The sequence below is a fragment of the Brevundimonas sp. P2_A6 genome, assembly GCF_056404975.1.
In genome coordinates this window covers 54,615-108,236 of sequence record NZ_JBFUCZ010000007.1, presented here as the reverse complement: position 1 = coordinate 108,236, position 53,622 = coordinate 54,615, and the positions used below count along the sequence as shown (strand labels likewise).

The window sequence follows — 53,622 nt, the reverse complement described above, 5'->3', positions numbered from 1 at the left end:
AGCGTTCCATTGTGCATTGAGACCGCGCGCCAGGTCGAGCGCCGATTGCGAGCCCAGGTTTCGCTCGAAAATTTCGCCATAGTTCCCACCGCTTGCGATGGCATCCCTGGCCCAGCCATCTGACAGACCCATCCGCGAGCCGAAGCCGCCCTGCATGCCAAGCAGGCGGCGGACCTGCGGGTCGCGCGCGGACTTGGCCTGGTCCGCGACATTGTCCTGCGTCACGCCGAGTTCTTCGGCCAGTATCAGGGCGTTCTGGGTCCAGCGCACGATCGCCGTCCACTGCTCGTCGCCACGCCGGACGACCGGGCCCAAGGGCTCCTTGGAAATGATGTCCGGCAGAATCATGTGCTGGCCGGGATCGGACAGCGTCGTCCGCGCCGCCGCCAGGGCGGAGACGTCGGCCGAGAAGGCGTCGCAATCCTCGCGGCCGTAGGCCTGCCTCGCCGCCTCCTCCGTCGGCAGAACGACCGCACGGTACTCGATGCCCCGGCTCTTGAAATAGTCGTCGACGTTCAGGGCGCTGGTCGATCCGGACTGAACGCAGATGCGCGCGCCGGTCAGCTCGGTCGCGCTGTTCAGGGTCAAGGCACGGCGAACCAGGAAGCCCTGGCCATCGTAGTAGTTGACGCCAGCGAAGCTAAGATCGCCGCCGGTGTCGCGCTCCATCGTCCAGGAGGTGTTGCGCCAAAGCACGTCGATGCGGCCATCCGCCAGAGCTTGAAATCGGTTTTCCGCCGTCAGAGGCACGAACCGGACGGCACTCGCGTCACCCAGGACCGCGGCGGCCAGGGCGCGACAGAAATCCACATCGAAGCCCCGCCATTCGCCGCGATTGTCCGTATAGGCGAACCCGACCAGACCCTGGTTGACCCCACAGTTCAGACGCCCCCGTTGCTTGATCGACGTCAGAGTCGCGCTGGTCACGACCCTGTCCGGCCCGGCTTGAGAAGCAATGGTGGTGGACGCGGGTGTCGCGGGGGTTTCGGGATCGGGCTTGCCGCACGCAGCGAGAACGGCCAGGGCGAAGATCGCGCCCGTCCAGATCGAGAAACCCGTGGCAGGCTGGCCCATGGTTCGTCCTAAGTCACAGATGCACGACTCTCGTCGCCCGAGGCACCCCGCTGCTTTAGAAGACTTCGGCGTCCCCTCTGCAACCCTGGAGACAGCCTTTGGCCCCCCTTTCCGATCGTACGCGTCTGATCGCGTCAGCGACGCGACGCGGCGACGGCCGTCGACCGGTCAACCCGCCGATCGAGCGTGCGTCCACCCTGCTGTCCGACTCGGTCGCGGATATGCGCGACGCAACACTCGGACCGCTCTACGGCATCGAGGGTACGGCATCGCAAATCGCCCTGCGCCGGGCGATCGCGGATTTGGAGGCGGCCACCGACTGCTGGCTGGCCCCTTCGGGCCTGATGGCCGTGACCCTTCCGCTTCTGGCCTTGACGCGTCCGGGCGACGAGATCCTGACGACCGACGCGGTGTATGGACCGGTCAGACGGTTCCTCAGCCGCCACATGGCCGCTCGAGGAGTCAGCATCCGGTTTCATTCCGCCGATGCATCGGCCGTCGAGATCGGTGCTCTGATTGACGATCGCACCCGATTGATCCTGATCGAGTCACCCGCCTCCCTGACCTTCGAGATGATCGACGTCCCTGCCCTCGCCCGAACGGCGCGATCGCGCGGCGTAGTGACGGTGATCGACAATACCTGGGCTGCCGGACTTGCGTTCAAACCCCTGACGCACGGCGTCGATGTCAGCGTTCAAGCCCTGACCAAATATGTCGGTGGCCATTCGGATCTGATGATGGGGTCGGTCTCGGCCACCCGACCCGATATCTGTGAGGCCCTGGCGCAGGCCGTGGAGGACATCGGCGTCTTCGTGTCCCCAGACGACGCCTGGCTGGCACTGCGCGGCCTGCGGACCCTGCCCCTCAGATATGCTGAACAGGCCCGTTCCGCTCTAAAAGTCGCGAGATGGCTGGACGCGCGGCCAGAGGTTTCCAGGGTTCTGTATCCCGCCATGCCCGGTGACCCGAACCACGATCTCTGGTCACGCGACTACGCCGGCGCGGCGTCGCTGTTCGGCGTGGTGATGGACGGGGGCACCACGGCCTCGGCCCATGCCCTCCTGAACCGGCTGACGCTTTTCGGCCTGGGCTATTCCTGGGGCGGCTACGAGAGCCTGATCACCCACGAGACGCCGCAGATGGCGTGGCGCCGATCGCCGCGGAACCTCGAGGGTCCGCTGTTGCGTCTTCACATCGGCCTGGAAGATCCCGCAGAGCTGATCGACGATCTTGAGGCTGCGCTGGAAGACTGGACGAAATCCTAGCCGCCGATCTCCGGCATCATGCCGGTGACGAAACCGCGCATGCCGGTTTGCGGCTGGAGCATTCCGCGCAGGAAGTTCACGGTGTTCGCAGCCTCGTTTTCGAACGCGAACCGGCTCTGGGTGAAGCGGCAGTTGACGAAGCTGGGCTGCGGACCGCCCTTGTAGACGAGTTCGGCGTTTCTGAACTCGCACTCGGTGAAGGTCTTGCCGTCCAGGATCAAGCGGCCCTGCAGGACCTGGTTGCGAACGTCGGACATCGGGTTTCCTCAAAACGATGGCGCACCCAGCAGGACTCGAACCTGCAACATCCCGCTTAGAAGGCGGGTGCTCTATCCGGTTGAGCTATGGGTGCTCTTGGCGCGGAACACACACTGTGATCCGCAGCGGCTGCGTTAGCCGCAAACCCTAGTGCGGCTCAAGTAGCGAGCCGCCGCGCGGCGAGGGATAGCCGCCCGCTTCGCTCAATGCGTCCAGGGCTGCTTGCGGTTGGTGGCGAAGTTATCGGCATAGGCCTTCAGGATCACGGGCGGTTCCTGCGGCTCGTGCAGTCGGAAAGGAATGCCGTGGCGCTCGGCATAGGCGACGGCCTCTTCCCGTGTTTCGAAGGTCAGACGCACCTGCCCGTTCATGTCCGACGAACTGGTCCAGCCCATCAGCGGATCGATGGTGCGCGCCGACGCCGGTTCGAAATCCAGCCGCCAATCCTTCGACTTGGCTTTTCCCGACTGCATTGCGGTCTTGGCGGGGCGATAGATGCGAGCCAGCATGGCGGTATCTCCACTCATCGTGGCTCAAGTAGCGGAGCGCCGCGCGCGAAGCGATAGCCACACTTTCAATAATGGTCGGAGTGAGAGGATTCGAACCTCCGACCCTCTGGTCCCAAACCAGATGCGCTACCAGGCTGCGCTACACTCCGGCGGAGGGGTCTGCCAGCATCCGGACGCGGCCGCAACGGGAAGATGGCGTCAGGGCTTGAAAAAAGGGTGCCGGACCGTCGATCCCGGCACCGCTCCGATTTCCTCGGCGCGGCCCGCGCGCAGTTCCAGCACGCCGTTGGCGGCGCCATTCGATGGCAGGGTGGTCTCGGAATAGGGCGTGGCGTGGCTGGCGATCGAGATGATGCGGCCGGTCGGATCAATGTAGATGATGTCCAGCGAGCTCGGCGTGTTCTTCATCCAGAAACCCTGTTCCTCGGCCACCGGGAACTCGAACAGCATGCCGCGATCGTCTTCCAGGGGTGGACGGAACATCAGCCCCCGCTGCCGCTCGGCCTCGTCATCGGCGATTTCGACCATGAATTCGTGCTCGCCGCTGGCCGTGACGATCGTCAGCGGCTCAAGGGGGCGTCCCGCCGCATCGACCGGCCCCGCATCCTTGGCGCAAGCCCCGGTCAGAAGCGACAGTCCGATTCCGACTGCGACCAGCAAACGTCTCGACAGCATGTCCGCCCTTTCGGGGCGGGATCAGCCGCCCGGTTTGATTTCGGCTACGACCAAGCCCTTGGGGCCTGACGCGAAGCGTACCGTGACCGTCTCACCGGGGACCAAGTCGTCCAGTCCGCAACGGCGCAGGGTCTCGATATGGACGAAGATATCCCCCGGATCCGTTTCACGCACCACGAAACCGTAGCCCTTTGTCCGGTTGAACCATTTGACCACGGCAGGCTCAAGGCTCCCCGTCGTGGCGCTCGAGACCGAAAGACTGCGCGAATCAGTTTTCAGGCCTTCGTATCCGGCGCGACGGGGCATCAGCGTGTCCGGCTCGCCTGCGCCCAGATCATACACCTGAACCACCTGCCAGCCCTTGGTGCGCCGCGCGCAGTCGCAATGGATCGACGCGCCTTCGCCCGCCAAATCCAGTCCCGCGTCCCTCAGACTCGAGACATGCAGGAGAACGTCCTTGTGATCGGTCTGCCCCGGATCGTCGGGCACGATGAACCCGTACCCCTTACCCGGATCAAACCATTTAACCCGCCCGGCGACACGGACCACATCGGTCGCCTCCAGGCTCTCATTATCAGACACGTCCAGCCCCCCGGCCTGCACACCATGCAGACCCCTTTCCGTTTAACACGGTTCAGTGAACGCGGGAAAAGCGAAAAACGCAGGTTTTCTGCCGGCGACCCGCGCTATCCGGGTCGATTGATGCACCGACGACACCGCCGCCGCTTCCAACGGCAATAATGCCGCATTGGATGGTGGTCCGATATCGATGTCTGGGGAGAAATCCCGCGTGGCAGTCCCTAGGGGAGTCGAACCCCTCTTTTCAGGTTGAAAACCTGACGTCCTAACCGATAGACGAAGGGACCGCTGCGCGAGAGCGGGCGATATAGCGGGCGATTCCGGGGGGCGCAAGCGCCCTTTCGACTAAACCGCCATACGGGGATCGGCGATGTCCTCGATCTCGAACTGGACGCCCTTTCGACCGTTCCAATCGTCCGCCTTAAGACGACCGACGACACTCAGACCACCCTGCCCGGCCAGCAAGGCCCGGCCCGTGGACAGGTCCGCGCAGCGCCAGGCAATGGCCTTGATGGCCGCGCCGTCAGTCCCGACCAGCCGGCATCGAACATGACCCCCATTCATCTGCACCGGCTCGCGAGCCTGAACGCCGCTGAGCGCGAACAGCGGTTCAGGGTTGGCCGGACCGAAGGGGGCAAGGCGTTCGAAGCCTTCGAACACGGCTCGGGTCGCGGCACCCGGATCGATCAGGGCGTCGACCTCGACCCAGTCCAGCGCATCGGCGTCCGCCTGCTCGCCAGCCAGCGCTTCGTTCAGGAAATCCCTCAGGGCGTCGATCCCCGTTGGTCGTACGGTCAGACCCGCTGCCATGGCATGCCCCCCACCGGCCAGCAGGAGCCCTTCGCGCCAGGCCGACTGGATCGCGCGCCCCAGGTTCATTCCCGGCTGCGACCGGCCCGACCCCTTGCCGACGCCGGCCACCGCATCGACGCCGATCACGACGACGGGCTTGCGCCATCGCTCGCGCAGTCGCCCGGCGACGATGCCGACCACGCCCGGATGCCAATCGTCGCCCGAGACCACGACGACAGCCGAGCCGTCGGCGTGGTGCCCCACTGATTCGACGCGGCGCGTGGCAGTATCCGTGACCTCCCGCTCGACTTCGCGGCGAGCGACATTCAGCGCGTCCAATTCCTCGGCCAGCGCCAGCGCCTCCTGCGGATCCTCCGTGGACAGCAGGCGCGCGCCCAGGTCGGCCCGACCGATCCGGCCGCCCGCATTGATCCGGGGCCCAAGAATGAAGCCTGCATGGCTCGACTTGGCCGGACCGGGCTCGTTGCCCGCGACGGCGAGCAGGGCCTTCAGGCCAGGATTGCCCCAGTTCGACATGACCTTCAGACCCAGGCCCGTCAGCGCGCGATTGAAGCCGGTCAGGCCGGTGACGTCGCAGATGGCCCCGAGGGCGGCCAGATCCAGCCACTGGCGAATGTCGGGCTCCGGCGTCTCGGCGAACAGGCCCCGCTTGCGTGCCTCTCGGTTCAGCGCCGCCAGCAGCACGAACACCACGCCCGCCGCCGCCAGATTGCCCTGGCCCGAGGTGTCGCCCGGCCGGTTTGGATTGACCACGGCGACGCAGGCGGGCGGCTCCTCGCGCATCATGTGGTGGTCGATCACGACGACGCGCAGTCCGATCGCGCAGGCATGGGCTATCGCCTCGTTCGCCGCCGCGCCGCAGTCGACGGTGATGACCAGATCAGCCCCGGACGCTTTCAGCCGGTCGAAGGCCGTGGGGCTGGGACCATAGCCCTCGGTCAGTCGGTCTGGGACATAGATCGGCAGGCCGCGCCCCAGGGCCCGGAACCAGCGGACCAGCAGTGCCGCGCTGGACGCCCCGTCCACATCATAGTCGGCGAAGACGTGGATGCTGTCGCCCGTCTGGATCGAAGTCACGATCGCCTCGGCGGCGATGTCCATATCCATGAAGCTCGATGGATTGGGAAACAAAGACTTCAGCGTCGGTTCCAGGAAGGCGGCCCCCTCCTCCGGCTTCACGCCCCGCGCCGCCAGCGCCCGGGCCAGGGGTTCGTCCAACCCCAGCGCCTGCATATGGGCCCGGATCACCGACGGCTCGGCCGGACGCTGCCGCCAGGCCCTTCCCGACAGCGACCGGGACACATCGAGGAACCCCGGCGTCAGACCGCCCGCTGGGGCTCCATCCGCCATCAGAGGGGGCGGGTCGTGCGGATGCGGCGCACGGTCCGGGTCGAGGAATCCATGACCAGCGTATGGGTCGTGACGAAGTTCGCGCCCATCTGCACCCCGTCCAGCATGGCTCCCTTGGTCACGCCGGTGGCGGCGAAGACGGCGTCCTTGGACACCAGTTCATGCAGATCGTACTTCCGATCGAAATCTGTCACGCCGGTCCGCTGGGCCCGCGCGCGCTCGTCGTCGTTGCGGAACAGCAGCCGGCCCTGGAAATGCCCACCGACGCACTTCAGCGCCGAGGCGGCCAGCACGCCTTCCGGCGCCCCGCCAGAGCCCAGATACAGGTCGATGCCCGTCTCCGGCTCGGCCGTGTGGATCACGCCTGCGACGTCGCCGTCAGTGATCAGCATGACCTTGGCTCCCACTTCGCGCAGGGCGGCGATCAGCGCCTCGTGGCGAGGACGGTCCATGACGCACACGGTGATCTGATCGGGTCGCACACCCTTGGCGGAGGCCAGAGAACGGACGTTGTCGCCGGGTTTCATGTCCAGATCCACGGTCCCGGGTGCATAGCCCGGGCCGATGGCGATCTTGTCCATATAGGTGTCGGGTGCGTGCAGCATGCCGCCGCCGGCCGACATCGACAGCACGGTCAAGGCATTGGCCATGGCCTTGGCGGTCAGGGTGGTGCCTTCCAGAGGATCGAGCGCGATGTCGATGGCCGGGCCTTTGCCCGTCCCGACCTTCTCGCCGATGTAGAGCATGGGGGCTTCGTCGCGCTCGCCCTCGCCGATGACGATCTTGCCGTCGATATCGAGGCTGTTCAGCGCCGTGCGCATGGCGTCCACCGCCAGCTGGTCGGCGTGCTTCTCGTCGCCCCGCCCGATCTGGGCCCAGGACGCGATGGCGGCCAGTTCGGTGACCATGGCGGCGTCTGCCGCGAGCGTCGAGGCGAAGGGGGCCGTGTCAGCCATGTGCAGTACTCCTGAGGGGATGATCCCCGGATTCTCTCGACCGGGCGATGAATTTCGCAGATCAGCGCGGCGCGGGGGTCCGATCGATCGGGGGTGGTGCGGTGCCGCGCCGGCGAAGCTCGGCGGCGAACGCGTCGACATCGGCCTGTGTCTGGGCGGTCGCTGGGGCGATCTGTTGCGAATCGATGCGGGCCTTTGTCTCGGCGGCAAAGGCTTCGGTATCGCCCAGCGTCCATTCGATCCGCGAGGCCTCTCCGGCCAACGCTCCGGCCGAGGCTCTCAACGTATTCACGCGCGCCGCCACCTCGATCGGCGCCGGTGTATCGGTCGAGGTCCTCGGAAAGTCAGCCCAGCGCGGATATTCGCGATTCGCATCGACCAGGGCCTGTACGCGCGGCGCGATGGGTGAGCTGGCCTCGGTCGTCGGATTGAACGCCCCGGCACATCCGGAGGTCCCGGCCAGGGCCAGAACCAGTCCCGCTATCTTTTTCGCCTGATGCGCGTTCATGTCGGGGCCGGTCATATGCCATGATGATGACAGGCGGAAGGGCGCAGCACACGTCCAGACCGATCAGGAAGCGCACAAGGACCCCATGGCCCGGACCCCGACACCCCCGCCCCCGACGCTTGCCGCGGCCAAGGCTCCGCGAAAGGCCGGTCGGCCGACCTCGGCAAGGCCTCGCGCCTCGACGCCGAAACCGAAGGCGATCGTCGAGCCCGAGGTTCAGGCGGCCGTCGAACCGGCCTCGAACCGCGAAGCAGAGACAGTATCGCCCTTCGCCATCCCGGACATCGCCGCCGATCAGCGCCAGATGATCGAGACTTTGTCGCTGAACCTGGCCCGCGCGGCCATGACGGCCCAGTCCGCGATCGCCGAGGCGGCCCTGTCGCAAGCCGACCGCCCCGCCGCCCTGTCGCCCGACCCGTTCAACGTCGGCCCGGCCATGAACTCGGTGATGACCAGCCTGGCCGCCCGCCCGGACAAGCTGTTCGCCGCCCAGGCCGACCTGTTCAACCGCTACATGGACCTGTGGGCGTCCACCACGCGCCGTGCGGCGGGCGAAGAGGCTCCGCAACCGACCAAGGACAAGCGGTTCAAGGACCCGGCCTGGTCTGAAAACCCCATGTTCGACATGATGCGCCAGTCCTATCTGGTCACTTCGGACTGGATGAACGGCCTGGTCTCTTCGGTCGAGGACGTCGATCCGATCACGAAGCGCCGCGCCGAGTTCTTCACCAAGCTGCTGACCGACGCCTTCTCGCCCTCGAACTTCCTCGCCTCCAACCCGGCCGCGCTGAAGGCGATGGCCGAGACCAACGGCGAATCGCTGGTCAAGGGGATGCAGAACTTCGCCGCCGATCTGGAACGCGGCATGGGCAAGCTGAAGATCAGCCAGGCCGACTATGGCAAGTTCGTCGTGGGCGAGAACGTCGCCACCGCGCCCGGCCAGGTCGTCTGGCGCGACGAGCTGTTCGAGCTGATCCAGTTCGATGCCGCCACCGATAGGCAGCGCGCCATCCCCCTGCTGATCTTCCCGCCCTGGATCAACAAATTCTACATCATGGATCTCCAGCCCGAGAACTCCATGATCCGCTGGCTTTCGGCCCGGGGTTTCACCGTCTTCGTCTGTTCCTGGGTCAATCCCGATGTCGACAAGGCCGGCTTCGGCTTTGACGACTATCTGGAGAAGGGCATCTATCGCGCCGTCGAAAAGGCGCTCGAGCAGTCGGGCTCAGACACCTTGAACACCGTGGGCTACTGCATCGGCGGCACGTTGATGGGGGCGGCGCTGGCCCATATGGCGGCCAAGGGCGACGCCCGCGTCGGCTCGACCACCTTCTTCGCCGCCCAGCACGACTTCGCCGAGGCCGGCGACCTCTTGCTGTTCACCGACGAGCACTGGCTGGCCCAGGTCGAGGCACAGATGGACGCTGCAGGCGGCGTCCTGCCCGGCGCAGCCATGGCCGAGACGTTCAATGCGCTGCGGGCCAACGACCTGATCTGGTCCTTCTTCGTCAGCAACTATCTGATGGGCAAGTCGCCGGCGGCCTTTGACCTGCTGTTCTGGAACGCCGACCAGACCCGCATGCCCAAGAAGCTGCACATGGACTATCTGCGCTCCATGTACGGGCAGAACCGGCTGTCGAAGGGCGAGTTCGAGATCGGAGGCATCACGGTCGATCTGTCGAAGGTGGCCATCCCATTGTATTTCCAGGCCAGCCGCGAGGATCACATCGCGCCGATGAACTCTGTCTACCGGTCGGCCAAGGCGTTCAGGAACGCCGATGTCACCCTGACGCTGGCGGGATCGGGCCATATCGCGGGGGTCATCAACCCGCCCAGCGCGAAGAAATACCAGCACTGGACCAATGACGCCCTGCCCGCGACCTTGGCCGAATGGCAGGCCGGCGCGGTCGAACATCCCGGCAGCTGGTGGGAACACTGGGCCGCCTGGCTGCATGACAAGTCCGGCACCTGGGTCGCGGCACGCGATCCTAACGCGGGCCCGTTGAACCCCATCGAGCCCGCCCCCGGCAGCTATGTGAAGGTCAAGTCTTGAAGATCGAGCCCAATCTCGTCCTGGCCTTTTCGACCGGTACGGCCCTGACGCTGCTGGTGCTGACGGCGGGCGTGTTCGGGCGGCCGGACTACCAGCTGCGGTATGCCATCATCGCGGTCGTCTTCTCGGCCTGCTACGTGGCCCTGAACACCCTGATCGAGCGGCGCGCGCCCGCGCCCCCGCCGCCGATGATCCCCGAGCGCGTCGTGGGCGTGCCCGTGGCGATGGTCATCCCGCTGATCGTTTTGGCATTCGCCGCCGTGCCGGTATTCCTGCCGGGCCGGGATTTCGCCCTTCTTGTGATCGTCGCGACCGTGCTGTTCGGCCTGACGGCGAGATCCGCGATGCGGGTCAAACCCTAGGGTCAGGCCGGCTGGAAGGTCAGCGCCACGCCGTTGTTGCAGTACCGCTTGCCCGTCGGGCGCGGACCGTCGTCGAAGACGTGCCCCTGGTGTCCCAAACAGCGGGCGCAGTGATATTCGGTACGCGGAATGCCGATGGCCAGATCGGTCTTCATGCCCAGCGAGCCGGGGATGAAATCGTAGAAACTGGGCCAGCCCGTGCCTGAATCGAACTTGGTCTGCGAGCGGAACAGCGGCAGTTCGCAGCCCTTGCAGATGAAGGTTCCGGCACGGTGCTCGTCGTTAAGAGGGCTCGTCCCCGGCCGCTCCGTCGCCTCGTGGCGCAGCACATTGTAGCTGGAGGCCGGCAGGCGCGCGCGCCACTGGGCATCGGTGATCCGTCTGAACGGCGAGGTCGCGTACTGGGCCTCCGACGCATCCGCTTCTCCGGGCGAGGAACAGGCCGCGAGGCCGGTGGCGGCGGCACCCAGCAACAGGCTGCGGCGCGATGTCGTGAAGGTCTGTGTCATGCCCTACATACGTCGGCATGACGCGAGAGGTTTCAAGGCGACGAATAGACCTTCCCCATTCTTCATGGGGGAAGGTCTTACGGATCAAACCAGACCTGTCGCCTCGTCCAGCCCCAGCATAAGGTTCAGGTTCTGCACCGCCGCCCCCGAGGCCCCCTTGCCGAGGTTGTCCAGCAGCGCCACCATCCGCGCTTGCGAGCCGTCCCGGTCGCCGAACACATACAGCCTCATTGTGTTGGTGCCGTTCAGGCCCTCGGGGTCCAGCCCCGTCATAGCCTCGGTCTCGTCCAGCCCGGCCACCTCGATGAAGCGCGCGCCGTCATAGGCCTCGACCAGGGCCCCGTGCAGCCGATCGATCGACGGCGTCTCCGGCAGGGCCGCCAGATGCAGCGGCACCTCGACCAGCATCCCCTGGCGATAGGCACCGACGGCCGGGGCGAACAGCACCGGCACGTGCAGGCCGCTGTGCCGGGTCATCTCCGCCACATGCTTGTGCCGCAGCGACAGGCCATAGGCGCGGAAGGCGGGAGCGCCCTCGCCCTGTTCAAGCTCGGCAATCATTGATTTCCCGCCGCCGGAGTATCCTGACACGGCATTGACCGTGACCGGCCAGTCGACAGGCACCAGCCCCGCCTTCACCAGGGGTCGCATCAGGCCGATGAAACCGGTTGGATAGCAGCCGGGGTTCGAAACTCGCCGCGAGCCGACGATCTCGCCGCGCTGGACCGCGTCCATCTCGGGGAAGCCGTAGGTCCAGCCGGTCGCGACGCGGAACGCCGTGGAGGCGTCGATGACCCGCACATCCGGTTTTTCGATCATGGCGACGGCTTCCTTCGCCGCATCGTCGGGCAGGCACAGGATCACCGCGTCCGCCGCATTCAGCGCCTCGGCCCGCGCGGCCGAATCCTTGCGGCGATCGCCGGTGAGCGAGATGAACTCGAGATCGGCACGCCCCTCCAGCCGCTGCCGGATCTCCAGCCCCGTGGTCCCGGCCTCGCCGTCGATGAAGATGGTGTGGGTCATTCTCGTGATCCAAAGAAAAAGGCGCTCCAGGTTTCCCCGGAGCGCCTTTGTATTCCAAGTCGCGGTTGCGACTAGCGCTTCGAGAACTGGAAGGACTTGCGGGCCTTGGCGCGGCCGTACTTCTTGCGCTCGACGACGCGGCTGTCGCGGGTCAGGAAGCCGTGAGGCTTCAGGACCGGGCGCAGCGCCGGCTCATAGTGCGTCAAGGCGTGCGACAGGCCGTGGCGGATGGCGCCGGCCTGGCCCGACAGGCCCGAACCCTCAACCGTGCAGACCACGTCGAATTCGGTCTCGCGACCGCAGACGACCAGCGGCTGGGCGATCATCATGCGCAGGATTTCGCGAGCGAAATACTGCAGCTGGTCCCTGCCGTTGATCGTGAACTTGCCGGTGCCGGGCATGACCCAGACGCGCGCGATGGCGTTCTTGCGCTTGCCGGTCGAATAGGCGCGACCCTGGGCGTCGACCTTCTTCTCGTAGACGGGCGCGGAGTTGTCGTAGCCGTTGTCCGAGGTGGTCGTGAGGCCCTTCAGGGCGTCGAAACCCGTGGCCGCTTCTTGCGTGACGTCGGTCATGGCTTAGAGGCTCCGGGTGTTCTTGGCCGAACGGCCGGCGAAATCGATGGTCTCGGGCTGCTGGGCTTCGTGGTCGTGCGAAGCGCCGGCGAACAGACGCAGGTGCGTCATCTGCTTGCGGGCCAGGGGGCTTTCCTTGGGCAGCATGCGCTCGACGGCCTTCTCGAGCACGCGCTCGGGGAAGCGGCCGCCCAGCACCTTCTGCGGGGTCGTCGACTTGACGCCGCCCGGGTGCCCGGTGTGGCGATAGTAGACCTTGTCGGTGTTCTTCTTGCCGGTGAACACCACCTTGTCGACGTTGGTCACGACGACGTAGTCGCCCGAGTCCACGTGCGGAGTGTAGGTCGGCAGGTGCTTGCCACGCAGGCGCATGGCGATGAAGGTCGCGAGACGGCCCACCACGACGCCTTCGGCATCGATATGGATCCACTTCTTGTCGACCTCTGACGGCTTCAATGCAGCCGTGGTGCTCTTCAGCATGAGGTGTTTCCTGAAACAGGGGCGAAACGGGGTCGAGCCGGACGGACCGGAGCGAGCGAAGGCGCGCTAGTAGAGGAAGGGTCCACAGCCGTCAATGGCACGGCGAAGCACCAATCAGCTATAACGCACTGATAAAAATGTGTTTTTTAGCAACGGTATTAAAATACCGCATGAGGCCAGCGCTTATCGACGCGGTCCGGACGTAAAAAGCCGTGGCTGCGAGCGCCGCACCATCCACAGGTTGGCCGTCGCCAGTGCCAGCACGACGGCCGCTCCCGCCTGGTGCAGCCCGCCCAGCCAGAGCGGCACCACGCTGATCAGGGTCACGACGCCCAACAGTGCCTGCATCCACAGCGCGCCACCGACCACGAATGCCGATGTGCCCAGCCCCTCGGCCAGCTTCCAGCGCCAGGCCTGGACCGCATACACAGTCCCGCCGATCAGCAGGCCATAGGCCCAGATCCGATGGTTGAACTGCACAAGCGCCTGGTCGTGCAGGAAGGCCCAGCCCCCCTTGCCCCAGTCGACCGGAGCCAGCAGAGCGCCATTCATCATCGGCCAGTCGTTGTAGATGAAGCCCGCCTTGGCCCCGGCCACCAGCCCGCCCAGCAGGCACTGGATGAACACGGCCCCCAGCAGGACGGCGGCCCCACGGCTCCAGCCCTGCGGCGCGCGGTTGTGCTCCTGACCGTTCCAGGCCTCCAGCCCGGTCCAGATCAGGCCCATGAAGATCAGCAGGGCCAAACCCAGGTGTGTCGCCAGCCGCTCCGGCGCGACATCGACCCGTTCCGACAGACCCGACGACACCATCCACCAGCCGATGACACCCTGCATCCCGCCCATGGCCAGCAGCAGGGCGCAGCGCCAGATGAGGCGCGTCGGCAGGGCCAGCCGCCCCAGCCACGACCGCTCAGGGAACAGCAGGCACGCCAGAAAGAAGAAAAACGGCAGGGCGAAGACCGCCCCGACCAGCCGCCCCACCAGCCGGTGCGCCCACTCCCACCAGAAGATGGACTGGAACTCGCCCATGCTCATGCCCGCATTGACCTGGGCATACTGGGGAATGGCCTTGTATTTCTCGAACGCCTCTGACCAGTCGGCGGCGTTCGTGGGCGGCAGCGCCCCCATGATGGGCTTCCACTCCGTGATCGACAGGCCGGACCCTGTCAGGCGGGTGATGCCCCCGATGACCACCATGGAGAACACCATGGCCGCGCAGGCGAACAGCCAGATCGCGACGGGACGAGATTGATCGGAACTTCCGAAACGCTTCATTCGACGCCTGTCGATTGGACGGATACAGTGACGCCCTGTCCCGGTTGGGTCGGGCTACCGGCGCGGTATGCTCCCGCCCGGTGGCAAGATCGAGTCGGGTTTGATGACGCAGGCGTTTCCGACCGGACGCGCTTCAGGAGATGGCCTTGGAATATGCCGATATCGTCGCGACAGCCGTCGGGGTCTTCGCCGTCGCCTGGATCGCCGACATGGTGACCGGTCGCCGCGGCCTTTTCGCGGCCTCGCTGGTGGCGGGCGTCAGCGCCGCCTGCGGCTGGTTCCTGGCCGTGCGCGTCTTCGACGTGGCGACCATGGACGGCTTCCTGTGGACCGCCTGGGCCTTGGGCGGTGCCGTGCTGGGCCTGATCGCCTTCTACCTGTTCCGGAACACCCGCTGATGGGACTGCGCACTCGCCGCGCGGTGGCTTCCCTCGGGATCGTCGCCTTCCTGACTTTCTACGTCTGGGCCGTCGTCAGCCTGGGCGCGCGCTTGCCTGAGCACCCGCTGGTGCATCTGCTCTTCTACGGCATCGCGGGAACCGCCTGGGGCGTGCCACTGCTGCCCCTTCTGAGCTGGGCGGAAGGGCGACCGTTCGGTTTTGGGCGGTCGAAGTCTGAATAAGGGACCGGGTCAAGGGAAGATGGTCGGAGCGACAGGATTCGAACCTGCGACCCCTTGACCCCCAGTCAAGTGCGCTACCAGGCTGCGCCACGCTCCGAGAGGCCGGTCCTATAGCGGGGGGTTGGCATCCCCGCAAACCCTAAAAGTCGCAATCGTGTTCAGGCCGCCAGAACAGCGTCGAGACGCGCGCGCGCCGCCTCCAGATCGGCCAGAATGTTCCGCAAACGGACGTCGCCATCACCCGACACCGCGTGAGGTTTGCGACCGGCCCGCTCGCTTGCCGCTCCCAGTTCGGCATCCATGCTGAACGTCGCCTCCGGATCGCCATAGGCGGCCAGACGCGCCAGACCCTGATCCTTGTGCAGACGCTGCACGCCCTTGATAGTCAGGCCCTCATCGTGCAGCAGCCGACGGATCGCCTTCAGAATGACGATGTCCTGGGGTCGATAGAAGCGCCGCCCCCCGGCCCGTTTCACCGGCGTGATGAAGGCGAACTTGGTTTCCCAGAACCGCAGCACATGCTGGGGGGCACCCACGGCTTCGGCAGCCTCGGAAATGGTCCGAAAGGCGTTAGGGCTCTTGGCCATCAGCCGCCGTTCACCGCGCCGTGCACGCGCGACTTCATGATCTGGGACGCGCGGAAACTGATCACGCGGCGCGGGTTGATGGCGGCTGGCTCACCGGTCTTGGGATTTCGACCCATGCGGGCGCGCTTTTCGCGCACCTGAAAGACGCCAAATCCCGACAGCTTGACCGTGTGTCCCTGCTCCAGGCTCTCGACGATGATTTCCAGCGTGCGCTCAACCAGGCTGGCGCATTCCTGTCGCGACAGGCCGACTTCCTCGAGCACGGCCTCGCACAGGTCCGCGCGGGTCAAGGTCTGCAGTTCGCCCAAGGCCTGATCCCCTCATTCGACGCCGCGTATGGCCCCGTTCCCAGCCCTCCATAAAAGAGGAAAACGGCGCGAAGTCAAAGCACACCGAGGCCGTTACAGTCTGAAGGCGCAGGCTCCCCAGGTCAGGCCGCCGCCCATGGCTTCCAGCAGGACCAGATCGCCGCGCTTGATTCGCCCGTCGCGAATGGCCGTATCCAGCGCCAGCGGGATCGATGCGGCCGAGGTGTTGGCGTGCATCGCCACGGTCGAGATGACCTTATGCTCGTCCAGCCCCAGCCGGTCGCCCACGCCCTTGATGATCCGCTGATTGGCCTGGTGCGGCACGAACCAGTCGACCTCCGGCACCGTGATGCCGGAGGCCGCGCAGGCCGCCGTGATGGCCTCCGCGATATTGACGACGGCATGACGGAACACCTGGTTGCCGAGCATCCGCAGATGTCCAACGGTACCGGTGCTCGATGGCCCGCCATCGACATACAGCAGATCGGTCTTGGTCCCATCCGAACGGAGAGCGAACCCGAGCAGACCCTGATCGGCCGACGTCCCTTGCCCTTCGCGCGGCTCCACCACGATTGCACCGGCTCCATCCCCGAACAGGACGCAGGTTGTCCGGTCGGTCCAGTCCATCAGCCGGGTCATCTCCTCGGCCCCGATGACCAGGGCGCATTTGGCCAGGCCGCGCGCCACGAAGCCGTCGGCGACGCTCAGCGCATAGACGAAGCCGGAACAGACGGCCTGGACATCGAAGGCGATGCAGACCGGCGCGCCAAGCTTTCGCTGCACGATAGACGCGGTCGCCGGAAACGTCATGTCGGGCGTCGTGGTGGCCACGATGATCATGTCGACATCTGCCGCCGTGCGTCCCGCGTCCGCCAGGGCCCGGCGCGCCGCCTCGGCGGCCAGGTCGCTGGTCGGTTCATCGTCGCGTGCCTTGTGACGCTGGCGGATGCCGGTCCGCTCGATGATCCACTCGTCCGAGGTATCGACGGTCCTCGAAAGTTCCTCGTTGGTGACGACCTGTTCCGGCAGATAGGAGCCGACGCCGGTCACGGCGCTGCGGATGACGCTCACGATACGGTCTCTTCTCGCGGGGAGGCGGAAACAGGGGGGAGGTTGTCGAGCACGGTGCCGAGGCGACCCAGATTGGCCCCCACGGTCTTCATATAGTCGCTCCGGGCCAGATCGACAGCGATGCGGATGGCATTCCCGAACCCCTTGGCGTCGGCCCCGCCGTGACTCTTCACGACAATGCCGTTCAGGCCCAGCAAGGGTCCTCCGTTGATGGCGCTGGGATCGATCTTCTGGGCCATGGCCTTGAGGGCCGGCATGGCGATCAAGGCCCCTGCCTTGGCCTGAAGGCTGGAGGTCAAAGCCTCCTTCAGCAGGGCGGAGATGAACCGCGCCACGCCTTCGGCGGTCTTGAGCGCGATGTTGCCGGTGAAGCCGTCGGTGACCACCACGTCGACCGTGCCTTTGGCGATGTCGTCGCCCTCGACGAACCCATGATAGTTGAGGCCCAGGCCGCTCTCGCGCAGGATCCGCGACGCTTCGCGAACCTCCTCGTGGCCCTTGATGTCCTCGGACCCGACATTGAGAATCCCGACCGTGGGCCGATCCACCCCGTGGACCGCCCGGTGGAACGCCTCGCCCATGATGGCGAACTCGATCAGCTGCTCCGCATCGCTCTCGATATTGGCGCCCACGTCCAGCACCGCCGTGACGCCCCGCAGGGTCGGCCAGCTGGCGACGATCGCCGGCCGCTCCAGACCGGGCGCCGCCATCCGCAGGATCAACTTGGAAATCGCCATCAAGGCACCGGTGTTGCCGGCCGACACGACGGCACCCGCCTCACCCGTCTTCACCGCCTCGATGGCATTCCACAAGCTGGAACCCTTGCCCCGACGCATCGCCTGGGCCGGTTTTTCATCGGAGGCGATTTTCTTGTCGGTGTGGCGCACATCGCAGATCCCGGCAGCCACGTTTAGCCGGGTCATCTCGGCCCGGATCGCATCCTCGTCGCCGTGCAGCTGGAACCGAACACCCTCGCCTCCGTGGCGACGGATGTAGTCCCGGATACCGCCGACGACGACGGGTGGGCCGTGGTCGCCACCCATGGCGTCCAGAGAGATCAGCGTGGGGGCTGGCAAGGGCTCGTTCGCTCCGGGCGCGGCGTCAGGGCGGCGCTCATCTTGTATGCGTCAGGATACCGCCGCGCCGGACGGATGCAATCGCCTCGACGCCAGGTCAGGATTTTCCGTCGTCGTCCGGACGTTTGAAGGCCTTCAGCACCGCGAACGGAGAGATTTCGGCCGGTTCCTCGGGCTGGACGAACTCGGCGCCGGGCTTTCTCGGAAAGGGATCGAGCGCCAGGGCGAACTGTTCCACCGCGTATTGCCCCAGATCGATTCGGCCGTCCTCGATGACGTCGGGCGCATCGTCGTCCAGCGACACCTCCACCTCGACGTCGTCCGGCTCGCGCGCGCCGGCTTCGACCAGGTCGATGGAAAAGCGCTCATCGATCTCGACCGGCAAGGACTCCAGCGTGATGCCGCAAACCTGCTCGGCGATGGCCATAACCCGACCGGACAGGGTCCAGCCGGCGCGCCACGGCATGACGCCGATATCGGCTTCAAGGCTGGTCAGGCTGGCCAGGTCCAGCGCACGAACGATACGTGCCCGCGCCGCCTCGTCGGGAACCAGATGGCGGTTCAGACCGGCACCGATCTCGTTGATCCGCACCACTTCGCTGAAAGGCAGTGTCCGTTCCGGGTTCATGCCGCGATCTCCGGCCAGCGTGGGGCGGTCAGCACCGCGTCCATCGGCTGGCTCGCCAGATGCGCGCGCGCCGCCAGGGCGTAGTCGGCCAGGGCACGCGCCACGGTGGCATCCGACTGCTCATAGACATTGCGGGCGAGACCAAACGCCAGCGCATCGGCATCCCCGGCGCTGATCGCTGGCTCATAGGCGGTCATCCGGCCGTAGAGGGCCTCGCCCAGCTTGCGCATCTTCTTGGCCATGGTGACGTCGTGGACGCCCAGTTCGCGCAGGGAGTTGTCAAGCGCCGACACATAGACGTCGAAAAGGTCCTGGCCGGCCTCCGCCCCGGCCTGCGTGTTCGGCGCAGCCTCCTCGCGCAGGCGCATGACCAGCAGCAGGACATGCAGCGTATACAGCTCGAATCGCGCATCGATCTCGTCGCTGACGCTCAGGTCGCGGTAGAATCCCGGCTGCCGGGCCTGCGCGACCGCGGCCTCATACAGGGCCAGGCCGGGACGGGTGCGCTCGCGCGATCGGAACAGGTTCTTCAGCATGGTCAGCGGCCCCTTTTCTGCCGCGCCGTTGAACTAGGACGCGGGTCCGGTTAGGTCAAAGACCTTGTTTCGTCGCAGGCGCCCGCTCCATGCATAAAATCGTCGCTCGTCTGGCTGTCGTTTCGGCCCTCGCCGCGTTCGCCGGGGCCTGTGCGCCCGTGGTCGGCCTGCAGGGATTTCAGGTCGTCGACGTCAAGCCCGCGGACATGAAGGTCGGCGAGGACACCAAGGAAACCGTCGTCGCACAACTGGGTTCCCCTTCTGCGGTGTCCACGTTCGAGGACAACATCTGGTATTACATTTCCCAGACGACCGAGCGGTACACCTATAATCAGCCTCAGGTGTCGCAGCGCACGGTGACGGCCATCACCTTCAATGAAGCCGACGACAAGGTCGCCGAGGTCCGCAGCCTGGGTCTGGAGGATGGTCAGCAGATCGCCATGGAACGTCGCGAGACCCCGACCCGCGGCCGTCAGCTGACGGTGCTGGAGCAACTGCTCGGCAACGTCGGCCGCGGCCAGTTGCCCCGCACGGACGAGGACGTCCCGGGCCAGCGCCGTCCGGACTAGGTTCCTCGGCCGCACAAAGAAAAGGCCCCGGAGAGCGATCTCCGGGGCCTTTTCTTTTTGTCTCCTCTCCGTCGCCTAGCGATTGGGAGGTGGCAGCGCGCTCTTGCGAGCTGACGGAGGGGTTCGTCGCGCATAAAAAAAACCCCTCCGTCTCTCCGCTACGCTTCGAGCCTTGAGGATCGGCTCGTATACGAGCCGACCGCAAGCCCCGTTCGCCAAGCGGCGAACAGGGAGGAGGCTTGTTCGATCAGCCGACCGACCCGCTCGCCAGCACCGCCAGCAGCAGCAGCGCCACGATGTTGGTGATCTTGATCATCGGGTTCACCGCTGGACCGGACGTATCCTTGTAGGGATCGCCGACCGTATCGCCGGTCACTGCGGCCTTGTGCGCCTCGGAGCCCTTGCCGTGGACGACGCCGTTCTTGTCGGTGAAACCTTCCTCGATCACCTTCTTGGCGTTGTCCCAGGCCCCGCCGCCGGAGGTCATCGAGATGGCCACGAACAGGCCGGTCACGATCACGCCCATCAGCATGGCGCCGAGTGACGCGAACGCATTGGCCTTGTCCGAGATGAACAGAATGGCCACGAACAGGACGATCGGCGACAGCACCGGCAACAGCGACGGCACGATCATCTCGCGGATCGCCGCCTTCGTCAGGATGTCGACGGCCCGGCCGTACTCCGGCTTGACCTGATAGGTCATGATGCCGGGGTTCTCGCGGAACTGGCGACGCACTTCCGCCACGACGGCCTCGGCCGCGCGCCCCACGGCCATCATCGACATACCCCCGAACAGGAACGGCAGCAGCCCCCCGAACAGCAGGCCGACGACGACATAGGGGTTGGTCAGGTCGAACGTCACCGCGCCCATGTTGGCAAAGAACGGATAGTCCGCCGGATTGGCCGCGAAATACTGCAGGTCCGACGTATAGGCCGCGAACAGCACCAGCGCGCCCAGGCCCGCCGATCCGATCGCATAGCCCTTGGTCACGGCCTTGGTGGTGTTGCCCACCGCGTCCAGGGCATCGGTGACGTGACGCACATCCGCCGGAAGCCCCGCCATTTCCGCGATACCGCCGGCGTTGTCGGTCACGGGACCAAAGGCGTCCAGCGCCACGATCATCCCCGCCACGCCCAGCATGGTCGTGGTGGCGATGGCGATGCCGAACAGACCCGCCAGCTGGAAGCTGACGATGATGCCGACGATGATCGTCAGGGCCGGCAGGGCGGTCGCCTCCAACGAGACGGCCAGGCCCTGGATCACGTTCGTGCCGTGGCCCGAAACCGAGGCATTGGCCACCGAGCGCACGGGACGGAAGTTCGAGCCCGTGTAGTATTCCGTCACCACCACGATGGCGGCGGTCACGGCCAGACCCACCAGACCCGACAGGAAAAGGCTCATCGGCGCGATCTGCAGGCCGCCCGTGGTCACGACCGGACCGGTCACCAGGGTGTTGATGACCCAGTACACCGCCCCGATGGACAGGACACCGGTCACGATGAGACCCTGATACAGGGCCCCCATGATGTTCTGGCTCTTGCCCAGACGCACGAAGAACGACCCGATGATCGAGGTCACGATGCAGATGCCGCAGATCGCCAGCGGCAGCAGCATCATCACGTCAACATAGGGCTGGCCGCGGAAAAAGATGGCCGCCAGCACCATGGTGGCGACCGTGGTCACCGCATAGGTCTCGAACAGGTCGGCGGCCATGCCGGCGCAGTCGCCGACGTTGTCGCCGACGTTGTCGGCGATGGTCGCGGCGTTGCGGGGATCATCCTCGGGAATACCGGCCTCGACCTTGCCCACCATGTCGCCGCCCACGTCGGCGCCCTTGGTGAAGATGCCGCCGCCCAGCCGCGCGAAGATGGAGATCAGCGAGGCCCCGAAGCCCAGAGCGACCAGCCCATCGATGACCTCGCGCCCCGTGGCCTCCAGGCCCAGCACCTGGGTCAGCACAGCATAGTAGCCCGCGACGCCCAGCAGGGCCCCGCCGGCCACGAACATGCCGGTGATGGCGCCCGAGCGGAATGCGAGATCCAGCCCTTTCGACAGGCTCTGCGACGCGGCATGCGCGGTGCGGACGTTCGCTCGCACCGAGATCAGCATGCCGGCGAACCCGGCCAGACCCGACAGCACGGCTCCGATCACGAACCCGATCGCGGCGTATGGCCCGATCAGCAGATAGGCGGCGATCAGGATGACCACGCCGACCATCCCGATGGTCGTATATTGCCGGTTCAGATAGGCGGAGGCCCCTTCCTGAATGGCGGCGGCGATCTCTCTCATCTTGTCGTTGCCGGTTTCGGCCTTCATCAGGCTGGCCGTCTGGACGAGCCCGTAAAGGACCCCCAGCGCACCGGCGGCTATCACTAGCCACAGATAGTTCGTCATTGGCGTTTCCATACCTAGAGCATTAGGCGCGCGGACCCTTGGCGCGGCGGGCGTTATCGCCTCTGTCCGCCTTCCGGTCCCCCCGTGCGCAGTCTGGACGCATCAGCGCGTCCCGCGGGAATTGCGGCCGAACCGTGCCAAATGCGTCGAACCGACGCAACCGGCCATTTCAGTGAAGGCGGGCTTTTCAGGCCCGACGCATGCCCGTGCGCCGACGCGGTGTCTGCAGCGCGACCTCGGCGCGGGCGATCGATCCCGCACCGGAGATGCGCGGTGCGACCCGCATCAACATGGCGCTGACCGCCGCCGAGTCGATGACGGTCCAGTCGTCGGGCATGACGAAGGGTGTCGCGTGCGCCGCCTTGACCAGGGCGTCACGATAATAGGGCTCCTTGGCCCGCATCTGCTCGGGCGTCTGGCCCGCGCCCAGGGTCAGCCGGATCGTGACGAAAATGTAGTTGCGAATCCGTCCATCGACGATGATCGGCAGGCCGACCCCGGCGATGTTCAGCGAGGGATTGCCGGTCGGCTCATCTGAGGACGCCGCCGCCGATCCCGCGGCGGTCGCGGCGATGGCCAGGGTTCCGAGCGCGAAGAGATCTCTGCGAAGCATGAGCCTCAATTGCGCACGGACCGATTAGGATTCCGTTTCAGTCGTGCGTCCAGCCCGCTCGACGGACCGTTACCGACTGCCCCAGATAGCGGACCGTGACGCCGCTGCCGGCCACGACCTCTCCGATCCGTGTCAGCCGCAGATGCAGGCGATCCGCCTCCTTCTTGAGCGTGCCTTCGTCCAGCGGATGGACGGTCAGGGCGATCTCGTAATCGTCGCCCCCACTGGCGAGGGTCTCCAGCGCCGCCAGCGGATCTATGCGCGCGTCCAACCATGCCCTTCCCGCTGCTGACACCGGCGTCGCCTCCAGATCGAGCACGATCCCGACCCCGCTGGACCCCGCGACATGTCCGAGATCCGCGATCAGCCCGTCAGAAATGTCCACGGTCGCCGTCGGCAGGCCTCTGATCGCAAGACCAAAGTCGAGCCGCGGTACCGGGCGACGATAATGCTCAGCCAGCGCCGTCACGCGCTCCGGTTCCAGCGCCAACCGCCCCTGTGCGGCTTGAAGGCCCAGCCAACCGTCCCCGATGGTGCCGGTGACATAGATCGCGTGTCCCGGCTTCGCCCCCGACCGCGCGACGGCCTGCCCCTTCGGAACCCAGCCGAGCATGGTCACCGAAAACGACGCCGGCCCCGGTGTCGAGACTGTGTCGCCTCCCAATAGACTAATGCCGAATGCGTGCTGGTCCACCTTCAGCCCGGCCGCGAAGGCCTCCCGTTCGGGCCAGCCGCAGCGCGGCGACCAGTGGCAGGCCAGCAGATATCCGAACGGCTCGGCCCCCTTGGCCGCCAGGTCCGACAGGTTCACCCGCAACAGCTTCTGCGCCACCTGATCCAGCGGGTCGTCGGGCAGGAAATGCACCCCCTCGACGATCGCGTCCTTGGTCAGAACCAGGTCGAACCCGACACGCGACGGCAGCACCGCCACGTCGTCCATCAGGCCGCGCGCATAGTCGGGGTGCGCCAGCGGAACCAGCAGCTTGCGGATCGTCTCGAACTCGCCCGCAGCGTCGAGCGCGCCCATTCTCCTAGGCCTGGGGGCGCACGTCGCGGGCCACGCCGTCCAGCGCGGCGTTGACGAACTTGGCCTCCGCCTCGTCGAAGAAGGCCTTGGCCAGCTCGACATATTCGTCGATCACGATCTCTTTCGGCACATCGGTCTTGTGCGCCAACTCCCATGCCCCGCAGCGCAGGAGCGCCCGCAGAGTCGCGTCCAAGCGCTCCAGCCGCCAGTTGGACGCCAGTCGCGCCTTTACAGAGGCGTCGATCTCGCGCTGGCTGTGGATCACACCGCGCACCACGTCGGCGAAATAAGCCTCGTCCGCCTCGGCCAGCGGCTCGCCTTCGATATCCGCATCGAACCGGTGGTTGGAGAACTCGGTGATGACGGTCTCCACCCCCTCCCCGGCCAGTTCCATCTGATAAAGGGCCTGGACCGCGGCCAGACGGGCCACCGTGCGCGCGCGCCGCTGACGGCTGGTCAGTTGTGGCTCGGCCTGGGCGCGTTCGTTCTCGGCCAGCTGCGCCAGCACGGCCTGGATGGAGTTGGGTTCGGTCATGCGCCGAGCCCTAGGCGCAATCGCTTCTTCAAGGCAATCAGATCCAGACACGCGCGGGCCGCCCCGCCCCCCTTGTCGCCTTCGGAAGCCTTGGCCCGCGCCCAGGCCTGGGCCTCGTCCTCAACGGTCAGGATGCCGTTGCCGATGATCAGGCCTCGCACGCCCAACTGCATGATCCCGGCCGCCGACTGATCCGAGACGATCTCGAAATGATAGGTTTCGCCCCGGATCACACAGCCCAGCGCGACGTAGCCGTCATAGCGCGGCGCCGTTGGATACTTTCCGGCCTCCTGAGCCAGGGCGATGGCCGGCGGAACTTCCAGCGCGCCGGGCACCGTGACCACGTCGAATGCCACGCCCTGCGCCGCCAGCGCGTCTTTCGCGCCTTCCAGCAAGGCATCGGCCAGTTCGTCATAGAAGCGCGCCTCGACGATCAGCACGCGGATGGGTTCGCTCAGGATTGGTCTTCTCCGTCCATGTCACGCCAGCCGACGATGCGCAGGCCATAGCCTTCGATGGCGGCGGGTTCGGGTCGCGTCGAGGACATGACGATCATGTCCCTGACGCCGAGATCCAGCAGGATCTGCGCCCCGACGCCATAATTGCGCAGCGATCGATCGATCGCCGCCGGCCTGTCCACGCCCGCCAGCCGCTCGGCCAGTCCCTGCAAGGCGGGATCGCGCAGGAAGACGACGACGCCGGGACCATCATGCCTCGTGATCGTCTTGAGAGCGTCGGGAATATAGCTCTGGCGTTCCTCGACATGGCCCAGCAGGTCGGCGGCGAAATCGACCTGGTGCATCCGCACCAGGGTCGGCTTGTCTGGATCGATGCGGCCGTGGACAAGGGCGACGTGTTCGGCCCCCTCGATCGTGTTCCGGTACAGCATCAACCGGAACGGACCGCCATGAACGCTCTCGAACGGCTGGTCCATCACCCGCTCGACAAAGCGTTCTGTGCGACGGCGATAGGCGATCAGATCGGCGATGGTCCCGATCTTCAGCCCATGCAGCTGGGCGAACCCGATCAGGTCGGGCAGCCGCGCCATGGTGCCGTCCTCGTTCATGATCTCGCAGATCACGCCCGCCGGCGTCAGACCCGCCATCCGGCTGATGTCCACGGCGGCCTCGGTATGGCCGGTCCGGACCAGAACCCCGCCATCCCGCGCCACAAGCGGAAACACATGGCCGGGCGAGACGATATCGTCAGCCGTCTTGGTCGGATCCGAGGCGACCTGAACGGTCCGCGCGCGATCCGCCGCGCTGATGCCGGTCGTCACGCCTTCGGCCGCCTCGATGGAGACGGTGAAAGCCGTCGTCATGCTCTCGCGGTTCTCGGCGGCCATGGGCGGCAGGCGCAGCTGCTTGGCCCGCTCCGCTGTGATGGCCAGGCAGATCAGGCCGCGCGCGTGGCGGGCCATGAAGTTGATCTGATCGGGCGTGGCGAACTGGGCGGGGATGATGACGTCGCCCTCGTTCTCCCGGTCCTCGGCATCGACCAGGATGTAGGGCCGCCCGTTGCGGGCGTCTTCCAGGATGTCCTCGATCGGACTGATGGGGCTCTCGGGGCTATTGGCGACCAGATGCATCATGCCGTCTCCTGCCACCGCGCGAGGTATCGCGCCAGCATGTCGATCTCCAGATTGACCGGATCGCCGACCTTCAGCCGACCCAACGTCGTCGCCTCCCAGGTGTGCGGAATGATGTTCAGACCGAACCGCTGACCCTCAACGCTGTTCACGGTCAGCGACACCCCGTCCACCGTGATCGACCCCTTGGCCGCGATGAACCGGTGCAGTGGCGCGGGAGCCTCGATCGTCAGGCGATGCGAGCCCCCCTCCGGTGTGATCTCGATCACCGTGCCCAGCCCATCGACGTGGCCGGAGACAATATGCCCGCCCAGTTCGTCACCGACCTTCGTCGCCCGCTCCAGATTGACCGGCGTGCCCGCGGCCCAGGCACCCAGCGTCGTCTTGTCCAGCGTCTCGCCCGACACCTCGACCGCGAACCAGCGCTCGCCCTTCTCGACCACGGTCAGACAGCAGCCCGCATGGCTGATCGACGCGCCCAGGTCGATGCCGGACACATCCCAGCGCGTATCGATCTCATAGCGGCGATCCCTGGCCGTCTGGGCGACCGAGCGGACGCGGCCGATGTCGGTGATAATTCCGGTGAACACGGGTCAGACTCTCTCGTAGCGTTCCCACAGGTCGTCACCCATGGGCTCCGCCGCAAGGCGCCGGTAGCGCGGCGCATGCGCCAGTCGTGCAAGAGCCAGCGCCGCCACGCCCGGACGTCCGTCGCCGCCCAGCAGGATCGGGGCGCGGAACCACTCGATAGCATCGACCACACCCGCCGTGACGAAACAGGCCGCGACCCGTCCGCCGCCCTCGATCATCAGCGACCGGATGCCGCGCTGCGACAGGGTCTCCAGCACGGCATCCACCGTGGGACGGCCCTGGCTGTCACTTGCTACGCGGACGATTTCGGCCTCTCCGATGGCGATCGGCTCACGCGTCGTCAGGATCAGCGTGCCCGCCTTGGCCAGTCGCGCGAAAGACGGCGTGCGCAGGCGACTGTCCAGCACGACCCGCAGCGGATCGGGCCCGCTCTCGCCCTCGAGCAGCCGCACGGTCAGCCTCGGGTCATCGGCCAGCACCGTCTCGACCCCGACCAGCACCGCGTCGTGCGCCGCGCGCAGCCGGTGCCCCTGCTCGCGCGCCTGCGGGCCGGTGATCCATTGGCTCTCGCCCGTCGATGTGCCGATACGCCCGTCCAGCGACGTGGCGACCTTCCAGGTGACGCGCGGTCTCATCAGGCCCTCGACGGTCCCTGATCGTCGTCCAGACCCTCATCGCCCAGGAAGCGCGCGAAATCCCCCGTCGCCCGGAAGTCCTTGTAGACCGAGGCATAGCGGACATAGGCCACCTCATCGACGCCCTTCAGCGCCTTCATGATGAAGTCACCGACGACGCTGGACGGGATTTCCGTCTCACCCAGGCTCTCCAGCTGTCGCACGATGCGGCTCACCATCTGCTCGACCTGCTCGGGCTGGATGGGCCGTTTTCTCAGCGCGATGGCCAGCGACCGCTCCAGCTTGTCCCGGTCGAACGGCGTGCGCCGCCCGTTGCGCTTCAGGATCACCAGCTCGCGCAGTTGCACCCGCTCGAAGGTGGTGAAGCGCCCGTTGCAGTTGGGACAGGACCGGCGACGACGGATGGCCGCGCCGTCGTCCGACGGGCGGCTGTCCTTCACCTGGCTGTCCATGTTGCCGCAGAACGGGCACTTCATGCGTGGTGCCTATCCGTAGATCGGGAAGCGGCCGGTCAGTTCGCGCACCTTGCCCGCGACCTCGGCGATGACGGCCGGATCGGCTTCGTCTCCCCCGTTCATCGATGACACTACATCGGCGATCCAGTGCCCGACCTGCTGGAACTCGGCGACGCCAAAGCCCCTCGTCGTTCCCGCCGGCGTCCCCAGACGCACACCCGAGGTCACGGTAAAGGGCGCGGTGTCAAACGGCACGCCGTTCTTGTTGCAGGTCATCAGGGCGTGTTCGAGCTGCAGCTCGGTCGCCTTGCCAGTCACGGCCTTGGGCCGCAGATCGACCAGCATCAGATGGCTGTCGGTGCCGCCTGACACGATCGCCAGCCCCCGCTCGACCAGCACGGCCGCCAGCGCCTGGGCGTTCAGCACGACCTGTTTGGCATAGGCCTTGAACTCGGGCTTCAGCGCCTCGCCGAAGGCCACGGCCTTGGCCGCGATCACATGCTCCAGCGGCCCGCCCTGCAGGCCCGGGAACACGGCCGAGTTGATCTTCTTGCCGATCTCCACATCGTTGGACAGGATCAGGCCACCGCGCGGCCCGCGCAGGGTCTTGTGCGTCGTCGTCGTCACGACGTGGGCATGCGGCACCGGGTTCGGATACACGCCGCCCGCCACCAGACCCGCATAGTGGGCCATGTCGACCATCAGGTATGCGCCCACGCTGTCGGCGATCTCGCGGAACCGGGCGAAGTCGATATGGCGGCTATAGGCCGATGCCCCTGCCACGATCAGCTTGGGCTTTTCCTTCAGCGCCATTTCGGCGACGTGGTCATAGTCGATCAGGTGGGTGTCCTCGGTCACCTTGTAGGTCACCGGACGAAACCACTTGCCCGACTGGTTGGCCGGACTGCCGTGCGTCAGATGCCCGCCACAGGCCAGGTCCATGCCCAGGAAGGTATCGCCGGGCTGGAGCAGGGCGAAGAACACCGCCTGGTTGGCTTGCGCCCCCGAGTGTGGCTGCACATTGGCGAAGGCCGCGCCGAACAGCTGTTTCGCCCGCTCGCGCGCCAGATCCTCGGTCACATCGACGTATTCGCAGCCGCCGTAGTAACGACGACCCGGATACCCTTCCGCGTATTTGTTGGTCAGCACCGACCCTTGCGCCTCCAGCACCGCCTTGGAGACGATGTTCTCGGACGCGATCAGCTCGATCTGTTCCTGCTGGCGATGAAGTTCGCCTGAGATGGCGTTGAAGACGTCGGGATCGCTCTGCGCCAGGCCGCGCGAGAAATAGGCGTCGTGGATGAAATGAGCGGTCACGGGCGGCATCCGGGCTGACGGAACGGGAGGCGCTCTATCTAGTCCCGCGCAGGCTTAGCCACAACATCTTGTGTCGAGACGCGACGATCGGCTCAAACCCGCTTCATCCGCATCGCCGACCAGTCGGAGTCCACGGCGATCTGGCTGACGGTATCCAGACCCCAGTCCGGCACCCGGTCGTGGATCCGGTTGCGATTCAGGTCGCCCGCGAGTGGAGAGGTCAGCTTGGGATAGGCGACCCACAGGATCGCACCCGCCTTCATCCTAGACACGGCGTTCGGAACGGAGGCCTCGAAGCGATCCCTGTCAGGACAAAAGAGCAGCACCACGTCGGCGTCATCCACGCCGGCTGTCGCAGCCCCAGCCAGGCCATCGATACCCGTCGGCGCATCGATGAGGGCCAAGGTACGCACCCCCTTGAGCTGCAATCGTTCGAGAACCGGCTTGTCACTCATTTCGAAAGCATACGCCGCAACTTGCGCACCGCCAGCCCCTCGACGGCCTTGGGCTCCGCCGCCGGACCAACCGCCGTGGCCTCCACCCCCGTGGCGACGTGGACGGCGGTGACTTTCAAATAGACGCCGTTCCGAACGGCCTCGACGATGATCTCGCCGAGGTCCTCGGGCATCAGGCCGCGACCGGCATCCGTGCGACGTTGCAGTGGGTCCACAGCTTGTCCATGGCGTCCACCAGCTTGTCCATCATGCCGTCGTCGTGGTTCGGAGAGGGCGTGAAGCGCAGGCGCTCAGTCCCCTTGGGCACGGTCGGATAGTTGATGGGCTGGACATAGATGCCGTGGTCTTCCAGCAGCATGTCGGAGATCATCTTGGCGTGGACGGGGTTGCCGACGAACACCGGCACGATGTGGCTCTCGGACGGCATGACCGGGATGCCGGCCTCGGCGAAGCGGCGCTTCAGCGTCTCGGCCCGCTCCTGGTGCGCCGCGCGCAGTTCGGGATGGGTCTTCAGATGGCGCACGGAGGCCAAGGCCCCCGCCGTCAATGCGGGCGGCAGCGACGTCGTGAAGATGAAACCGGCGGCCCAGCTGCGCACCGCGTCCACGATCACGGCGTTCGCGGCGATGTATCCGCCCATGACTCCGATGGCCTTGCCCAGGGTGCATTCGACGATGTCGATCCCGTCCAGCACGCCATCCCGCTCCGCCACGCCCGCACCGGTCGCGCCGTATAGGCCCACCGCGTGGACTTCATCGAGATAGGTCAGGGCGCCGTATTTCTTCGCCAGGGCGATCGTCCCGGCCAGGTCGGCGATGTCGCCGTCCATCGAATAGACGCTCTCGAACGCGATCAGCTTGGGCGCATCGGCTGGCGCGGCGGCCAAAAGTTGCTCCAGATGCGTCAGGTCATTGTGCAGGAAGACATGCCGCTCGCAGCCGCCGTTGCGGATACCTGCGATCATCGAGGCGTGGTTCAGGCTGTCGGAGAAGATGATCAGCCCGGGCAGAATACGCTGCAGCGTCGTCAGCGTCGCCTCATTGGCGACATAGCCCGAGGTGAACAGAAGCGCCGCTTCTTTCTGGTGCCAGGCCGCAAGCTCGGCTTCCAGGTCGACGGCGGATCGCGTCGTGCCGCTGATGTTCCGCGTCCCGCCGGCCCCGGCTCCAACGGCGTCCAGCTCGGCCTGCATGGCCTCCAGCACGACGGGGTTCTGGCCCATGCCGAGATAGTCGTTGGAGCACCAGATCACGCAGTCCTGCTGCGATCCGTCATCGAGTCGACGCACGGCCTTGGGAAATTGCCCGCGAACACGCTTCAGGTCGGCGAAGACGCGATAGCGCCCCTCGTCCTTGACCTGATCGACGGCGGACTGGAAGGCGGAGGTGTAATCGAACACGGGGACGGCTTTCGCGTGGCGTCGGAAACGGCGCGGTGATGCGCCGATGACACTCCAAAGTCCACACGCGGGGCAAGGCGAAATCGTCGCAAGCCCTTAATCGATAACGGTTCTCATCTAGGACCTGGGCAACTCGTCCAGCTTGCCGCGCAGCATCTGCAGGATGCCCGAGAAGTCGCGCCCGCCGTAGCCCAGCCGGTCGAACAACTGGAACAGCGCTTCCGACTGCGCGCCCAGCGGGGTCGAGGCCCCCGACTTCGCCGCCGCGTCCTGCGCCAGCTTCAGATCTTTCAGCATCATCGCCGTGGCGAATCCGCCGTCGTAGTTCCGGTTCGACGGCGCGGTCGGCACCGGACCGGGCCAGGGGTAGTAGGTCGTCACCGACCAGCTCTGGCCCGACGACTTGGCCGCGATGTCGAAGAACTTGACCGGGTCCAGCCCCAGCTTCTCGGCCAAGGCGATCGCCTCGCACGTCCCCAGCATGGTGATGCCCAGGATCATGTTGTTGCAGATCTTGGCCGCCTGCCCGGCCCCATGGTCCCCGGCGCGGAACGTCGCCCGGCTCATGGGCTCCAGCGCCGCCTCGATGCGGGGAAAGTCCGCCTCGTCGCACCCGACCATGAAGGCCAGGGTCCCGGCATCCGCCGCCATCGTCCCGCCCGACACCGGCGCATCGGCGAAGGCATAGCCGCCCTCCTTCGCCAGGCCGGCGACCTTTCGTGCCGTCTCCACGTCGATCGTCGAGCAGTCCAGCAACAGGGCCGACGACGGCGCGACCCCGATGATCTGTTCCGAATAGACCTTCAGCACATGCGGCCCGGCGGGCAGCATGGTGATGACCACATCGGCGTCCTGAACGGCATGGGCCACGGAGGCGACGGGGGTGCAGCCCGCCCCCTTTGCCCGGTCCAGCGCCGCCGCCGACAGGTCGAAGGCCGCCACGGCATGCCCGACCCTGGCCTGGTTCGCGGCCATGCCGCCGCCCATGTTGCCCAGTCCGATGAAGGCGACCTTGCTGGTCATGACGTCTCTCCCGAAAGCGGTTTTTCTTTCGGGTTAGCCCCTCGCCCCGTCGCCCGCCAGAGCGTCAGGCCGGTTTTCTGAAGCGAAGCATGAACTGGTCCGTATGACCCCGGATCGCGCCGTCGAATACATTGGACGTGTGAGGGTCTGCGGGATTCCTCAACGCGTCGCTCTCGCCGTCCAGCACGAACCCCGCCGCCTCGACCTCACGCTTCACGTCGGCCGGGTCGATCCGATGCAGGCTGTCCGCTGCCTCAAGACCCGCGCCCGGCGACGCCGCATGATCGACGATGACATAAAGCCCGCCCGGCTTCAGCGAGGCGAACACCGCCGCGTTCACCTTGGCCGCCGTGTCCGCCGGAAACGGCTTCAGATGCAGATCGTGATAGTTCTGGGCGGTGAAGATCAGGTCCATCCCGGCCGGAAACTCCGGTGCCCCGATCGGCGAGCGGATGGCCGAGACGTTCTCCATCGCATCGGCGGCCGCGATCGCGTCGGCATAGCTGGCCTGAAAGCCGATGAACTCGGCCGGCTGCCAGGCGACGACCTCGCCCTCGGCTCCAACCGCGCTGGCGAACACGCGGGTGAAGTATCCGCCGCCTATGATCATGTCGCCGATCGTCTGGCCGGGCTCCACCTCGGCGAAGGCGAGCGTCTCGGCTGTCTTGCGCGCTTCATCGCGAGCACGATCCGCCTCGGGCCGACTGGTGTCGGACATCACGGAGGCATAGTCGGACGCCTGCTGCGGCGCGGGCGCGAACGCCCCGACGGAGAACAGGACGGCGGCCGAGACGGCCCAGATCACGGAACGGCGCATGACAATCTCCCTCGCGCTCTCGCGGCGCTGAGGCCGGAGACTACCGCCGTAAGGGTACGGCGTCAGCCCGGCTTCTTGAACCGCATCACGAACTGGTCGGTCCGGCCCCGGATCGCCTCGTCGAAGACCGACAGGCTGTGGTCGTCCTCGGGGTTGCGAACGACATCGGTCTCTCCGTCGAAGACGAAGCCCGCCGCCTCGACCTGGGCCCGCAGCGAAGAGGCCTCGATCCTGTGCAGCGTCCCGACGACCGACGTCCCGGCCCCCGGCGCGGCCTGATGGTCCAGGATGACATACAGCCCGCCGGGCTTCAGCGCCTTGAACACGGCCTCGTTCATCTTCGCCACATCGACGCCGAACCGGTCGATGACGAAGTCATGGTATTCCTGGCCCATGAAGACCACGTCCAGCGGCTCGGGGAAGTTCATGTCCTCCAGCGCGCCCGTGACCCGCGTCACGTTCGGATAGTCGGTCGCCAGGGTGTCGCCATACCCATTCTCCCGCGCAGCGGTCTGGTTCGGCACGAAGGCATAGACCCGGCCCTCGGGGCCAACGGCGCGGGCGAACAGGCGGCTGAAATAGCCCTCCTCCGGCCGCACGTCAGCGATCCGCTCGCCCCCCTGGATCTCGGCGAAGGCCAGCATCTCGGCCGGCTTCCTCAACGGATCGCGCGCAACCTCGGTCGCGGGGCGCAATGGGTCGGCGATGGCCAGGGCATAGTCCTGCACGACCGCCGACGGCCGATCGTCCGGATCGGTCGCCGTCTGGGTCGCGCAGGCCGAGGTGGCCGCCATCAGGGCCAGGGCGGAGACGGCGAGCAGGGTCGATTTCAGCATGGAGTGATCCTCGAACAGCGGTTGATCCACTTACGCGCAAGGTCGCGCCGGGATGCAAGCCGCATCAGTCCAGCGGTGTCCATTCCTCGCCCTCCGGCAGGGGCGCGAACAGGGCCTCGATCACGGCGTCATCGACCTCGGCCAGGGTCGCGGGCGACCACTGCGGCGCATTGTCCTTGTCCACGATCACGGCCCTAACGCCCTCCTGGAAGTCGTGGGTCCGCACGATTCGGCCACCGAGGCGGTATTCCATGGTCATGTTGTCGGCGAACGACGCCATCCGCGCGCCCTGCCGCAGCTGGCGCAGGGTGACCTTCAGCGACTGCGGCGAGCGCGTCTTCAGGATCGTCAGCTGCGCCAGCGGCCACTCGCCGCCGTCCGCCTCCAGCGCCGCGAAGACCGTCTCGACCGTGTCATGTCCGAACTGCGGGATCAGAATGCCCGGCGCGGGGACGATGGGATCGCCGCCTGTCGCCAACCCGTTCAGGGCCGACAGCCCCTCCGCGATCAAGGCCGCCTTCAGGGCCTCCACCTTGTCGCTCTCGACGAAGTGCGTCGCCACGCCCGCCGCGACCGTGTCCCGGCCCTTCAGCCGCGCGCCGGTCAGGGCCAACCAGGTCCCTAGTTCCGGCTCCGGCAGGCGCGGCAGAAACCAGCCACCGCCTACGTCGGGGAACAGGCCGATGCCCGTCTCCGGCATGGCGAAGGTCGTCCGCTCGGTCGCGATCCGCACGTCGGCGGGCATGGAGATGCCGACCCCGCCACCCATGACGATCCCGTCGATCACCGCAACCACCGTCTTGGGATAGCGAAACAGCAGATCGTTCAGCCGGTACTCGGCATGGAAGAAGGCCTTCGCCTCGACCGCATCCCTGGCCCCACTCTCGGCGATCATCCGGATGTCGCCTCCGGCGCAGAACCCCCGCTCGCCGGCATGGTCGATCAGCACCGACCGGACCGCGTCGTTGTTGCTCCAGTCCAGCAGCGCCGCCGTCATGATCTGGCACATGCCCAGGTTCAGCGCATGCAGCGCCCGGGGCCGGTTCAGGATGATACGCCCGACGCCATTCTCGACGCGGGTCAGGACTTCGGGTTCGCTCACTGCCGCATCATCTCCCGCGCGGTGATGACCCGCATGATCTCGTTGGTGCCTTCCAGGATGCGGTGGACGCGCAGGTCTCGCACGATGCGCTCCAGCGGATAGTCCTTCAGATAGCCGTATCCGCCGTGCAGCTGCAGCGCCTGGTCCGCGATGTCGAAACAGGCATCGGTCGCCATCCGCTTGGCCATGGCGCACCACTTCGTCTTCTCGGGGTGGTTGGTGTCCAGCGCCCAGGCACCGCGCAGCACCATCAGCCGCGCCGCCTCCAGCGCCGTCGCCATGTCGGCCAGCTTGAACTGGGTATTCTGGAACTCGGCCAGCGCCTTGCCGAACTGCTTGCGGCTGGCGACGTAGGTTTGCGCCGTCTCCAGCGCCAGACGCGCCCCGCCGATTGAACAGGCCGCGATGTTCAGCCGCCCGCCGTCCAGCCCCATCATCGCATAGCGGAACCCGTCGCCCTCCTTGCCCAACAGGTTGGCGGCCGGCACGCGGCAGTCGTCGAATTGAACCATGGCGGTGGGCTGGCTGTTCCAGCCCATCTTCTTCTCCTGCGCGCCGAACGACAGGCCTGGCGTGTCCTTGTCGATGACGAAGGCGCTGATGCCCTTGGGCCCTGCCTCCCCCGTCCGCGCCATGACGACATAGACGTCCGACGTCCCGGCGCCCGAGATGAAGGCCTTGGACCCGTTCAGCACCCAGCCATCACCGTCGTTGGTCGCCGTCGTCCGCATGGCCGCCGCGTCCGATCCCGACCCCGGCTCCGTCAGGCAGTAGGACGCGATCAGCTCCATCGTCGTCAGTCTGGGCACGTAGCGCGCCCGCAGGTCGTCCGACCCGAACCGGTCGATCATCCAGGTCGCCATGTTATGGATCGAGATGAAGGCCGCCGTCGAGACGTCGCCGCGCGACAGTTCCTCGAAGATCACCGCCGCCTCGACCCGGCCCAGCGCCATGCCGCCATGTTCCTCACCGGTGTAGATGGCCGCGAACCCCGTCTCGGCCGCGCGCCGCATCACATCGACGGGGAAATGCTTGGTCTCGTCCCATTCGGCTGAACGGGGGGCCAGCTCGGCGTCGGCAAAGGCGCGCGCCGCGTCCTGAATGGCGCGCTGGTCTTCGGTAAGGGCGAAATCCATGGGGTCTCCTGGGACGGTCGTTTTCTTGGGCTTCTAGCCCAAGCTGCGCGAAAGCGAACCCCTCTCCCCAAGGGCGAACGGCCGCGTCTATAAGCGTCCCATGACCCTGCCCTTCGCGCCCGCTCCCTATCCGCTCGCCCGCCCGCGTCGCCTGCGAAGCCAGCCGTGGATCCGTCGCCTGGTCGCGGAGACCACCCTGACCCCGTCCGACCTGGTCTGGCCGCTGATCGTCCACGACGGAGCCGAGGATCGCGTGCCCGTCGCCTCCATGCCCGGCGTCTTCCGCCTGTCTCCCAAGGCAGCCGCCGCCGCCGCCGTCGAGGCGCGCGAACTGGGCATCGCCATGGTCGCTCTGTTCCCCAACGTGGACGCGTCGATGAAGGACACGGTCGGCACCGGCGCCACCGATCCCGATGGTCTGATCCCCGACTGCATCAAGGCCATCAAGGACGCGGCGCCCGAGGTCGGCGTCATGACCGACGTGGCGCTGGACTGCTACACCGACCACGGCCACGACGGCGTGCTGGAGGACGGCCGGATCGTCAACGACACGACGCTGGAGCGTCTGGCCGAACAGGCCTTCATCCATGCCCATGCCGGGGCCGACGTCGTCGCCCCGTCCGACATGATGGACGGCCGGGTCCAGGCGATCCGCGAGGCGCTGGAGGCCAACGGTTTCCACGACACCCTGATCCTGTCTTACGCCGCAAAATTCGCCTCGGCCTTCTACGGCCCCTACCGCGACGCGGTCGGCACGGCCAAACAGCTCAGCGGCGACAAGAAGACCTATCAGATGGATTACGCCAACGCCGACGAGGCCCTGAAGGAGGTCGCCATGGACATCGCCGAGGGGGCCGACATGGTCATGGTCAAGCCCGGCATGCCCTATCTGGACATCGTCCGCGCCGTGTCATCGACCTTCCGCATCCCGACCTTCGCCTATCAGGTCAGCGGCGAATACGCGATGATGCAGGCCTCCATCGCCAACGGCTGGCTGGACCAGGACCGCGCCATCCTGGAGACCCTCCACGGGTTCAAGCGCGCTGGCTGCGCGGGCGTGCTCAGCTATTTCGCGCCCCAGGCGGCGCGGCTGCTTGGGGCCTGACAGAAAAGCTTCACCTTACCGCGCTTGACCCGACCGATCGTCGTTCGGCAAAAGGTTAACGCAATAGCGACGGGGGCGATCGTGGGCTTTCTGGGTTTCGGCCGGCGCAAGCACCGCGCCATGGATGTCTCCGCCGCGACCTCGCCGATCGCCGAACCACCCGTCGTGAACGAGCCCATCGCGCCATCAAGCGAGGTGCCGCCGGGCGTCGATGAACCTGCCGCCGAGGCGCTCCCCTTCGAAATTGCCGCATCGAAGTCGACGCCGGAAGAGCCGCTCCCCGAACCGTCTCGACCGACCCCTGACGAGGCTCTGCGACTTATAAAGGACGGCAACGACGCCTTCGTCAGCGGCACGACCAGCCTGGGCCATGTCACCGCCCATGATCTGGAGCCCCTTGTGGGCGGCCAGCACCCCATCGCGGTCATCGTCGGCTGCGCCGACAGCCGTACGCCGCCGACCATCCTGTTCAACCAGGGCCTGGGTCGGCTGTTCATCATCCGGGTGGCCGGCAACACCGTCGATGGACGCGGCCTCGCCTCCGTCGTCTATGCCGTCAAGCACCTGCACTGTCCCCTCGTTGTGGTCATGGGCCACAGCGGCTGCGGGGCCGTCGCGGCGGCCGAGGCGATCGTCGACGGCGCGCCCCTGGACCCCTCGCTGGAGGAGATGATCACGCCCATCATCCCCGCCGTCCTCGCCGCGCGCCGCAAGTCTCCCGCCGATCCCGCCTATGCCGCCGTCGAGGAAAACGCCCGCTGGGTCGCCGAAAAACTGGCTTCAGCCGACAGCAACCTCGCCGATGCGGTCGCCGCCGGCACGGTCAAAATCGTCGCGGCCGTCAAGGACATGGCCACCGGCCGTGTCGCCTTCCTGGATTGACGCCGGGCGGGCGAGACTTAGGCTGTTCGGATGTCCAGACGCCTGTTCCTCGCCCTTGGCCTGACCGCAGTCCTCGCCTCGCCGCTGGCCGTCGCCGCGCAGGACGCGCCCGCCACGCTCCTGCCGCGCGTGCAGATGGAGACCTCGGCCGGACGGATCGTCATCGAGGTGGAGGCCGAAAAGGCCCCGATCACCGCGGCCAACTTCCTTCGCTACGTCGATGAGCACCGCCTGGACGGGACGACCTTCTACCGCGCCATGACATCCGGACCCGCGACCGGCCTGGTCCAGGGGGGCGTTAACAACGACCCCGAGCGTGTCCTGCCACCCATCGCCCACGAACCGACGACCCAGACCGGCCTCAGCCACATCGACGGAGCAGTGTCCATGGCCCGCTATGCCCCGGGCACGGCGACGGGCGACTTCTTCATCTCGGTCGGCCCGACCCTGTCCTACGACGCCGGGCGGCCGTTTTCGGTCGATGCGGACGGGTTCGCCGTCTTCGGCCGGGTGGTCGAGGGCATGGACGTCGTCCGCGCCATCCTTGCCTCTCCCACCTCTCCGACCGAGGGCGAGGGCTTCCTGCGCGGCCAGATGCTGGAGCCGAGGATCGTCATCAGCCGGGCGTGGCGCGAAACGACGCCCTAGCGATCCTGCAAGCGCGCAGCCAGGCTGGACGTGTCCCAACGGTTGCCGCCCATGGCCTGCACCTCGGCATAGAACTGATCCACCAGGGCGGTCACGGAAAGTCGTGCGCCATTGTCGCGCGCCTCGTCCAGCACCAACCCCAGGTCCTTGCGCATCCAGTCGACGGCGAAACCGAACTCGAACTCACCCTTCGCCGCTGTCTTCCAGCGATTGTCCATCTGCCACGACTGGGCCGCGCCCTTTGAGATCGCGTCATAGGCCGCGTCCGTATCAAGACCTGCCACCTGGGCGAAATGCACGGCCTCGGCCAGACCCTGCACCACACCCGCGATGGCGATCTGGTTGACCATCTTGGTCAGCTGGCCCGCACCCGAAGGCCCCATGTGCTGGATCGCCTTGGAATAAGCCATCAACGCCGGCCGCGCCGTCTCCAGCGCGCCCGCGTCGCCGCCCGCCATGACGCTCAACTGGCCGTTCTCGGCCCCGGCCTGTCCGCCCGACACCGGAGCATCGACGAAGGCCAGGCCGTGATCCGCGCAGAGCGCCGCCATCTCTCGCGCGATCTTCGCCGATGTCGTGGTGTGATCGACCACCACGGCGCCCTTCGGCAGCACCGCGACCGCCTCGGTCACGACCTGACGCACGTCGTCGTCCTTCCCGACACACAGGATCAGCAGGTCGGCACCGTCCGCCGCTTCTGACACCGTCGCCGCGAACCGTCCGCCGTTGGTCTGAGCCCAGCCCCGCGCCTTTTCACACGACCGGTTGTATCCAGCGACATCGTGGCCCGCCGCCAAAAGATGGCGCGCCATCGGCCCGCCCATCACGCCCAGTCCGACGAAACCGATCTTCATGCGTCACCCGCCGTTCCGTAGCGCCCGCGAAAATAGGTCAGCGTCGGGCCGTCGCTGACCTCGAATGCCTCGACCTCTCCGACGATGGTCATGTGGTCCCCCATCTGCACCCGCTGGTAGGTCCGGCAGTCGAACCGTGCGACAGCGCCCGCTAGTCGCGGCGGGGCATTGCCGATCCTCTCGAACTCTCCGTCCGACAAAAGGCCGACGCCCTTGGCGAAGCGGTTCGACAGGGCCTGAGATCCGGCATCCAGCACGTGGATCGAAAACGCCTCAGCGGCCGAGAAGGGGGCCCACCGTTCCGACTTCTCGTCCAGGCACCACAGCACCAGTCGCGGCGTCAGCGAGACGGACGTGAAGGAGTTGATCGTTATCCCCAGCGGGCCCGCTTCGCTGTCGGCGGTGACGACGCATACGCCGGTCGCGAACGCGCCGAGCGCGCGGCGGTATTCGGCCGCGTCCGCCTGGCGGATCGCTTCTTCGGGAAGGGGTTCAAGGCTCACCCGCCGGACCTAGGCGAGCGGCGCACCGGAGGCAACCGGACCGCCTCCTGCGCAGCGAACATTTCGTCGCAGTCCGACAGCGTCTAGGTTGCCATCATGACTTCGTCCGAACTCCATGCCTTGGTCCTGACCTTTCCGGAAACCCAGACAGGCACGTCCTACGGGATGCCTTCATACAAGGCGGCCGGGAAATTCTTCACGCGCCTGCGCCCGGGGGACAACAGTCTGGTCGTCTATGTCGATGGGCTCGATCATCGAGACATGCTGATGGAGGCTGAACCCGCCACCTTCCATATCACCGACCACTATCGGGGATACCCAGTCGTCCTCGCTCGCTTGGCCACAGTCGATCCGACATGGCTGCGAAGGACGCTTGAGGCGCGCTGGCTCAAAATCGTGCCGAAGCGGGTATCCAGGGCTTACTCTGGGGCCTCTTGACCTTCCGCGACGTCACGATGTCACGTTCGTTTCGATAAAGGACGGACATTGGGGGCTCCATGTCGGACATCATCGCACGGGACGTCGTGGCGGTCGCTGAGGACGGCTATCGTCTGGCGGCACGCCTGATCGCGGGGCCCTCCCCGACCCACGCCGTTCTGGTCACTTCGGGCACCGGGTTCCCCAAGGGCTTTTACGAGCGTTTCGCGTGCCATCTGGCGGCGCGCGGCGCGGTCGTCCTGACCCATGACATGCGCGGGATCGGCGGCTCGCGCCCCGACGATCTCGCCGCGATGCAGATGACCTATGAGGACTGGGGTCGGCTGGACATGCCTGCGGCGCTGGAAGCGCTGATTGCGGCCGCACCGGGCCTGCCCGTGGTCCACGTCGGCCACAGCGTCGGCGGCCATTTCGCCGGCTTCATGGCCAACCACGCGAAAATCGCCCGCCATGCCTTCATCGCCGTTGGCTCCGGCTACTGGCGCAAGCACCCCATATCCTACAACCCGACCGAGCTGTTCTTCTGGTGGATTTATGGCCCGTGGAGCCTGGCGCGACACGGCTACATCAAGGGCGGAAGCCTGTGGCGCGGGGCCGACCTGCCGCGCGGGGTCTTCGTTCCCTGGCGGCGCTGGTGCCACGACCCGGCCTATTTCGGTGATCGCTTGCTCAATGAGCTGACGCCGAACCATTTCGCCGAGGTCACCGCCCCGATCCGGTCCTGGATCTTCGCCGACGATCCGATCGCCAACCCGGTGACAGGCGCAGACATGCTGAACGTCTATCCCAACGCAGCGGGCGAACTGATCGTCCGGTCACCCCCAGAACAGGGCGTGGCCCGTATCGGCCATGAGGGCGCGTTCAGACGGGGCATGGAACCGCTGTGGGACGAAATCCTCGACTGGCTGCAACAACCCTGACTGGCGATTGCCCTGTCCCGCCCCATATCGGGGCTCCGGAACGCCGTGCAGGAGCCCTTCATGCCGAACACCCAGACCTCCCTGACCGTCGATGGCCTGAGCATCCCGCAACTTGGGTTCGGCACCTGGCAGCTGGAGCCGGCCGACGCCCGTCGGATGGTCGCCGAGGCGCTGCGCATCGGCTATCGCCACATCGACACCGCCTGGATTTACAAGAACGAGGCGGCGGTCGGCGACGGCATCCGTGATTCGGGTGTGGCCCGCGAGGACATCTGGCTGACCACCAAGATCTGGACCGCCCATTTCACGCACGACGCCCTGCTGCGTCAGGCCGAGGAATCGGCGCGCAGCCTGGGCTTCACGCCCGATCTTCTGCTGCTGCACTGGCCCAAGAAGACCCCGACCTTCGCGGAGACGTTCGGTGCCCTGAACGAAGCCAAGGACCGCGGCCTGACCCGCGCGATCGGCGTGTCCAACTTCCCCTCCGGCCAGTTCCGCGAGGCCCAGCGCCTGTCCCAGGCCCGGCTGGTGACCAACCAGGTAGAATACCACCCCTACCTGTCGCTGGAGACCCTGCGCCACACAGCCGCCGAGCTTGGCTCATCCATCACGGCCTGGTCCCCCCTGGCCCAGGGCAAGATCGCCGGCGACCCGGTCATCGGCGAAATCGCCAGCGCTCACGGCAAGGCACCCGGTCAGGTCACCCTTCGCTGGCTGGTGCAGCAGGGCGTCATCGCCATCCCACGCACCGTTCGCCCCGAGCGCGCGGCAGAGAATTTCGACATCTGGGATTTCGAGCTCAGCGACGAACAGATGGCCCGGATTCATGCCCTGAACCGTCGCGACGGCCGCCTCGGCGACTGGCTCGACAAGGACTTCGCGTGGGACAAGGATTGAGCCCGCGACCGCTGCCGGCTCGAACGCTCTGACGGAACACCAGGATGACTGAACGGATGAATGGTGCCGCGCGCGGTTGGCGCATCCTGTTCGCCGTCGTCGGCTGGGCCGGTCTGCTGGCCCAGTACGGCCTCATCCTTCACGGCGGGACCCGCTCTGCGCTCGGCTCCACCGTCGTTTTCCTCAGCTATTTCACCATTCTGACCAACATCCTGGTCGCCCTTGCCCTGACGGCTCCGGCCCTTGCGCCCGACAGTCGCCTCGGCCGCTGGACGGCCAGCGAGGGCGTACGCGCGGCGCTCGCGATGTACATCGCCGTCGTCGGCCTGATCTATCACGCGCTCCTGGCATCCACCTGGAACCCGCATGGTCTTCTGTTCTACGTCAACCAGATCCTGCACACCGTCATGCCGATCGCCTTCGTGCTGGACTGGCTGCTGTTCGTGCCCAAGGGGCGGCTGCGCTGGATCGATCCGGTCAAGTGGCTGGCCTATCCGCTGCTCTACGGCGTCTGGACCGCGGCGCATGGTCAGCTGATCGGCTGGTATCCCTACTGGTTCATCGACATCGGCGCGCTCGGCTGGGCCGCCGCCCTGGTCAATTTCGGCCTGCTGCTGGTCTTCTTCCTGGTGTTGGGTCTGATCGTTGCGGCGCTTGATCGCGGGCTGGCGTCGATGGCCAAGGGTGACAGTTCGCTCACGCCGTCCTAATCCGCGCCATGGCCTATAAATCCCTGCGCGACTTCATGGCCCAGCTGGAGGCCGACGGAGAACTGGTTCGGGTCACCGAGCCCGTCTCCACCGTGCTGGAGATGACCGAGATCCAGACCCGGCTGCTGCGGAACGGCGGGCCGGCCGTCCTGTTCGAGAAGCCCGTCATGCCCGACGGCTCGATCAGCCCGATCCCCGCGCTGGCCAACCTGTTCGGCACCGTCAAGCGCGTGGCCATGGGCGTGACGCTGGACAAGAAGGCCCGCACGACGGCCGCCGAACTCAGGGAGGTGGGCGAACTGCTCGCCTTCCTCAAGAACCCGACCCCGCCGCGCGGCCTGTCGGACGCCATGGACATGCTGCCCCTGGCGCAATCGGTCCTGGCCATGCGCCCCAAGGTGGTGAAGTCCGCCCCGGTGCAGGAGGTCGTCCTCAGGGGCGATCAGATCGATCTGGGCAAGCTGCCCATCCAGACCTGTTGGCCCGGCGAGCCGGCGCCCCTGATCACCTGGGGCCTCGTCGTCACCAAGGGGCCTAGCGACGACCGCGAGGACGACTTTAACCTCGGCATCTACCGCATGCAGGTGCTGGGCAAGGACCGCGCGATCATGCGCTGGCTGGCCCACCGCGGGGGTGCCCAGCACTATGCGCGGCACAAGAAAAAGAGGACCGGCCCCCTGCCCTGCGCAGTTGTGCTCGGGGCCGATCCCGGCACTATCCTGGCTGCGGTGACGCCCGTGCCGGACACCCTCAGCGAATATCAGTTCGCCGGCTTGATGGGCGGGGCCAAGGCCGAGCTGGTCGCCTGCAAGACCGTGCCCCTGATGGTCCCGGCCCAGGCCGAGATCGTGCTGGAGGGTCACGTCCTGCTCGACGAACACGCGCCCGAGGGCCCCTACGGCGACCACACCGGCTACTACAACTCGGTCGAGACCTTCCCGGTGTTTCAGGTGACGGCCATTACGATGCGCCGCGACCCCATCTATCTGACCACCTTCACAGGCCGGCCGCCGGACGAGCCCAGCGTGCTGGGCGAGGCGCTGAACGAGGTCTTCATTCCGCTGCTGCGTGCCCAGTTCCCGGAGATCACCGACTTCTGGCTGCCGCCCGAGGGATGCAGCTACCGCATCGCCGTGGTGTCGATGAAGAAGGCCTATCCCGGCCACGCCAAGCGGGTGATGCTGGGCGTCTGGAGCTATCTGCGCCAGTTCATGTACACGAAGTGGGTCATCGTCGTGGACGACGACATCGACGCGCGGGACTGGAAGCAGGTCATGTGGGCCATGGCCACCAAGATGGACCCGGCCCGCGACATCACCCTGATCGAGAACACCCCGATCGACTACCTGGACTTCGCCAGTCCCGAGAGCGGTCTGGGCTCCAAGATCGGCCTGGACGCCACCGACAAATGGCCGCCCGAGACCAAGCGCGAATGGGGCGAGGAAATCCGCATGGACGCCGAAGTCGTGAACCGCGTCTCGGACATGTGGGACCGCCTCGGATTGCCGGGTGACGGAACGCCGATCTGGAAATAGGGTAGTCCTGTAAATCGCGCTGGGGGGCCGATGTGAGCGCGTTCGAGTTCTTCTTCAGCTTCTTCGGTCTCATCCTGGGCCTGTCGGTCGCCGAGGTCATGACCGGCGTCGCCCGCGTGCTCAAGCGACGCGAGCGGATCAAGGTCGGCTACGTCACGCCGCTTCTGGCCATTCTGCTGCTGGTCGATCTGGCCAGCTTCTGGTCCAACACCTGGGGGATGATGCAGGATATCCAGATCAGCCTGGGTCTTCTGGTCGTGGGCGTGATGGTGGCCGGGGTCTATTTCTTGGCGGCGTCCCTGCTGTTCCCCGAGGACATGGACGAATGGTCCTCGCTCGATTCCTTCTATGACAGCCACAAGCGATGGGTCGTCGGCGGTGTCTGGTCGGCCAACATGCTGTCGGGCTTCGCCTTCACGGCGTTCGTCGTCCCGCCGGACCAATTCTGGGCGGACATGACCAGCGTTCAGAGCATTGTCACGGTGGCCTGGTTCAGCGCCGTCATGGGTGGTGTCGCCGTCTTCCGCGATCACCGGATCAACGCTGGCCTGCTGTTGCTGGGCCTTCTGGCTTACGCCTTGTGACGATGTCAGCCATGCAATCAAACGAGGCTGGCACATGAGCGCGTTCGAATTTTACTTCAGCTTCTACGGTCTAATCCTGGGCCTATCGGTTGCGGAGCTCATCACTGGCCTGATCCGGGTCTTCAAGCAGCGTCAGCGCGTTCGCGTCGGCTGGCTGACGCCGATGCTCGGCCTATTCGTTCTTCTCGACGTGGCCAGTTTCTGGTCCGGGGCCTGGGGGACCATGCAGAACCTGCAGGTCAGCTATGGCCTCCTGGTTGTGGGTCTGATCATCGCAGGTCTTTACTTCGCGGCGGCCTCGACAATCACGCCGGACGACATCGGACAATGGCCCGACTTCGACGAGTATTTTGACAAGCACAAGGCTTTCGTCGCCGCGTGTATTCTCATAACCAATGTCCTGGCTAACGTAGGCGTCCCTCTGATGCTGGGTGCCTCGGACGTCGTCGGAAAACCGCAGGAGCCGACCGCATGGGTTCTCGTCGGTCTGTATAACGCGCTGCTATTAGGCCTGATCCTGATTAGAAATCGGTGGGCCAGCGGTGCTCTGCTGGCGCTGCTGATCGCCATCTACGGCATGGCGGCTGTGTGGGTGACCTAGCCGTGGGTTGCCGAACGGGGCGAGATGGCGGACGAAGGTGCATGCGAAACATCCTGTTTGCCGCGGCCTTCGTCGCCCTTGTCAGTAGCGTGAGCCCCGCCATGTCCCAGTCCGTCTCCAACACCGCCCCATGGGACCAACCCTTCCTGCCGCCCGCGCTGGAATGGAACGGAGCCAGCCGGGCATTGCTGGCGGACGCCTCCACGCCCTGGATCACCGACTTCGAGCGCGACCCCGCACACGACTTCAGCCCCGACTATGCCGCCACCCGCGCCTGGTTCGACCGTCTCGACGCGGCCTCCGACCTGATCCGCATCGTCCAGTTCGGCACCTCGCCCGAAGGCCGCCCGATCTATGCCGTCATCGCCAGCCGCGACGGCGCGACGCTGGACCCGGCCAAGCCCGTCCTGCTGGCCCAGGCCGGCATCCACCCGGGCGAAATCGACGGCAAGGACGCGGGCATGATGCTGCTGCGCGACATCGCCTTCGGATCGAAGGGCGACCTGATCGACCACGCCAATCTGGTCCTGATTCCCATCCTGTCGGTGGATGGGCATGAGCGGTCCAGCGCCTATTCACGCCCGAACCAGCGTGGCCCCCGCATCCAGGGCTGGCGAAACACCGGCACGAATCAGAACCTGAACCGAGATTTCCTGAAGCTGGACCAGCCCGAGATGCAGGCCCTGCGGACCTTCATCAACGCGCTGAATCCAGACCTCTATCTCGACATCCACGTCACCGACGGGATGGATTACCAGTACGACGTCACCTACGGGTTCAACGGCGAGTTCGACGCCTTTGCCCGGTCGCCGTCCAGCGCCCGGTGGCTCGACACAGTGTTCAAGCCGGCCATGAATGCGGCGCTGGAGGATCAGGGCCATATTCCGGGTCCCCTCGTCTTCGGCATCGACGACCAGAACCCCAAGGCCGGTCTGAACGACGGCGGCCTGGGCGAGCGGTTCTCGAACGGCTGGGGCGACGCCGCCCACGTCCCGACCATCCTGATCGAGAATCACAGCCTGAAGCCCTACGAGCAGCGCGTGCTGGGGACCTATGTCTTCATCGAGGAATCCCTGCGCCTGCTCGCCGATCAGGTCGCGCCTTTGCGGTCCGCGGTCGCCGCCGACCGTGCCCTTCGCCCGACGGAGGTGCTGGCTAATTTCGAACCGGATCCGGTCGCGCACCAGACCCGCGCCTTCAAGGGCGTGCTGTACGACGCCTATGACAGCCCCGCCTCTGGCCGTCAGGAAGTCCGATGGCTGGGCCGCCCGGACCCGGAGCCGTGGCAGCTGCCCTACTATGGCTCGCGCGCGGGCATTCGCCTGCACCGCCCGCCCGCCTATTGGGTCCCCGCCTACCGCGTCGATCTGATCGAGCGGCTTCGCATCCACGGGCTGACGATGGAGACGCTGGATGCGCCACGCACCGTCCAGGTCGAGATGCTCCGCCTGAACGATCCCATTCTCGCGTCCCGTCCCAACGAAGGCCACGTCCAGGCGACGGTGACCGACGTCACGCCGCTGACGCGCCAGTGGACCTTCGCGCCAGGGTCTGTCCGCGTCCCCACCGATCAGCCGCTGGGCGACATCGCCGTGCTGCTGCTGGAGCCGCAATCGTCGGAGAGCTTCTTCGCATGGGGCCTGTTCCCGGAGATTCTCAGCCGCGTCGAATACATTGAGGGTTACGCCATCGCCCCGCTGGCCGAGGCCATGATGGCGGCCGATCCCGACTTGAAGGCGGAATTCGAGGCCAAGCTCGCCGCCGACCCTGCCTTCGCCGCCAATGCCGAGGCGCGTCTGGGGTGGTTCTATGAACGAACCCCGTTCTATGATGATCGCTACCGCCTCTATCCGGTGGCGCGCGAGACCTGATCAATGCACCTGCTGACCGACACGACTGCGGCCCAGGCCACCGCCTTGTGGGGCGGCTTGATGGTGCTGCTGATGGTGTTCCTGGCCACGCGCGTGATCATGACCCGTCGCGCCAATCGCGTGCTGCTGGGCGATGGCGGGAATGCCGAGTTGGCCCTGGCCGGACGGGTTTTCGGGAATGCATCCGAGTATATCCCCGTCGGCATCGCGGCCATGGCGGCCCTGACGCTACTCGGTATCCCCGGTCTGGCGATCCACGTGGTCGGCGGCATGCTGTTTTTCGGTCGCCTGATCCACGCTTTCAGCCTCAGCAACAGGAAGCCGACGATCGGGCGCATCGTCGGCATGACGCTGACGCTGCTGGCGCTCATGGGGGCGGGCGCCATGCTGGTCGTCCACGCCTTCGTCGGCAGTCCTCACGGCTAGAACCGTTGCGGCTGGGGCGCGGCTCCGCCATATCGGGCCATGCCTGACAGCCTGACGTCCCCCGACCTCCTCCACGATCTCGTGGCCGCCGCCCTGCGGGCCGGTGCCGACGCCGCCGAGGCCGTCACCGCCGAGCGCGCCTCTCTCTCGGTCGGCGTCCGCAACGGCGCTTTGGAGGACGTCGAGCGCGAGGAAAGTCGCGACCTGGGCCTGCGGGTCTTCGTCGGCCGTCGCCAGGCCTCGGTGTCCGCTTCCGACCTGTCGCCCGCCACTCAGGCGCGGCTGATCGAGCGCGCGGTCGCCATGGCCCGCCTGGCGCCCGAGGACCCGTATGCGGGCCTGGTATCCGCAGACCGGCTGGCGCGAGGCCCGTTTCCCGATCTCCAGCTTCACGATCCGTCCCACCGCTCCGCCGCCGAATTGGAGCAGGTCGCGGCCGAGACCGAGGCTGCGGCCCTCTCGGTGCCCGGCGTTGCGCGGTCGGAGGGCGGCCATGCCTCGACCGCCTCCAGCCGTTGGCGACTGGTCACCTCCGAAGGCTTCGACGGAGCCTATGGCGCGACGGGTTTCTCGCTGGGTGCCGGGGTCATCGCCGAGAAGGACGGGGCCATGGAGCGCGGCGGAGAGAGCCGTTCCACCCGCTGGCTGTCGGACCTGCCGGACGCCGTCGGCATCGGTGCCGAGGCGGGACGCAAGGCGGTCGAACGCCTGTCGCCCCGCAAGATCGCCTCGACGACCGCCCCGGTGATCTTCGACCGCCGCGTCGCCGGTCAGGTCCTGTCGCCGCTTCTGGGGGCCATCTCCGGCCCGTCCATCGCACGCGGCACATCGTTCCTGAAAGACCGCTTGGGCCAGGCCGTCCTGCCGCGCGGCGTCAGCCTGGTCGAGGACCCGTTGCGCCTGCGTGGCCTGGGCTCGGCCCCCTTCGACGACGAGGGCTCGCCGGTCCGGGCCCGTAATCTGGTCGATGACGCAGTCCTGACGACCTGGCTGCTCAATGCCTCGTCCGCCGCGCAGCTGGGGCTTGAAAGCACTGGCCATGCCTCGCGCGGTCTGGCGGGTCCGCCTGGGGTCTCGACCCACAACGTTCACCTGACGCCAGGCGATCTCGACCGCGACGGCCTGATGGCGAAGGCGGGCACCGGCCTGATCATCACCTCCATGTTCGGCCCGTCGCTGAACGCCAACACCGGCGACTGGTCCGCCGGTGTGTCCGGTCTGTGGTTCGAGAACGGAGAGATCGCCTGGCCGGTCAGCGAGATCACGGTCGCCGGCAATCTGACCGACCTCTGGTCCCGCATGGTCCCCGGCTCGGACCTGGAGTTCCGATCCAGCTTCAACAGCCCGTCGCTGCTGATCGACGCCGTCGCCATCGCGGGCAAATGACCGATCTCGGCACCGAACTGCACCTGATCCGCGCCGCCGCCCTGCGCGCCGGTGCTTTAGCCGAGGCGGAGCGAGACCGTGGGCTGCGGATCGATCACAAGGTCGGAGGCTCCCCGGTGACCAGCGCGGACCTGGCCGTCGACGCCATGCTGAAGGCCGATCTGCTGGCCGCCCGCCCCGACTACGGCTGGCTGTCGGAAGAGACGCCCGACACGGCGGAACGCCTGACGAAATCCCGCATCTTCGTCGTCGATCCGATCGACGGCACCGTCGCCTTCATGAAGAAGCAGCCGTGGTGGTGCGTGCCCATCGCCATCGTCGAAGACGGCGTGCCCATCGCCGCCGTCATTCACGTGCCGTCTTTGAATGAGACCTTCGAGGCGACCCTGGGCGGCGGAGCGAAACTGAACGGCCGCGCCATCATGGCCTCCGACGTCGATACGCTCGACGACGCGGCGGTCTTGGCTGATGCCCGACTGATGGAGGGTCCCCACTGGCCCGAGCCGTGGCCGCCGATGCGGTACGAGAAGCGAAACGCCCTGGCCTACCGCATGGCCCTGGTCGCATCGGGTGCATTCGATGCCGCCATCGCCCTGACGCCCAAATGGGACTGGGACGTCTGCGCGGGGGCCCTGATCGCCACAGAGGCCGGCGCGAAGGTCAGCGATCACCACGGCCGATCCTGGCGCTTCAACCGGCCCGACCCGCGCCAGGCCAGCCTGGTCTGCACCGCGCCGGCGCTCCACCCGTTGATCCTGCGCCGCACAGCGCCTATCCCGCTGGCCACCTGACACCTCCGCTCCCCCGGAAAGCCCCTTCATGACCGACGCCCCCAACGCCGCCGACCCTCAGCTGCTTCACCTCGTCATCGGCGGCGAACTCCGCCACCTGGACGCGCCGGTGTTTCGCGACCTGTCGAAGGTCGAGTTCGTCGGCGCCTTCCCGAACTACGCCGAGGCCAAGGCGGCCTGGAAGGCCCGCGCCCAGGCCACGGTCGACAACGCCCACATGCGCTTCTTCATCCTGCATGCCCACCGGATGATCGATCCGCGTGGCGAGGCCACGGGCGGCTGAACCCTCGCCACAATCGGCGGTTAGGCTGTTCGATCAAAGGAGCGACACGATGATCCCGACCCTTATCGTCCTGGGCCTTCTGGCCGTCGGCGTGGCCATCGTCGCCTTCGCCACCCGACGCGGCTCGGGTGCCAAGCCCGTCCCGGTCGATTCCGAAACGGGCTGGAACGATCCGGTCACGCCCGCGAACGCCGTGAAGGCCGACGACCCCTTCGCCCATGCGCCCGCACCGACGACTTCGGTAAGCGAGCCGGCCCGGACGCCGGAAACGCACCCGTGACCCTGTTCGGGACGACCCTGGGGGCCGAGCAAATCGCCAGCCTCGTCGCCTTGCTGGCGATGCTGGTCCTGTGGAGCGCAGCGCTGATCCGCCAGCGCGGCTACGCCCGCTGGTTCAAGGCCTGGGAAGCGGACCGCAAGGCCCGCCACGATGCCGAAAACGGTGTCCAGTCGCCGCCCTCCGACCGGCCGCGCGCTGGCCCCTGGGGCTGACGCCTACTCCCGTTTCAGCAGACGTTCGGTCAGCAGCGTCCCCCACCACGACGCCCGGAAGCGGTCGCGCATCGCCTTGGGGTCATAGGCGTCCGACTCGACCCACTCCATGAAGCCGACACCCGTCGGTTCGACCTCGTCGATGTAGGTCTCGACGAAATAGTCCAGCACGCCCGTCAGGCCCTCCCGGCTGTGCAGATATCGTTTTGACAGCTCTTGGCGCGCGACCGAGATCGGTTCGCCCAGATGGAAATGCCGATAGAAGACTGCCATCAGCCCGGCCCGGTCCGCCCCCGACTTGCAGTGGATCAGGGCCGGATAGTCGATCGAGGCGAACAGATCCCGCGCCCTCCGCACCCGCTCCTTGGACGGTGGATCGCGCGAATCGAGCGGGGCGTCGATCAACGTCAGCCCCAGCCGCTCGCATGTCGCCTTCTCCAGCCAGTAATAGCCCTCGTCCCGCTCGCCCCGCAGATTGATGACCGTACGGATGCCCCGCCGTGCCCAGCCCTCCAGCTGTCGCGGCGACGGCTGGTTGGTGCGCACCAGGTCAGGCCCGATCCAGTGGGCGTTGGAAAACGCCAGCCGCAGAAAGGCGTGGTCGTTCCAGAAGAAGTCCCGTCGCGCGGCCGCCAGCCCTTTCGGGGTCGAGACATCAAATCGCGCCATGGCGGTGAAATAGGCGATGGATGTCGCCCCGTCATCCCGTCCCGACGACCGAACGCTTGACTTGCGCCCCCTCCCGTCCGACCTCCGCCCGATGAGTTCGCCCGTGAACGATGAGAAGGCACCGCTGCGTCCCCTGCTGGCGCGGATCTGGCGCGACTACCTCTCGCATCACAAGGTGCCGCTGTTTGCCTCGATCCTGTGCGCCGTGGCGGCCGGCGGTTTGAACGCCCTGACGCTGAAGCTGCTTGAACCGGCCATCAACGGCCTGTTCGTCGATCCGAACGCGCCGATCCGCATCTGGGGCTTGATTCCGGTGCCGCCGGGTCAGTCTCTGATCTGGATTCCCGCCACGATCGTCGTCGTCGCCTTCCTCTGGACCCTGGCCTCTCTCGGCCAGGCCGCCCTGGTCAACAGGCTGGGACACGGCATCGTCGGCGACATCCAGGTCCGCCTGTTCGGAGCCATGATCCGCGCCGACCTGGCCCGCCTGCGCAGCCAGCATACGGGCAGTTTCGTCTCGTCGGTCCTGTTCGACGCCAATCTGGTGCGCGAGGCCTTCACCTCGGGCGTGGTCAACTACACCCAGAACGCGGTGACGCTTTTGGCCGTCATCGTCGGAATGGCCTTCATCGACTGGGAACTGACCGCGGTCGTGCTTCTGGGCGTGCCCTTGATCAGCTTCGTGCTGCGGCGGTTCTCCAAGCGGACACGCAAGGCCACGGTCGGCGCGATGAAGGAGACGGAAAGCCTCTCTACCGCCCTGATGGAGAACCTCGACGGCGTCCGCCTCATCAAGCTTGAAAACCGCGAGGCCGTCGAACAGGCCCGTGTCGGCGATGTCGTCGCCCGCCGCCAGAAGCACGTGATCAAGAGCGCCGACAGCCGCGCCTTCGCCGGGCCGTTCAGCAATCTGGTGGCCATGATCATCGTCGCCACCGTCATGGTTTATGCCGGCTGGAAGTCGCAGGGCGGCCACATGAGCGTCGGGGCCTTCGCCGCCTTCATCGGCCTGCTCATGCTGGCCGGGCAGTCCTTGCGCCAGGTGGTCAATTTGCAGACCGTCATGATCGAAGGCCTGACCGCCGCGCGGCGCCTGTTCGCCTCGCTGGATATCGAGCCGGAGATCCGTCAGGCGGCCGCACCCGTCGCCCTGCCCGAAGGCCCGGCGACCATCGTCTTCGACCATGTGTCTTTCGCCTATGGCCCAACCGCGCCGACGATTTCAGCCGTGTCGCTGACGGTCGCGCCCGGAGAGACTGTCGCCCTGGTCGGCCCGTCCGGCGGCGGCAAGTCCACCCTGCTCAGCCTGCTCCCCCGCTTCTACGACGTGACCGAGGGTGTCATCACCGTCAACGGCGTGGACCTCCGCGATCTCAGCCTGACAGACCTGCGCGCCCGCATCGCCCTGGTGACGCAGGAGCCGTTCCTGTTCGACGACACGATCGCCGCCAACATCGCCTATGCGCGGCCCGGCGCGACGCCGGAGCAGATCGCCGAGGCCGCCCGGTCCGCCGCCGCCCACGACTTCATCACCGCCCTGCCCGAGGGCTATCAGACCCGCGCCGGAGAGGCCGGCATGCGGCTGTCGGGGGGACAGCGCCAGCGCATCGCCATCGCCCGCGCCTTCCTGAAGGACGCTCCCATCCTGCTGCTGGACGAGGCCACATCGGCCCTGGACACCGAAAGCGAGGCCCTGGTCCAGGCGGCGCTTGAACGGTTGATGGCCGGTCGTTCGACGTTGATGATCGCGCACCGCCTGTCCACCGTGCAGCGGGCGGATCGCATCCTGGTGCTGGAGGCCGGCCACATCGTCGAAAGCGGCACCCACGCCGCCCTGGTCAGGAAGGGTGGCCTCTACAGCCGCCTGGCCCGCCAGCAGTCGCTGGACGGCACCCCTGCCGTCGCCACGGTCGCGTGACGTGAGGCCGCTGCGGAATCCGGTCATCCAGACGATCCTGTCGTCCGTGCTCGCCGCCTGGATGCGGTTCTGCTTCGCCACCATCCGCTGGTCCTACGAAGGCCGCGAACATGCGGAGGGCGTCTGGGCGGCGGGCGGCGGCGTGCTTTGCACCTTCTGGCATTCGCGCATCGGCCTTTCGCCGTCCTGCTGGCCGCTTGACCGAGCGCAATCCGCCAAGGCTCTGATATCGCTCAGCCCCGACGGCCAGTTCATCGCCAAGGCCGTGGCGCTGCAGGGCTTTCCCGCCGTGCGTGGATCCTCCGCCAACAAGGACAAGGCCGATGCGGCCAAGGGCGGCTCGCAGGCGCTGCGCGACGGCCTGAAACAGCTCAAGATCGGCGCGCTCGCCGTCACCCCGGACGGTCCACGAGGCCCGGTTCGGGTGATGGCGGAAGGGTTGCCTCTGATGGCCAAGATGTCGGGCGCACCCGTCCTGTTCATCGGCATGAGCTGCAATCCGGCCGTGCGCCTGAACAGCTGGG

At 66.6% G+C, this 53,622-nt stretch carries 64 protein-coding genes, 4 tRNA genes and 1 pseudogene (2 of these 69 running past the window's edge); 25 read left to right on the top strand and 44 right to left on the bottom strand.

Annotated elements, in window-relative coordinates:
- On the bottom strand, positions 1 to 1,074 hold the 5' portion of the coding sequence (locus AC1DW4_RS14630; RefSeq protein ID WP_477017986.1) for an amino acid ABC transporter substrate-binding protein. Its footprint begins 39 nt before the window's first position; 1,074 of the gene's 1,113 nt are visible here — the first part of the coding sequence; it begins with the start codon at positions 1,072 to 1,074; its stop codon lies off the left edge, out of view.
- Between the two features lie 98 nt (positions 1,075 to 1,172).
- Between AC1DW4_RS14630 and metC the strand changes: the two genes are divergently transcribed.
- Complete coding sequence (metC, locus tag AC1DW4_RS14625; RefSeq protein ID WP_477017985.1) at positions 1,173 to 2,339, top strand: cystathionine beta-lyase; 1,167 nt, start codon at positions 1,173 to 1,175, stop codon at positions 2,337 to 2,339.
- On the opposite strand, the gene AC1DW4_RS14620 is transcribed toward metC, so the two are convergent.
- The 10 genes from AC1DW4_RS14620 to AC1DW4_RS14575 form a co-directional block, all read right to left on the bottom strand.
- Complete coding sequence (locus AC1DW4_RS14620; protein ID WP_477017984.1) at positions 2,336 to 2,596, bottom strand: hypothetical protein; 261 nt, start codon at positions 2,594 to 2,596, stop codon at positions 2,336 to 2,338. The genes metC and AC1DW4_RS14620 overlap by 4 nt on opposite strands.
- An 18-nt stretch (positions 2,597 to 2,614) precedes the next feature.
- A tRNA-Arg gene (locus AC1DW4_RS14615) sits at positions 2,615 to 2,691 on the bottom strand.
- A gap of 109 nt (positions 2,692 to 2,800) precedes the next feature.
- Positions 2,801 to 3,106, bottom strand: a complete 306-nt coding sequence (locus AC1DW4_RS14610) for an ETC complex I subunit (protein WP_477017983.1) — start codon at positions 3,104 to 3,106, stop codon at positions 2,801 to 2,803.
- 72 nt (positions 3,107 to 3,178) lie between these two features.
- Positions 3,179 to 3,255, bottom strand: a tRNA-Pro gene (locus AC1DW4_RS14605).
- 49 nt (positions 3,256 to 3,304) lie between these two features.
- On the bottom strand, positions 3,305 to 3,781 hold the full coding sequence (locus AC1DW4_RS14600) for a DUF192 domain-containing protein (protein WP_477017982.1): 477 nt from the start codon (positions 3,779 to 3,781) through the stop codon (positions 3,305 to 3,307).
- A gap of 21 nt (positions 3,782 to 3,802) precedes the next feature.
- Positions 3,803 to 4,363 (bottom strand): cold-shock protein, encoded by a 561-nt coding sequence (locus AC1DW4_RS14595; RefSeq protein ID WP_477017981.1) that lies wholly within the window; start codon positions 4,361 to 4,363, stop codon positions 3,803 to 3,805.
- Positions 4,364 to 4,572: 209 nt separating this feature from the next.
- Positions 4,573 to 4,647, bottom strand: a tRNA-Glu gene (locus AC1DW4_RS14590).
- Positions 4,648 to 4,705: 58 nt separating this feature from the next.
- Positions 4,706 to 6,523 carry a single-stranded-DNA-specific exonuclease RecJ gene (gene recJ / locus AC1DW4_RS14585; RefSeq protein WP_477017980.1) on the bottom strand — a complete coding sequence of 606 codons (1,818 nt, stop codon included), beginning with the start codon at positions 6,521 to 6,523 and terminating at the stop codon, positions 4,706 to 4,708.
- Positions 6,523 to 7,479: a class II fructose-bisphosphatase gene (gene glpX / locus AC1DW4_RS14580; RefSeq protein WP_477017979.1), complete on the bottom strand. Its 957-nt coding sequence runs from the start codon at positions 7,477 to 7,479 to the stop codon at positions 6,523 to 6,525. The genes recJ and glpX overlap by 1 nt, the downstream gene beginning before the upstream one ends.
- 61 nt (positions 7,480 to 7,540) lie before the next feature.
- Positions 7,541 to 7,987: a hypothetical protein gene (locus AC1DW4_RS14575; RefSeq protein ID WP_477017978.1), complete on the bottom strand. Its 447-nt coding sequence runs from the start codon at positions 7,985 to 7,987 to the stop codon at positions 7,541 to 7,543.
- An 85-nt stretch (positions 7,988 to 8,072) separates the two neighbouring features.
- Here AC1DW4_RS14575 and phaC point away from each other — a divergent pair, with 85 nt between their 5' ends.
- Positions 8,073 to 10,040, top strand: coding sequence for a class I poly(R)-hydroxyalkanoic acid synthase (gene phaC, locus AC1DW4_RS14570; protein WP_477017977.1), 1,968 nt, complete (start codon positions 8,073 to 8,075; stop codon positions 10,038 to 10,040).
- Positions 10,037 to 10,402 (top strand): hypothetical protein, encoded by a 366-nt coding sequence (locus AC1DW4_RS14565; protein ID WP_477017976.1) that lies wholly within the window; start codon positions 10,037 to 10,039, stop codon positions 10,400 to 10,402. Before phaC ends, AC1DW4_RS14565 begins: the two co-directional genes overlap by 4 nt.
- Before the next feature lie 2 nt (positions 10,403 to 10,404).
- Here AC1DW4_RS14565 and msrB read toward each other — a convergent pair whose 3' ends face one another.
- The 5 genes from msrB to AC1DW4_RS14540 form a co-directional block, all read right to left on the bottom strand.
- Positions 10,405 to 10,911 (bottom strand): peptide-methionine (R)-S-oxide reductase MsrB, encoded by a 507-nt coding sequence (msrB, locus tag AC1DW4_RS14560; RefSeq protein WP_477017975.1) that lies wholly within the window; start codon positions 10,909 to 10,911, stop codon positions 10,405 to 10,407.
- Positions 10,912 to 10,995: 84 nt separating this feature from the next.
- Positions 10,996 to 11,934 (bottom strand): N-acetyl-gamma-glutamyl-phosphate reductase, encoded by a 939-nt coding sequence (gene argC, locus AC1DW4_RS14555; protein WP_477017974.1) that lies wholly within the window; start codon positions 11,932 to 11,934, stop codon positions 10,996 to 10,998.
- 71 nt (positions 11,935 to 12,005) lie between these two features.
- Positions 12,006 to 12,509, bottom strand: a complete 504-nt coding sequence (gene rpsI / locus AC1DW4_RS14550) for a 30S ribosomal protein S9 (RefSeq protein WP_477017973.1) — start codon at positions 12,507 to 12,509, stop codon at positions 12,006 to 12,008.
- 3 nt (positions 12,510 to 12,512) lie between these two features.
- Positions 12,513 to 12,989 carry a 50S ribosomal protein L13 gene (rplM, locus tag AC1DW4_RS14545; protein WP_477017972.1) on the bottom strand — a complete coding sequence of 159 codons (477 nt, stop codon included), beginning with the start codon at positions 12,987 to 12,989 and terminating at the stop codon, positions 12,513 to 12,515.
- A 183-nt stretch (positions 12,990 to 13,172) separates the two neighbouring features.
- Positions 13,173 to 14,264, bottom strand: coding sequence for a COX15/CtaA family protein (locus AC1DW4_RS14540; protein WP_477017971.1), 1,092 nt, complete (start codon positions 14,262 to 14,264; stop codon positions 13,173 to 13,175).
- 146 nt (positions 14,265 to 14,410) lie between these two features.
- Here AC1DW4_RS14540 and AC1DW4_RS14535 point away from each other — a divergent pair, with 146 nt between their 5' ends.
- Positions 14,411 to 14,662, top strand: a complete 252-nt coding sequence (locus AC1DW4_RS14535; protein ID WP_477017970.1) for a transglycosylase — start codon at positions 14,411 to 14,413, stop codon at positions 14,660 to 14,662.
- Positions 14,662 to 14,886, top strand: coding sequence for a DUF2842 domain-containing protein (locus AC1DW4_RS14530; RefSeq protein ID WP_477017969.1), 225 nt, complete (start codon positions 14,662 to 14,664; stop codon positions 14,884 to 14,886). Before AC1DW4_RS14535 ends, AC1DW4_RS14530 begins: the two co-directional genes overlap by 1 nt.
- Positions 14,887 to 14,906: 20 nt before the next feature.
- On the opposite strand, the gene AC1DW4_RS14525 is transcribed toward AC1DW4_RS14530, so the two are convergent.
- From AC1DW4_RS14525 to AC1DW4_RS14495, 7 genes are all read right to left on the bottom strand, one after another.
- Positions 14,907 to 14,983 (bottom strand) — tRNA-Pro (locus AC1DW4_RS14525).
- 61 nt (positions 14,984 to 15,044) lie between these two features.
- Positions 15,045 to 15,473, bottom strand: a complete 429-nt coding sequence (locus AC1DW4_RS14520) for a MerR family transcriptional regulator (RefSeq protein ID WP_477017968.1) — start codon at positions 15,471 to 15,473, stop codon at positions 15,045 to 15,047.
- Positions 15,473 to 15,772 carry an integration host factor subunit alpha gene (locus tag AC1DW4_RS14515; RefSeq protein ID WP_477017997.1) on the bottom strand — a complete coding sequence of 100 codons (300 nt, stop codon included), beginning with the start codon at positions 15,770 to 15,772 and terminating at the stop codon, positions 15,473 to 15,475. Before AC1DW4_RS14515 ends, AC1DW4_RS14520 begins: the two co-directional genes overlap by 1 nt.
- A gap of 102 nt (positions 15,773 to 15,874) precedes the next feature.
- Positions 15,875 to 16,852: a beta-ketoacyl-ACP synthase III gene (locus AC1DW4_RS14510; RefSeq protein ID WP_477017967.1), complete on the bottom strand. Its 978-nt coding sequence runs from the start codon at positions 16,850 to 16,852 to the stop codon at positions 15,875 to 15,877.
- A complete protein-coding gene (gene plsX / locus AC1DW4_RS14505; protein ID WP_477017996.1) occupies positions 16,849 to 17,895 on the bottom strand; it encodes a phosphate acyltransferase PlsX in 1,047 nt (348 codons plus the stop codon). Before plsX ends, AC1DW4_RS14510 begins: the two co-directional genes overlap by 4 nt.
- Before the next feature lie 130 nt (positions 17,896 to 18,025).
- Positions 18,026 to 18,556 (bottom strand): YceD family protein, encoded by a 531-nt coding sequence (locus AC1DW4_RS14500; protein ID WP_477017966.1) that lies wholly within the window; start codon positions 18,554 to 18,556, stop codon positions 18,026 to 18,028.
- A complete protein-coding gene (locus AC1DW4_RS14495) occupies positions 18,553 to 19,092 on the bottom strand; it encodes a ubiquinol-cytochrome C chaperone family protein (protein WP_477017965.1) in 540 nt (179 codons plus the stop codon). The genes AC1DW4_RS14500 and AC1DW4_RS14495 overlap by 4 nt, the downstream gene beginning before the upstream one ends.
- 89 nt (positions 19,093 to 19,181) lie before the next feature.
- Between AC1DW4_RS14495 and AC1DW4_RS14490 the strand changes: the two genes are divergently transcribed.
- Positions 19,182 to 19,661, top strand: coding sequence for an outer membrane protein assembly factor BamE (locus tag AC1DW4_RS14490; RefSeq protein WP_477017964.1), 480 nt, complete (start codon positions 19,182 to 19,184; stop codon positions 19,659 to 19,661).
- 247 nt (positions 19,662 to 19,908) lie between these two features.
- Here the strand turns inward: AC1DW4_RS14490 and AC1DW4_RS14485 are convergent, their stop codons facing one another.
- The 18 genes and pseudogenes from AC1DW4_RS14485 to AC1DW4_RS14400 form a co-directional block, all read right to left on the bottom strand.
- A complete protein-coding gene (locus AC1DW4_RS14485) occupies positions 19,909 to 22,056 on the bottom strand; it encodes a sodium-translocating pyrophosphatase (RefSeq protein ID WP_477017963.1) in 2,148 nt (715 codons plus the stop codon).
- Between the two features lie 187 nt (positions 22,057 to 22,243).
- Positions 22,244 to 22,669: a hypothetical protein gene (locus AC1DW4_RS14480; RefSeq protein WP_477017962.1), complete on the bottom strand. Its 426-nt coding sequence runs from the start codon at positions 22,667 to 22,669 to the stop codon at positions 22,244 to 22,246.
- Between the two features lie 37 nt (positions 22,670 to 22,706).
- On the bottom strand, positions 22,707 to 23,696 hold the full coding sequence (gene thiL / locus AC1DW4_RS14475; protein WP_477017961.1) for a thiamine-phosphate kinase: 990 nt from the start codon (positions 23,694 to 23,696) through the stop codon (positions 22,707 to 22,709).
- Positions 23,697 to 23,700: 4 nt separating this feature from the next.
- On the bottom strand, positions 23,701 to 24,231 hold the full coding sequence (nusB, locus tag AC1DW4_RS14470; RefSeq protein ID WP_477017960.1) for a transcription antitermination factor NusB: 531 nt from the start codon (positions 24,229 to 24,231) through the stop codon (positions 23,701 to 23,703).
- Positions 24,228 to 24,671 carry a 6,7-dimethyl-8-ribityllumazine synthase gene (gene ribH, locus AC1DW4_RS14465; RefSeq protein ID WP_477017959.1) on the bottom strand — a complete coding sequence of 148 codons (444 nt, stop codon included), beginning with the start codon at positions 24,669 to 24,671 and terminating at the stop codon, positions 24,228 to 24,230. Before ribH ends, nusB begins: the two co-directional genes overlap by 4 nt.
- Positions 24,672 to 24,685: 14 nt before the next feature.
- Positions 24,686 to 25,819: a 3,4-dihydroxy-2-butanone-4-phosphate synthase gene (gene ribB, locus AC1DW4_RS14460; protein WP_477017995.1), complete on the bottom strand. Its 1,134-nt coding sequence runs from the start codon at positions 25,817 to 25,819 to the stop codon at positions 24,686 to 24,688.
- Positions 25,819 to 26,409, bottom strand: a complete 591-nt coding sequence (locus AC1DW4_RS14455) for a riboflavin synthase (RefSeq protein WP_477017958.1) — start codon at positions 26,407 to 26,409, stop codon at positions 25,819 to 25,821. The genes ribB and AC1DW4_RS14455 overlap by 1 nt, the downstream gene beginning before the upstream one ends.
- Before the next feature lie 3 nt (positions 26,410 to 26,412).
- Positions 26,413 to 27,045: a RibD family protein gene (locus AC1DW4_RS14450; protein WP_477017957.1), complete on the bottom strand. Its 633-nt coding sequence runs from the start codon at positions 27,043 to 27,045 to the stop codon at positions 26,413 to 26,415.
- Positions 27,045 to 27,521 (bottom strand): transcriptional regulator NrdR, encoded by a 477-nt coding sequence (gene nrdR / locus AC1DW4_RS14445; protein WP_477017956.1) that lies wholly within the window; start codon positions 27,519 to 27,521, stop codon positions 27,045 to 27,047. The genes AC1DW4_RS14450 and nrdR overlap by 1 nt, the downstream gene beginning before the upstream one ends.
- Before the next feature lie 9 nt (positions 27,522 to 27,530).
- Complete coding sequence (gene glyA, locus AC1DW4_RS14440; protein WP_477017955.1) at positions 27,531 to 28,826, bottom strand: serine hydroxymethyltransferase; 1,296 nt, start codon at positions 28,824 to 28,826, stop codon at positions 27,531 to 27,533.
- 83 nt (positions 28,827 to 28,909) lie between these two features.
- Positions 28,910 to 29,272, bottom strand: a complete 363-nt coding sequence (locus tag AC1DW4_RS14435) for a DUF3052 family protein (RefSeq protein ID WP_477017954.1) — start codon at positions 29,270 to 29,272, stop codon at positions 28,910 to 28,912.
- Complete coding sequence (locus tag AC1DW4_RS14430; protein WP_477017953.1) at positions 29,269 to 29,445, bottom strand: DUF6898 family protein; 177 nt, start codon at positions 29,443 to 29,445, stop codon at positions 29,269 to 29,271. Before AC1DW4_RS14430 ends, AC1DW4_RS14435 begins: the two co-directional genes overlap by 4 nt.
- Positions 29,445 to 30,671, bottom strand: a complete 1,227-nt coding sequence (gene hemA, locus AC1DW4_RS14425; protein ID WP_477017952.1) for a 5-aminolevulinate synthase — start codon at positions 30,669 to 30,671, stop codon at positions 29,445 to 29,447. The genes AC1DW4_RS14430 and hemA overlap by 1 nt, the downstream gene beginning before the upstream one ends.
- Before the next feature lie 117 nt (positions 30,672 to 30,788).
- Positions 30,789 to 31,709 (bottom strand): annotated as a pseudogene (gene mmsB, locus AC1DW4_RS14420) (3-hydroxyisobutyrate dehydrogenase); the annotation flags it as partial.
- A gap of 49 nt (positions 31,710 to 31,758) precedes the next feature.
- A complete protein-coding gene (locus AC1DW4_RS14415) occupies positions 31,759 to 32,511 on the bottom strand; it encodes a class I SAM-dependent methyltransferase (RefSeq protein ID WP_477017951.1) in 753 nt (250 codons plus the stop codon).
- 62 nt (positions 32,512 to 32,573) lie between these two features.
- Positions 32,574 to 33,347, bottom strand: coding sequence for a class I SAM-dependent methyltransferase (locus AC1DW4_RS14410; RefSeq protein WP_477017950.1), 774 nt, complete (start codon positions 33,345 to 33,347; stop codon positions 32,574 to 32,576).
- 64 nt (positions 33,348 to 33,411) lie between these two features.
- A complete protein-coding gene (locus AC1DW4_RS14405; RefSeq protein WP_477017949.1) occupies positions 33,412 to 34,449 on the bottom strand; it encodes an enoyl-CoA hydratase/isomerase family protein in 1,038 nt (345 codons plus the stop codon).
- Entirely contained in the window at positions 34,446 to 35,585 is a 1,140-nt protein-coding gene (locus AC1DW4_RS14400) for an acyl-CoA dehydrogenase family protein (protein ID WP_477017948.1), read from the bottom strand. The genes AC1DW4_RS14405 and AC1DW4_RS14400 overlap by 4 nt, the downstream gene beginning before the upstream one ends.
- Positions 35,586 to 35,685: 100 nt before the next feature.
- On the opposite strand from AC1DW4_RS14400, the gene hemB reads away from it, so the two are divergent.
- The 3 genes from hemB (at position 35,686) to AC1DW4_RS14385 (ending at position 38,220) form a co-directional block, all read left to right on the top strand.
- Positions 35,686 to 36,690 (top strand): porphobilinogen synthase, encoded by a 1,005-nt coding sequence (hemB, locus tag AC1DW4_RS14395; RefSeq protein ID WP_477017947.1) that lies wholly within the window; start codon positions 35,686 to 35,688, stop codon positions 36,688 to 36,690.
- An 81-nt stretch (positions 36,691 to 36,771) separates the two neighbouring features.
- The gene (locus AC1DW4_RS14390; protein ID WP_477017946.1) at positions 36,772 to 37,572 is read left to right on the top strand and encodes a carbonic anhydrase; all 801 of its coding nucleotides are present in this window, start codon (positions 36,772 to 36,774) and stop codon (positions 37,570 to 37,572) included.
- Positions 37,573 to 37,602: 30 nt separating this feature from the next.
- Positions 37,603 to 38,220, top strand: a complete 618-nt coding sequence (locus AC1DW4_RS14385; RefSeq protein WP_477017945.1) for a peptidylprolyl isomerase — start codon at positions 37,603 to 37,605, stop codon at positions 38,218 to 38,220.
- Here the strand turns inward: AC1DW4_RS14385 and AC1DW4_RS14380 are convergent.
- Entirely contained in the window at positions 38,217 to 39,074 is an 858-nt protein-coding gene (locus AC1DW4_RS14380; RefSeq protein ID WP_477017944.1) for an NAD(P)-dependent oxidoreductase, read from the bottom strand. The genes AC1DW4_RS14385 and AC1DW4_RS14380 overlap by 4 nt on opposite strands.
- Entirely contained in the window at positions 39,071 to 39,577 is a 507-nt protein-coding gene (locus AC1DW4_RS14375; RefSeq protein ID WP_477017943.1) for a flavin reductase family protein, read from the bottom strand. The genes AC1DW4_RS14380 and AC1DW4_RS14375 overlap by 4 nt, the downstream gene beginning before the upstream one ends.
- Before the next feature lie 96 nt (positions 39,578 to 39,673).
- On the opposite strand from AC1DW4_RS14375, the gene AC1DW4_RS14370 reads away from it, so the two are divergent.
- From AC1DW4_RS14370 to AC1DW4_RS14305, 14 genes are all read left to right on the top strand, one after another.
- The gene (locus AC1DW4_RS14370) at positions 39,674 to 40,015 is read left to right on the top strand and encodes an MmcQ/YjbR family DNA-binding protein (protein WP_477017942.1); all 342 of its coding nucleotides are present in this window, start codon (positions 39,674 to 39,676) and stop codon (positions 40,013 to 40,015) included.
- A 59-nt stretch (positions 40,016 to 40,074) separates the two neighbouring features.
- Positions 40,075 to 40,935, top strand: a complete 861-nt coding sequence (locus tag AC1DW4_RS14365; protein WP_477017941.1) for an alpha/beta hydrolase family protein — start codon at positions 40,075 to 40,077, stop codon at positions 40,933 to 40,935.
- A 60-nt stretch (positions 40,936 to 40,995) separates the two neighbouring features.
- Positions 40,996 to 41,832 (top strand): aldo/keto reductase, encoded by an 837-nt coding sequence (locus AC1DW4_RS14360; protein ID WP_477017940.1) that lies wholly within the window; start codon positions 40,996 to 40,998, stop codon positions 41,830 to 41,832.
- 44 nt (positions 41,833 to 41,876) lie between these two features.
- On the top strand, positions 41,877 to 42,542 hold the full coding sequence (locus AC1DW4_RS14355) for a Pr6Pr family membrane protein (protein WP_477017939.1): 666 nt from the start codon (positions 41,877 to 41,879) through the stop codon (positions 42,540 to 42,542).
- Positions 42,543 to 42,550: 8 nt separating this feature from the next.
- Positions 42,551 to 44,077: a UbiD family decarboxylase gene (locus tag AC1DW4_RS14350; RefSeq protein ID WP_477017938.1), complete on the top strand. Its 1,527-nt coding sequence runs from the start codon at positions 42,551 to 42,553 to the stop codon at positions 44,075 to 44,077.
- 32 nt (positions 44,078 to 44,109) lie between these two features.
- Complete coding sequence (locus tag AC1DW4_RS14345; RefSeq protein ID WP_477017937.1) at positions 44,110 to 44,661, top strand: hypothetical protein; 552 nt, start codon at positions 44,110 to 44,112, stop codon at positions 44,659 to 44,661.
- A gap of 34 nt (positions 44,662 to 44,695) precedes the next feature.
- Positions 44,696 to 45,262 carry a hypothetical protein gene (locus tag AC1DW4_RS14340; RefSeq protein WP_477017936.1) on the top strand — a complete coding sequence of 189 codons (567 nt, stop codon included), beginning with the start codon at positions 44,696 to 44,698 and terminating at the stop codon, positions 45,260 to 45,262.
- Between the two features lie 101 nt (positions 45,263 to 45,363).
- Entirely contained in the window at positions 45,364 to 47,133 is a 1,770-nt protein-coding gene (locus tag AC1DW4_RS14335) for a M14 family metallopeptidase (RefSeq protein ID WP_477017935.1), read from the top strand.
- A 3-nt stretch (positions 47,134 to 47,136) separates the two neighbouring features.
- Positions 47,137 to 47,559, top strand: a complete 423-nt coding sequence (locus AC1DW4_RS14330; RefSeq protein ID WP_477017934.1) for an MAPEG family protein — start codon at positions 47,137 to 47,139, stop codon at positions 47,557 to 47,559.
- Between the two features lie 39 nt (positions 47,560 to 47,598).
- On the top strand, positions 47,599 to 48,945 hold the full coding sequence (locus AC1DW4_RS14325) for a TldD/PmbA family protein (protein ID WP_477017933.1): 1,347 nt from the start codon (positions 47,599 to 47,601) through the stop codon (positions 48,943 to 48,945).
- On the top strand, positions 48,942 to 49,736 hold the full coding sequence (locus AC1DW4_RS14320; RefSeq protein WP_477017932.1) for a 3'(2'),5'-bisphosphate nucleotidase CysQ: 795 nt from the start codon (positions 48,942 to 48,944) through the stop codon (positions 49,734 to 49,736). Before AC1DW4_RS14325 ends, AC1DW4_RS14320 begins: the two co-directional genes overlap by 4 nt.
- A gap of 28 nt (positions 49,737 to 49,764) precedes the next feature.
- Entirely contained in the window at positions 49,765 to 50,019 is a 255-nt protein-coding gene (locus tag AC1DW4_RS14315) for a DUF4170 domain-containing protein (RefSeq protein ID WP_477017931.1), read from the top strand.
- Positions 50,020 to 50,068: 49 nt separating this feature from the next.
- Positions 50,069 to 50,299, top strand: coding sequence for a hypothetical protein (locus AC1DW4_RS14310; RefSeq protein WP_477017930.1), 231 nt, complete (start codon positions 50,069 to 50,071; stop codon positions 50,297 to 50,299).
- A complete protein-coding gene (locus tag AC1DW4_RS14305; RefSeq protein WP_477017929.1) occupies positions 50,296 to 50,511 on the top strand; it encodes a hypothetical protein in 216 nt (71 codons plus the stop codon). Before AC1DW4_RS14310 ends, AC1DW4_RS14305 begins: the two co-directional genes overlap by 4 nt.
- A 3-nt stretch (positions 50,512 to 50,514) precedes the next feature.
- Here the strand turns inward: AC1DW4_RS14305 and AC1DW4_RS14300 are convergent, their stop codons facing one another.
- Positions 50,515 to 51,180, bottom strand: a complete 666-nt coding sequence (locus AC1DW4_RS14300) for a protein tyrosine phosphatase family protein (protein ID WP_477017928.1) — start codon at positions 51,178 to 51,180, stop codon at positions 50,515 to 50,517.
- 91 nt (positions 51,181 to 51,271) lie between these two features.
- Here AC1DW4_RS14300 and AC1DW4_RS14295 point away from each other — a divergent pair, with 91 nt between their 5' ends.
- Both AC1DW4_RS14295 and AC1DW4_RS14290 read left to right on the top strand, forming a co-directional pair.
- Positions 51,272 to 53,098, top strand: coding sequence for an ABC transporter ATP-binding protein (locus AC1DW4_RS14295; RefSeq protein WP_477017927.1), 1,827 nt, complete (start codon positions 51,272 to 51,274; stop codon positions 53,096 to 53,098).
- A gap of 1 nt (position 53,099) precedes the next feature.
- A protein-coding gene (locus AC1DW4_RS14290; RefSeq protein ID WP_477017926.1) for a lysophospholipid acyltransferase family protein crosses the window boundary here: on the top strand, positions 53,100 to 53,622 show its 5' portion. 164 nt of this gene lie beyond the right edge of the window; 523 of the gene's 687 nt are visible here — the first part of the coding sequence; the start codon lies at positions 53,100 to 53,102; the stop codon falls past the right edge of the window.

Bases quoted from the DNA above. Each gene is read 5' to 3' on its own strand.
- AC1DW4_RS14350 (WP_477017938.1), top strand. From the start codon at position 42,551: ATGGCCTATAAATCCCTGCGCGACTTCATGGCCCAGCTGGAGGCCGAC.
- rpsI (WP_477017973.1), bottom strand. From the start codon at position 12,509: ATGACCGACGTCACGCAAGAAGCGGCCACGGGTTTCGACGCCCTGAAG.
- nrdR (WP_477017956.1), bottom strand. From the start codon at position 27,521: ATGAAGTGCCCGTTCTGCGGCAACATGGACAGCCAGGTGAAGGACAGC.
- AC1DW4_RS14620 (WP_477017984.1), bottom strand. From the start codon at position 2,596: ATGTCCGACGTTCGCAACCAGGTCCTGCAGGGCCGCTTGATCCTGGAC.
- AC1DW4_RS14330 (WP_477017934.1), top strand. From the start codon at position 47,137: ATGCACCTGCTGACCGACACGACTGCGGCCCAGGCCACCGCCTTGTGG.
- ribB (WP_477017995.1), bottom strand. From the start codon at position 25,819: ATGCATCTGGTCGCCAATAGCCCCGAGAGCCCCATCAGTCCGATCGAG.
- recJ (WP_477017980.1), bottom strand. From the start codon at position 6,523: ATGGCGGATGGAGCCCCAGCGGGCGGTCTGACGCCGGGGTTCCTCGAT.
- AC1DW4_RS14480 (WP_477017962.1), bottom strand. From the start codon at position 22,669: ATGCTTCGCAGAGATCTCTTCGCGCTCGGAACCCTGGCCATCGCCGCG.
- AC1DW4_RS14500 (WP_477017966.1), bottom strand. From the start codon at position 18,556: ATGAACCCGGAACGGACACTGCCTTTCAGCGAAGTGGTGCGGATCAAC.
- AC1DW4_RS14300 (WP_477017928.1), bottom strand. From the start codon at position 51,180: ATGGCGCGATTTGATGTCTCGACCCCGAAAGGGCTGGCGGCCGCGCGA.
- AC1DW4_RS14355 (WP_477017939.1), top strand. From the start codon at position 41,877: ATGACTGAACGGATGAATGGTGCCGCGCGCGGTTGGCGCATCCTGTTC.
- AC1DW4_RS14385 (WP_477017945.1), top strand. From the start codon at position 37,603: ATGTCCAGACGCCTGTTCCTCGCCCTTGGCCTGACCGCAGTCCTCGCC.
- argC (WP_477017974.1), bottom strand. From the start codon at position 11,934: ATGACCCACACCATCTTCATCGACGGCGAGGCCGGGACCACGGGGCTG.
- AC1DW4_RS14295 (WP_477017927.1), top strand. From the start codon at position 51,272: ATGAGTTCGCCCGTGAACGATGAGAAGGCACCGCTGCGTCCCCTGCTG.
- AC1DW4_RS14400 (WP_477017948.1), bottom strand. From the start codon at position 35,585: ATGGATTTCGCCCTTACCGAAGACCAGCGCGCCATTCAGGACGCGGCG.
- AC1DW4_RS14365 (WP_477017941.1), top strand. From the start codon at position 40,075: ATGTCGGACATCATCGCACGGGACGTCGTGGCGGTCGCTGAGGACGGC.
- AC1DW4_RS14415 (WP_477017951.1), bottom strand. From the start codon at position 32,511: ATGCGCCGTTCCGTGATCTGGGCCGTCTCGGCCGCCGTCCTGTTCTCC.
- plsX (WP_477017996.1), bottom strand. From the start codon at position 17,895: ATGGGTGGCGACCACGGCCCACCCGTCGTCGTCGGCGGTATCCGGGAC.
- msrB (WP_477017975.1), bottom strand. From the start codon at position 10,911: ATGACACAGACCTTCACGACATCGCGCCGCAGCCTGTTGCTGGGTGCC.
- AC1DW4_RS14360 (WP_477017940.1), top strand. From the start codon at position 40,996: ATGCCGAACACCCAGACCTCCCTGACCGTCGATGGCCTGAGCATCCCG.
- AC1DW4_RS14575 (WP_477017978.1), bottom strand. From the start codon at position 7,987: ATGAACGCGCATCAGGCGAAAAAGATAGCGGGACTGGTTCTGGCCCTG.
- rplM (WP_477017972.1), bottom strand. From the start codon at position 12,989: ATGCTGAAGAGCACCACGGCTGCATTGAAGCCGTCAGAGGTCGACAAG.
- AC1DW4_RS14530 (WP_477017969.1), top strand. From the start codon at position 14,662: ATGGGACTGCGCACTCGCCGCGCGGTGGCTTCCCTCGGGATCGTCGCC.
- AC1DW4_RS14340 (WP_477017936.1), top strand. From the start codon at position 44,696: ATGAGCGCGTTCGAATTTTACTTCAGCTTCTACGGTCTAATCCTGGGC.
- phaC (WP_477017977.1), top strand. From the start codon at position 8,073: ATGGCCCGGACCCCGACACCCCCGCCCCCGACGCTTGCCGCGGCCAAG.
- AC1DW4_RS14600 (WP_477017982.1), bottom strand. From the start codon at position 3,781: ATGCTGTCGAGACGTTTGCTGGTCGCAGTCGGAATCGGACTGTCGCTT.
- glpX (WP_477017979.1), bottom strand. From the start codon at position 7,479: ATGGCTGACACGGCCCCCTTCGCCTCGACGCTCGCGGCAGACGCCGCC.
- AC1DW4_RS14495 (WP_477017965.1), bottom strand. From the start codon at position 19,092: ATGCTGAAGAACCTGTTCCGATCGCGCGAGCGCACCCGTCCCGGCCTG.
- AC1DW4_RS14435 (WP_477017954.1), bottom strand. From the start codon at position 29,272: ATGAGTGACAAGCCGGTTCTCGAACGATTGCAGCTCAAGGGGGTGCGT.
- nusB (WP_477017960.1), bottom strand. From the start codon at position 24,231: ATGACCGAACCCAACTCCATCCAGGCCGTGCTGGCGCAGCTGGCCGAG.
- glyA (WP_477017955.1), bottom strand. From the start codon at position 28,826: ATGCCGCCCGTGACCGCTCATTTCATCCACGACGCCTATTTCTCGCGC.
- AC1DW4_RS14315 (WP_477017931.1), top strand. From the start codon at position 49,765: ATGACCGACGCCCCCAACGCCGCCGACCCTCAGCTGCTTCACCTCGTC.
- AC1DW4_RS14540 (WP_477017971.1), bottom strand. From the start codon at position 14,264: ATGAAGCGTTTCGGAAGTTCCGATCAATCTCGTCCCGTCGCGATCTGG.
- AC1DW4_RS14410 (WP_477017950.1), bottom strand. From the start codon at position 33,347: ATGCTGAAATCGACCCTGCTCGCCGTCTCCGCCCTGGCCCTGATGGCG.
- AC1DW4_RS14430 (WP_477017953.1), bottom strand. From the start codon at position 29,445: ATGCCCGAGGACCTCGGCGAGATCATCGTCGAGGCCGTTCGGAACGGC.
- AC1DW4_RS14320 (WP_477017932.1), top strand. From the start codon at position 48,942: ATGACCGATCTCGGCACCGAACTGCACCTGATCCGCGCCGCCGCCCTG.
- AC1DW4_RS14485 (WP_477017963.1), bottom strand. From the start codon at position 22,056: ATGACGAACTATCTGTGGCTAGTGATAGCCGCCGGTGCGCTGGGGGTC.
- hemB (WP_477017947.1), top strand. From the start codon at position 35,686: ATGACCCTGCCCTTCGCGCCCGCTCCCTATCCGCTCGCCCGCCCGCGT.
- AC1DW4_RS14380 (WP_477017944.1), bottom strand. From the start codon at position 39,074: ATGAAGATCGGTTTCGTCGGACTGGGCGTGATGGGCGGGCCGATGGCG.
- AC1DW4_RS14335 (WP_477017935.1), top strand. From the start codon at position 45,364: ATGTCCCAGTCCGTCTCCAACACCGCCCCATGGGACCAACCCTTCCTG.
- AC1DW4_RS14610 (WP_477017983.1), bottom strand. From the start codon at position 3,106: ATGCTGGCTCGCATCTATCGCCCCGCCAAGACCGCAATGCAGTCGGGA.
- AC1DW4_RS14325 (WP_477017933.1), top strand. From the start codon at position 47,599: ATGCCTGACAGCCTGACGTCCCCCGACCTCCTCCACGATCTCGTGGCC.
- thiL (WP_477017961.1), bottom strand. From the start codon at position 23,696: ATGGGCGCGCTCGACGCTGCGGGCGAGTTCGAGACGATCCGCAAGCTG.
- AC1DW4_RS14450 (WP_477017957.1), bottom strand. From the start codon at position 27,045: ATGAGACCGCGCGTCACCTGGAAGGTCGCCACGTCGCTGGACGGGCGT.
- AC1DW4_RS14490 (WP_477017964.1), top strand. From the start codon at position 19,182: ATGCATAAAATCGTCGCTCGTCTGGCTGTCGTTTCGGCCCTCGCCGCG.
- AC1DW4_RS14520 (WP_477017968.1), bottom strand. From the start codon at position 15,473: ATGGCCAAGAGCCCTAACGCCTTTCGGACCATTTCCGAGGCTGCCGAA.
- AC1DW4_RS14370 (WP_477017942.1), top strand. From the start codon at position 39,674: ATGACTTCGTCCGAACTCCATGCCTTGGTCCTGACCTTTCCGGAAACC.
- AC1DW4_RS14310 (WP_477017930.1), top strand. From the start codon at position 50,069: ATGATCCCGACCCTTATCGTCCTGGGCCTTCTGGCCGTCGGCGTGGCC.